The 54,260-nt window shown below is 66.5% G+C and carries 58 protein-coding genes, 1 tRNA gene and 1 pseudogene (2 of these 60 cut by a window edge); 18 read left to right on the top strand and 42 right to left on the bottom strand.

Annotation, left to right across the window (positions count from 1 at the left end):
* The 5 genes from QA600_RS05020 to QA600_RS05000 all read right to left on the bottom strand — a co-directional run.
* Nucleotides 1-869, bottom strand: the start of a protein-coding gene (locus tag QA600_RS05020; protein WP_278290865.1) for an ABC transporter ATP-binding protein. It extends 1,060 nt beyond the left edge of the window; only the first 869 of its 1,929 coding nucleotides appear in the window; its start codon is at nt 867-869; its stop codon lies beyond the left edge, outside the window.
* Between the two features lie 76 nt (nt 870-945).
* On the bottom strand, nt 946-1,086 hold the full coding sequence (locus QA600_RS05015) for a hypothetical protein (RefSeq protein ID WP_005552975.1): 141 nt from the start codon (nt 1,084-1,086) through the stop codon (nt 946-948).
* Between the two features lie 183 nt (nt 1,087-1,269).
* Nucleotides 1,270-1,623 (bottom strand): methyltransferase, encoded by a 354-nt coding sequence (locus QA600_RS05010; protein WP_278290864.1) that lies wholly within the window; start codon nt 1,621-1,623, stop codon nt 1,270-1,272.
* A 130-nt stretch (nt 1,624-1,753) separates the two neighbouring features.
* The gene (gene thsB, locus QA600_RS05005) at nt 1,754-3,421 is read right to left on the bottom strand and encodes a thermosome subunit beta (protein WP_278290863.1); all 1,668 of its coding nucleotides are present in this window, start codon (nt 3,419-3,421) and stop codon (nt 1,754-1,756) included.
* Between the two features lie 201 nt (nt 3,422-3,622).
* Nucleotides 3,623-4,378: an SOS response-associated peptidase gene (locus tag QA600_RS05000; RefSeq protein WP_278290862.1), complete on the bottom strand. Its 756-nt coding sequence runs from the start codon at nt 4,376-4,378 to the stop codon at nt 3,623-3,625.
* Between the two features lie 156 nt (nt 4,379-4,534).
* Here QA600_RS05000 and QA600_RS04995 point away from each other — a divergent pair, with 156 nt between their 5' ends.
* Nucleotides 4,535-4,660 carry a hypothetical protein gene (locus tag QA600_RS04995; RefSeq protein ID WP_278290861.1) on the top strand — a complete coding sequence of 42 codons (126 nt, stop codon included), beginning with the start codon at nt 4,535-4,537 and terminating at the stop codon, nt 4,658-4,660.
* A 204-nt stretch (nt 4,661-4,864) separates the two neighbouring features.
* Here QA600_RS04995 and QA600_RS04990 read toward each other — a convergent pair.
* The 6 genes from QA600_RS04990 to sepF form a co-directional block, all read right to left on the bottom strand.
* Nucleotides 4,865-4,945 (bottom strand) — tRNA-Ser (locus QA600_RS04990).
* A 47-nt stretch (nt 4,946-4,992) separates the two neighbouring features.
* Nucleotides 4,993-5,238 carry a hypothetical protein gene (locus tag QA600_RS04985; protein ID WP_278290860.1) on the bottom strand — a complete coding sequence of 82 codons (246 nt, stop codon included), beginning with the start codon at nt 5,236-5,238 and terminating at the stop codon, nt 4,993-4,995.
* 47 nt (nt 5,239-5,285) lie between these two features.
* Nucleotides 5,286-6,497 carry a threonine ammonia-lyase gene (ilvA, locus tag QA600_RS04980; protein ID WP_278290859.1) on the bottom strand — a complete coding sequence of 404 codons (1,212 nt, stop codon included), beginning with the start codon at nt 6,495-6,497 and terminating at the stop codon, nt 5,286-5,288.
* A gap of 246 nt (nt 6,498-6,743) precedes the next feature.
* Complete coding sequence (locus tag QA600_RS04975; RefSeq protein ID WP_278290858.1) at nt 6,744-7,181, bottom strand: gamma-glutamylcyclotransferase family protein; 438 nt, start codon at nt 7,179-7,181, stop codon at nt 6,744-6,746.
* A gap of 78 nt (nt 7,182-7,259) precedes the next feature.
* Nucleotides 7,260-8,408, bottom strand: coding sequence for a citrate synthase (citZ, locus tag QA600_RS04970; protein ID WP_278290857.1), 1,149 nt, complete (start codon nt 8,406-8,408; stop codon nt 7,260-7,262).
* Between the two features lie 148 nt (nt 8,409-8,556).
* A complete protein-coding gene (gene sepF / locus QA600_RS04965; RefSeq protein WP_005552964.1) occupies nt 8,557-8,925 on the bottom strand; it encodes a cell division protein SepF in 369 nt (122 codons plus the stop codon).
* A 171-nt stretch (nt 8,926-9,096) separates the two neighbouring features.
* Between sepF and QA600_RS04960 the strand changes: the two genes are divergently transcribed.
* Genes QA600_RS04960 through QA600_RS04950 form a run of 3 tightly spaced genes read left to right on the top strand, consistent with a single transcriptional unit; the run spans nt 9,097 to nt 11,887 of the window.
* A complete protein-coding gene (locus tag QA600_RS04960; protein ID WP_345782008.1) occupies nt 9,097-10,617 on the top strand; it encodes a S8 family serine peptidase in 1,521 nt (506 codons plus the stop codon).
* Nucleotides 10,618-10,669: 52 nt separating this feature from the next.
* Nucleotides 10,670-11,419 (top strand): DUF1028 domain-containing protein, encoded by a 750-nt coding sequence (locus QA600_RS04955; protein WP_278290855.1) that lies wholly within the window; start codon nt 10,670-10,672, stop codon nt 11,417-11,419.
* 3 nt (nt 11,420-11,422) lie between these two features.
* A complete protein-coding gene (locus QA600_RS04950) occupies nt 11,423-11,887 on the top strand; it encodes a pyridoxamine 5'-phosphate oxidase family protein (RefSeq protein WP_278290854.1) in 465 nt (154 codons plus the stop codon).
* Here the strand turns inward: QA600_RS04950 and QA600_RS04945 are convergent.
* Nucleotides 11,884-12,363, bottom strand: coding sequence for an RNA-binding protein (locus QA600_RS04945; protein ID WP_278290853.1), 480 nt, complete (start codon nt 12,361-12,363; stop codon nt 11,884-11,886). The genes QA600_RS04950 and QA600_RS04945 overlap by 4 nt on opposite strands.
* A gap of 123 nt (nt 12,364-12,486) precedes the next feature.
* Here QA600_RS04945 and QA600_RS04940 point away from each other — a divergent pair, with 123 nt between their 5' ends.
* Both QA600_RS04940 and QA600_RS04935 read left to right on the top strand, forming a co-directional pair.
* Nucleotides 12,487-12,780: a hypothetical protein gene (locus QA600_RS04940; protein ID WP_278290852.1), complete on the top strand. Its 294-nt coding sequence runs from the start codon at nt 12,487-12,489 to the stop codon at nt 12,778-12,780.
* Between the two features lie 49 nt (nt 12,781-12,829).
* Nucleotides 12,830-14,113: a ribonuclease R family protein gene (locus QA600_RS04935; RefSeq protein WP_278290851.1), complete on the top strand. Its 1,284-nt coding sequence runs from the start codon at nt 12,830-12,832 to the stop codon at nt 14,111-14,113.
* Between the two features lie 224 nt (nt 14,114-14,337).
* Here the strand turns inward: QA600_RS04935 and QA600_RS04930 are convergent, their stop codons facing one another.
* The 7 genes from QA600_RS04930 to mutL form a co-directional block, all read right to left on the bottom strand.
* Nucleotides 14,338-14,790 carry an Hsp20/alpha crystallin family protein gene (locus QA600_RS04930; protein WP_278291014.1) on the bottom strand — a complete coding sequence of 151 codons (453 nt, stop codon included), beginning with the start codon at nt 14,788-14,790 and terminating at the stop codon, nt 14,338-14,340.
* Between the two features lie 82 nt (nt 14,791-14,872).
* The gene (locus tag QA600_RS04925) at nt 14,873-16,330 is read right to left on the bottom strand and encodes an NAD(P)/FAD-dependent oxidoreductase (RefSeq protein ID WP_278290850.1); all 1,458 of its coding nucleotides are present in this window, start codon (nt 16,328-16,330) and stop codon (nt 14,873-14,875) included.
* Between the two features lie 46 nt (nt 16,331-16,376).
* Nucleotides 16,377-17,333, bottom strand: coding sequence for a bifunctional 2-dehydro-3-deoxygluconokinase/2-dehydro-3-deoxygalactonokinase (gene kdgK1, locus QA600_RS04920; protein WP_278290849.1), 957 nt, complete (start codon nt 17,331-17,333; stop codon nt 16,377-16,379).
* 91 nt (nt 17,334-17,424) lie between these two features.
* Nucleotides 17,425-18,504, bottom strand: coding sequence for an RNA 3'-terminal phosphate cyclase (gene rtcA / locus QA600_RS04915; RefSeq protein WP_278290848.1), 1,080 nt, complete (start codon nt 18,502-18,504; stop codon nt 17,425-17,427).
* A 75-nt stretch (nt 18,505-18,579) separates the two neighbouring features.
* Complete coding sequence (locus QA600_RS04910; protein WP_278290847.1) at nt 18,580-19,878, bottom strand: S8 family serine peptidase; 1,299 nt, start codon at nt 19,876-19,878, stop codon at nt 18,580-18,582.
* 176 nt (nt 19,879-20,054) lie between these two features.
* A complete protein-coding gene (locus tag QA600_RS04905) occupies nt 20,055-20,189 on the bottom strand; it encodes a hypothetical protein (protein WP_278290846.1) in 135 nt (44 codons plus the stop codon).
* Nucleotides 20,190-20,296: 107 nt separating this feature from the next.
* Complete coding sequence (gene mutL / locus QA600_RS04900) at nt 20,297-22,492, bottom strand: DNA mismatch repair endonuclease MutL (protein WP_278290845.1); 2,196 nt, start codon at nt 22,490-22,492, stop codon at nt 20,297-20,299.
* Between the two features lie 186 nt (nt 22,493-22,678).
* Here mutL and QA600_RS04895 point away from each other — a divergent pair.
* Nucleotides 22,679-23,519 (top strand): annotated as a pseudogene (locus QA600_RS04895) (hypothetical protein).
* A 55-nt stretch (nt 23,520-23,574) separates the two neighbouring features.
* On the opposite strand, the gene QA600_RS04890 reads toward QA600_RS04895, so the two are convergent.
* A complete protein-coding gene (locus tag QA600_RS04890) occupies nt 23,575-23,982 on the bottom strand; it encodes a response regulator (protein ID WP_278290844.1) in 408 nt (135 codons plus the stop codon).
* Nucleotides 23,983-24,133: 151 nt separating this feature from the next.
* A complete protein-coding gene (gene mutS / locus QA600_RS04885) occupies nt 24,134-26,794 on the bottom strand; it encodes a DNA mismatch repair protein MutS (RefSeq protein ID WP_278290843.1) in 2,661 nt (886 codons plus the stop codon).
* 142 nt (nt 26,795-26,936) lie between these two features.
* On the opposite strand from mutS, the gene QA600_RS04880 reads away from it, so the two are divergent.
* Nucleotides 26,937-27,743, top strand: coding sequence for a universal stress protein (locus QA600_RS04880; RefSeq protein WP_278290842.1), 807 nt, complete (start codon nt 26,937-26,939; stop codon nt 27,741-27,743).
* A 28-nt stretch (nt 27,744-27,771) separates the two neighbouring features.
* On the opposite strand, the gene QA600_RS04875 is transcribed toward QA600_RS04880, so the two are convergent.
* The 3 genes from QA600_RS04875 to QA600_RS04865 all read right to left on the bottom strand — a co-directional run bounded on the left by QA600_RS04875 (nt 27,772) and on the right by QA600_RS04865 (nt 30,306).
* On the bottom strand, nt 27,772-28,482 hold the full coding sequence (locus QA600_RS04875; RefSeq protein ID WP_278290841.1) for a universal stress protein: 711 nt from the start codon (nt 28,480-28,482) through the stop codon (nt 27,772-27,774).
* A complete protein-coding gene (locus QA600_RS04870) occupies nt 28,479-29,897 on the bottom strand; it encodes an APC family permease (RefSeq protein WP_278290840.1) in 1,419 nt (472 codons plus the stop codon). The genes QA600_RS04875 and QA600_RS04870 overlap by 4 nt, the downstream gene beginning before the upstream one ends.
* A gap of 73 nt (nt 29,898-29,970) precedes the next feature.
* The gene (locus QA600_RS04865; protein WP_278290839.1) at nt 29,971-30,306 is read right to left on the bottom strand and encodes a tRNA-binding protein; all 336 of its coding nucleotides are present in this window, start codon (nt 30,304-30,306) and stop codon (nt 29,971-29,973) included.
* Nucleotides 30,307-30,420: 114 nt separating this feature from the next.
* Here QA600_RS04865 and QA600_RS04860 point away from each other — a divergent pair, with 114 nt between their 5' ends.
* Complete coding sequence (locus tag QA600_RS04860; RefSeq protein WP_278290838.1) at nt 30,421-31,623, top strand: PQQ-binding-like beta-propeller repeat protein; 1,203 nt, start codon at nt 30,421-30,423, stop codon at nt 31,621-31,623.
* 12 nt (nt 31,624-31,635) lie between these two features.
* Here the strand turns inward: QA600_RS04860 and thiD are convergent, their stop codons facing one another.
* Together thiD and QA600_RS04850 are read right to left on the bottom strand one after the other, a co-directional pair.
* A complete protein-coding gene (gene thiD, locus QA600_RS04855) occupies nt 31,636-32,940 on the bottom strand; it encodes a bifunctional hydroxymethylpyrimidine kinase/phosphomethylpyrimidine kinase (RefSeq protein ID WP_278290837.1) in 1,305 nt (434 codons plus the stop codon).
* 151 nt (nt 32,941-33,091) lie between these two features.
* Entirely contained in the window at nt 33,092-33,637 is a 546-nt protein-coding gene (locus QA600_RS04850) for an XTP/dITP diphosphatase (protein WP_278290836.1), read from the bottom strand.
* A gap of 118 nt (nt 33,638-33,755) precedes the next feature.
* Between QA600_RS04850 and QA600_RS04845 the strand changes: the two genes are divergently transcribed.
* The gene (locus tag QA600_RS04845) at nt 33,756-34,832 is read left to right on the top strand and encodes a Gfo/Idh/MocA family oxidoreductase (protein ID WP_278290835.1); all 1,077 of its coding nucleotides are present in this window, start codon (nt 33,756-33,758) and stop codon (nt 34,830-34,832) included.
* A gap of 21 nt (nt 34,833-34,853) precedes the next feature.
* On the opposite strand, the gene QA600_RS04840 is transcribed toward QA600_RS04845, so the two are convergent.
* The 4 genes from QA600_RS04840 to pcp form a co-directional block, all read right to left on the bottom strand.
* Nucleotides 34,854-35,876 carry a hypothetical protein gene (locus tag QA600_RS04840; RefSeq protein WP_278290834.1) on the bottom strand — a complete coding sequence of 341 codons (1,023 nt, stop codon included), beginning with the start codon at nt 35,874-35,876 and terminating at the stop codon, nt 34,854-34,856.
* A complete protein-coding gene (locus QA600_RS04835; protein WP_278290833.1) occupies nt 35,869-36,075 on the bottom strand; it encodes a DUF4177 domain-containing protein in 207 nt (68 codons plus the stop codon). The genes QA600_RS04840 and QA600_RS04835 overlap by 8 nt, the downstream gene beginning before the upstream one ends.
* Nucleotides 36,076-36,263: 188 nt before the next feature.
* Entirely contained in the window at nt 36,264-36,542 is a 279-nt protein-coding gene (locus QA600_RS04830) for a DUF5808 domain-containing protein (RefSeq protein ID WP_278290832.1), read from the bottom strand.
* Nucleotides 36,543-36,632: 90 nt separating this feature from the next.
* Nucleotides 36,633-37,280, bottom strand: coding sequence for a pyroglutamyl-peptidase I (gene pcp / locus QA600_RS04825; RefSeq protein WP_278290831.1), 648 nt, complete (start codon nt 37,278-37,280; stop codon nt 36,633-36,635).
* 80 nt (nt 37,281-37,360) lie between these two features.
* On the opposite strand from pcp, the gene QA600_RS04820 reads away from it, so the two are divergent.
* The gene (locus QA600_RS04820; protein ID WP_278290830.1) at nt 37,361-37,582 is read left to right on the top strand and encodes a DUF2892 domain-containing protein; all 222 of its coding nucleotides are present in this window, start codon (nt 37,361-37,363) and stop codon (nt 37,580-37,582) included.
* Between the two features lie 5 nt (nt 37,583-37,587).
* Here QA600_RS04820 and QA600_RS04815 read toward each other — a convergent pair whose 3' ends face one another.
* The 3 genes from QA600_RS04815 to QA600_RS04805 form a co-directional block, all read right to left on the bottom strand.
* Nucleotides 37,588-39,243, bottom strand: coding sequence for a bifunctional N(6)-L-threonylcarbamoyladenine synthase/serine/threonine protein kinase (locus QA600_RS04815; protein ID WP_278290829.1), 1,656 nt, complete (start codon nt 39,241-39,243; stop codon nt 37,588-37,590).
* 211 nt (nt 39,244-39,454) lie between these two features.
* Nucleotides 39,455-39,589: a 30S ribosomal protein S27ae gene (locus QA600_RS04810; RefSeq protein WP_278290828.1), complete on the bottom strand. Its 135-nt coding sequence runs from the start codon at nt 39,587-39,589 to the stop codon at nt 39,455-39,457.
* Complete coding sequence (locus QA600_RS04805) at nt 39,590-39,907, bottom strand: 30S ribosomal protein S24e (RefSeq protein WP_278290827.1); 318 nt, start codon at nt 39,905-39,907, stop codon at nt 39,590-39,592.
* A 211-nt stretch (nt 39,908-40,118) separates the two neighbouring features.
* Here QA600_RS04805 and QA600_RS04800 point away from each other — a divergent pair, with 211 nt between their 5' ends.
* Both QA600_RS04800 and QA600_RS04795 read left to right on the top strand, forming a co-directional pair.
* A complete protein-coding gene (locus QA600_RS04800) occupies nt 40,119-41,351 on the top strand; it encodes a PQQ-binding-like beta-propeller repeat protein (protein WP_278290826.1) in 1,233 nt (410 codons plus the stop codon).
* A 2-nt stretch (nt 41,352-41,353) separates the two neighbouring features.
* Nucleotides 41,354-42,172: a hypothetical protein gene (locus tag QA600_RS04795; protein WP_278290825.1), complete on the top strand. Its 819-nt coding sequence runs from the start codon at nt 41,354-41,356 to the stop codon at nt 42,170-42,172.
* Nucleotides 42,173-43,308: 1,136 nt separating this feature from the next.
* On the opposite strand, the gene QA600_RS04790 is transcribed toward QA600_RS04795, so the two are convergent.
* From QA600_RS04790 to uvrA, 4 genes are all read right to left on the bottom strand, one after another.
* Nucleotides 43,309-44,355 carry a hypothetical protein gene (locus QA600_RS04790; RefSeq protein WP_278290824.1) on the bottom strand — a complete coding sequence of 349 codons (1,047 nt, stop codon included), beginning with the start codon at nt 44,353-44,355 and terminating at the stop codon, nt 43,309-43,311.
* A gap of 58 nt (nt 44,356-44,413) precedes the next feature.
* Complete coding sequence (locus QA600_RS04785) at nt 44,414-44,611, bottom strand: hypothetical protein (RefSeq protein ID WP_278290823.1); 198 nt, start codon at nt 44,609-44,611, stop codon at nt 44,414-44,416.
* Between the two features lie 43 nt (nt 44,612-44,654).
* Complete coding sequence (locus QA600_RS04780) at nt 44,655-45,050, bottom strand: hypothetical protein (protein ID WP_278290822.1); 396 nt, start codon at nt 45,048-45,050, stop codon at nt 44,655-44,657.
* Nucleotides 45,051-45,134: 84 nt separating this feature from the next.
* Entirely contained in the window at nt 45,135-48,098 is a 2,964-nt protein-coding gene (gene uvrA / locus QA600_RS04775) for an excinuclease ABC subunit UvrA (RefSeq protein WP_278290821.1), read from the bottom strand.
* Nucleotides 48,099-48,274: 176 nt separating this feature from the next.
* Between uvrA and QA600_RS04770 the strand changes: the two genes are divergently transcribed.
* Complete coding sequence (locus tag QA600_RS04770) at nt 48,275-48,769, top strand: hypothetical protein (RefSeq protein ID WP_278290820.1); 495 nt, start codon at nt 48,275-48,277, stop codon at nt 48,767-48,769.
* 42 nt (nt 48,770-48,811) lie between these two features.
* The gene (locus QA600_RS04765; protein ID WP_278290819.1) at nt 48,812-48,976 is read left to right on the top strand and encodes a hypothetical protein; all 165 of its coding nucleotides are present in this window, start codon (nt 48,812-48,814) and stop codon (nt 48,974-48,976) included.
* 85 nt (nt 48,977-49,061) lie between these two features.
* Here QA600_RS04765 and QA600_RS04760 read toward each other — a convergent pair whose 3' ends face one another.
* Complete coding sequence (locus QA600_RS04760; RefSeq protein ID WP_278290818.1) at nt 49,062-49,304, bottom strand: hypothetical protein; 243 nt, start codon at nt 49,302-49,304, stop codon at nt 49,062-49,064.
* Between the two features lie 146 nt (nt 49,305-49,450).
* Between QA600_RS04760 and QA600_RS04755 the strand changes: the two genes are divergently transcribed.
* The 3 genes from QA600_RS04755 to QA600_RS04745 all read left to right on the top strand — a co-directional run bounded on the left by QA600_RS04755 (nt 49,451) and on the right by QA600_RS04745 (nt 51,890).
* Nucleotides 49,451-49,600: a hypothetical protein gene (locus QA600_RS04755; protein WP_278290817.1), complete on the top strand. Its 150-nt coding sequence runs from the start codon at nt 49,451-49,453 to the stop codon at nt 49,598-49,600.
* Nucleotides 49,601-49,744: 144 nt separating this feature from the next.
* The gene (locus QA600_RS04750) at nt 49,745-51,016 is read left to right on the top strand and encodes a digeranylgeranylglycerophospholipid reductase (protein WP_278290816.1); all 1,272 of its coding nucleotides are present in this window, start codon (nt 49,745-49,747) and stop codon (nt 51,014-51,016) included.
* Between the two features lie 58 nt (nt 51,017-51,074).
* A complete protein-coding gene (locus QA600_RS04745) occupies nt 51,075-51,890 on the top strand; it encodes a ZIP family metal transporter (protein ID WP_278290815.1) in 816 nt (271 codons plus the stop codon).
* Between the two features lie 24 nt (nt 51,891-51,914).
* Here QA600_RS04745 and QA600_RS04740 read toward each other — a convergent pair whose 3' ends face one another.
* The 4 genes from QA600_RS04740 to QA600_RS04725 all read right to left on the bottom strand — a co-directional run.
* Nucleotides 51,915-52,487: a cysteine hydrolase family protein gene (locus QA600_RS04740; RefSeq protein ID WP_278290813.1), complete on the bottom strand. Its 573-nt coding sequence runs from the start codon at nt 52,485-52,487 to the stop codon at nt 51,915-51,917.
* Nucleotides 52,484-53,281: a YqcI/YcgG family protein gene (locus QA600_RS04735; protein WP_278290812.1), complete on the bottom strand. Its 798-nt coding sequence runs from the start codon at nt 53,279-53,281 to the stop codon at nt 52,484-52,486. Before QA600_RS04735 ends, QA600_RS04740 begins: the two co-directional genes overlap by 4 nt.
* A gap of 109 nt (nt 53,282-53,390) precedes the next feature.
* Nucleotides 53,391-53,891, bottom strand: coding sequence for an MOSC domain-containing protein (locus tag QA600_RS04730; protein WP_278290811.1), 501 nt, complete (start codon nt 53,889-53,891; stop codon nt 53,391-53,393).
* A 134-nt stretch (nt 53,892-54,025) separates the two neighbouring features.
* Nucleotides 54,026-54,260 carry the 3' end of a DUF2071 domain-containing protein gene (locus QA600_RS04725; protein WP_278290810.1) on the bottom strand. The gene runs 455 nt beyond the window's last position, so the window shows 235 of its 690 coding nt (coding positions 456-690); the start codon falls outside the window, past its right edge; its stop codon occupies nt 54,026-54,028.

Genomic DNA, 54,260 nt, shown 5'->3' with positions numbered 1-54,260 from the left:
CCGGCGAAGGCGATCCCCGCGAGCAGCTCCATTCCCGGCCGGTAGACGTAGCTCAGCTTCAACACGGCCATCGTGCGATCGAAGAAGTTCCGCGAGGACCGGCGCACGCGATCGACCTCGTGGGCCTCGCTCGAGGTCGCCTTCGTCAGGCCCATCCCCGAAATCGCGTTCTCGAGGCGGGTGTTCAGCCGGCCGACGGCCGAGCGCTGGCTGACGTAGCGGGGTTCGGCGGCCCGCATGAACCAGATCGTGAAGGCGACCATCGCGGGGATCGCAAACAGCGTCACGAACGCCAGTTGCCAGTTCAGGTAGAACAGGACGCCGGCGATACCGCCGACCATCACCAGCAGGCGCGCCGAGTTCATCAGCGCGTCGTCCAGAAATCGCTCCAAGTTCTGCGTGTCGTTGTTCAACACGGCCATGACCTCGCCGGTCTGTTTCTCGTCGAAGAACGCCGTGTCGAGGCGCTGCATCTTCTCGAAGCTTTCGACCCGGACGGCGTGCATCACGTCGTGGGCGAACAGGTTGGCCGTGACGCCGTAGATCCAGGTGAAGACGGCGACGACGAGAAACGAGCCAGCGATGGCGACTACGGTGAACTGGAACTGTTCGGCGCTCTCGGTCGGCAGCCAGGCGTCGGGAACGATCGGCAGTTCGAACGGCCCCTCGTCGAGAAAGACCGCGTCGATGGCGACCCCGAGGATCAACGGCGGCACGAGACTCGCCATCCGCGCCACGAAGTTTGCGAACATCCCCGAAGAGAACCAGCCGAGGCGGCCGGGCGCGTACTCACGAAAGAGCCGCGAGAGCGGTCGGTCGACCGCCTCGCGATAGGCGTCGAACGGCGTCTCGTCGTCGTGGGTACTCACTGACGACCCGCTACTGTTTCGAATCGTAAACGTTCACCGGTTCGACTCGTGGTGACGTGTCACGCTCACCCGACCGTCAGCGGATATAGAGGATAACGGCCCCAAGCGCGAGCAACAACAGCCCCCACCAGAGCGAGTCACCGGGCATGACCTTGAGGATGAGCGTGACGATACCCGAGGAGAACAGCGACCAGCCGATCGTCGTCTGATATGCCATACTCGTTGTACTCTGTCGAGCCCAATAGTTCACCGGCCTGCCGCCCCCTCACGGTCGCCGCGGAACCCACCGCGGCACCCGTTCCCGGTACCGCTCGTAGACCTCGCCGTGTTTCGCCGCCAGGTGGGGCTCCTCGTACTCGAGCACGCGGTTGTGAAAGCCCAGCCAGCAGCCCGCGGCCCATCAGGCGACGAGCACCGATCGGTACAGCAGGGCCTGTCCGCCGAGACACAGGAGGACGGCGACGTACATCGGATTCCGGACGTAGCTGTAGACGCCGGTTGTAACCAGCTCCGGGGGTTCGTCGGAGGGGGACGGCGTTCCGCCTCCTTCGTCCGAGAACCGCCACGCGGTGTGGGTGTACAGCGTGACTCCGACGAGGAGCGACCCGAGGCCCGCGGCTCGAGCGATGCCCGCCGGAACGGGAAACACGAGTTGATCGCGTCGGGCCAACAGCTTCGGAATGAGGCCCGCGACGGTACCCGGAACGCCGACCGAGAACGCGGCGGTCTTCAGGAGAACGCGTGGCGATGCCATAGCGACGCCTCGACGCGCCAGCCTAAAGCGATATGGACGTTCCGTTGGTAATTCGCTCAAAAAAGCCGGAGTTCGATCGGTGACGAGCGGTACGTGGTTCGGACGAGTGAGGGGGCGCTGACGGCCTACTTCACATCGCGCCGCCCATGCCACCCATACCGCCCATGCCGCCCATGCCGCCGCCGGGGGCGCCCTCTTCGTCGCCGCCCTTGTCGGTCGAGAGGTCGCCGGCGGAGATGATGTCGTCGATTTTGAGCACGAGGTTCGCGGCCTCGGCAGCGGAGGTGACGGCCTGGTCCTTGGCGTGAGCCGGTTCGACGACGCCGGCGTCGAAGGTGTCCTCGACGTCGCCCGAGAGAACGTTCAGACCGGCCGTGATGTCGCCGTCGTCGTGGGCTGCACGCAGGTCGACGAGCGTGTCGATCGAATCGAGACCCGCGTTCTCGGCGAGGACTCGGGGAACGAGCTCGAGCGAGTCGGCGAAGGCCTCGACAGCCAGCTGCTCGCGTCCGGAGACGCTGTCGGCGTAGTCACGGAGCCGCGAGGCGAGTTCGACCTCGATGGCGCCGCCGCCGGCCAGCACGCGGCCGTCGGAGACGGTCTGTGCGACGACGTCGAGCGCGTCGTTGACGCCGCGCTCGAGCTCGTCGACGACGTGGTCGGTCGAGCCCCGGAGCAGCAGCGTGACGCCGTGGGCGTCCTCGCCCTCGACGTAGAACAGCTCGTCCTCGTCGTCGCGAGTGACGTCGCCGTGGCCGAGGTCGTCGCTAGTTGCGTTCGCCAGATCGGAGACGATGTTCGCGCCGACGACCTCCTTGAGGAACTCGAGGTCGGACTTCTTCGCGCGGCGGACGGCGAGGATGCCCTCCTTCGCGAGGTAGTGCTGGGCGAGGTCGTCGATGCCCTTCTGACAGAAGACGACGTCGGCGCCGAGGTCGGCGATCTGGTCGACCTTCTCCTTGAGCTGTTTCTCCTCGCGGTCGAGGAACTTCTGGAGCTGGTCGGGATCGGTGACGGAGACCTCGGTGTCGACGTCGGCCTCGTCGACCTCGATCGGCGTGTTCAGCAGGAGGATGTCGGCGTCTTCCGCCTCGGTCGGCATGTTGTCGTGGACGGGGTCTTTGTCCACGATGCCGCCCTCCAGCAGGTCGGACTCGCCGGCGCTGCGGCCGGTCTGGGTCTCGATGTTGAGGAACTCGAGGTCGACGACGTTGTCGCCCTCGTCGTTCTCGACGGTGACCTGGCTGATCGCGTCGATGATGAGCTCGGCGAGGTGCTCCTTGTTGACCTCGGTACCCTTGCCGGTCATCGAGGTCTCGGCGACCGAGCGCAGGAGCTCCTCGTCGCTGGTGTCGACGTCGGTGGCGATGTCGTCGATCTCCTCGCGGGCCTGCTCGCTCGCGAGGTGGAAGCCCTTGATGATCGCCGTCGGGTGGATATCCTGCTCGAGGAGATCCTCGGCGTTCTTGAGGAGCTCACCCGCGATCGCGACCGCAGTGGTCGTGCCGTCGCCGGCCTCGTCTTCCTGTGTCTCGGCGACCTCGATGATCATCTCGGCCGTCGGGTTGTCGATGTCCATCTCTCGGAGGATGGTGACGCCGTCGTTGGTGATCGTTACCGATCCCATCGAGTCGACGAGCATCTTGTCCATCCCCTTCGGGCCGAGGGTCGAGCGAACGGCCTCGGCGACCGCTCGAGCGGCACGAATATTGTAGTCCTGCGCGTCCTGGTCCTTGACGCGCTGGGAGTCCTCGCTCATCACGATCATCGGCTGTCCCTGCTGCATTCGCTGGCTCATAGTCAGCCGATTCATTGATTGTCCTTCTACATAAATGCACCGTTATCGATCCCGGCGACACACTCGAGCCGTTTCCGGCATGACGGCCAAAAACACGGTGCTGCGGATGGATGGCGCCGGGTCGTGCGACAGAATATCACAACTACCGACGCCGGAACGGTCCGATACCTTGGCTATATTTAAGTGCCTACGCGTCAGTTCTCACGGGTCGACCGGTTCGACCAGCGACGGCTCGTCCGTGCTTGGGTCGTTGACCGCCGTCGACACCGGGTAGGCTCGCAGGCCGTCGCCCGAATACGGCTGCAGACACGACCGTGGCTCGTCGGCGGTCAGCCACTCCCGCTCCCGGCCGGGCTCGAGAATCACCGCCATTCGGTGGTGTAGCTGTGCGACCAGGTCGTTCGGCTCGGTCGTCAGGATGGTAAACGTCTCGAGGGGTCCCTCGTCGGCCCCGCCCTCGAGGCCGCCGCCGAACGCGTCCAGCCCGGACTGGGTCGTCTCGGGCTCCCAGCGTTCCCACAGTCCCGCCATCGCGAACGGACGGTCGTCCTCGAAGGCGACCCGGTAGGGCTGTTTCCCACCGTCAGATCGGAGATCCGACGAGGATCGCGAATCTCCGATTCGCTCATCCTCCTTTGTCTCGACCCACTCGTAGAACCCGTCGGCCGGGACGAGACACCGCCGGGACTCGTAGGCCGCCCGAAAGCTCGGCTTCTCGTCGACCGTTTCCGCGCGTGCGTTGATGAGCCCGCCGCTGTCGTCGTCGGCCCACGACGGGATCAGTCCCCACTCGAGCCGGCGGAACTCTTCGGGTGCCTCGTTCGTGATCACCGGTAGCTCCTGGCCCGGCGCCGCGTTGTACCGCGGCTCGAACGGAGACTCCGAGTTGGGGAAGCGAGCGTCGAAGCGCTCCTCGAGCTCCTCTCGGTCGACGAACAGCGTGTAGCGGCCGCACATACGAGCGATTACGTGTCGAACGGGCAAATACGCCCCGCTCGAGACTCGGTCGGCGATCGTTCCGCCGGGCGAAACGGTCGCCCAAGCCCCGGTTTCCTGCCGATCGAACTCGGTACGTCCCTCGTACTCATCACGGCCCCCGTGCTCGAGACGGGTATGCAATCGAACGAGAATTCGGAGTACGAAGCACGGTTCAGCGAGGACGGGTTCTTCGAGGTCCGCGAGTGTTCGGATCCGGACCGCTGGATCGCCTGCGACAGCCCGGTCGAGATCGAGCAGTAGCGCTCGATCGTGACTCGAGAGGGGGTACTCGAGAGCAGAGCAGTCGGGCTGCTGTCGCTCGAGGGCTTGCTCGTGGTAAAATACGCCAGGACTGGGATTTGACAGGTGCAAGACGGTCGGCTTGCTTCGCTCGCCGCTGCGACTTGCGTGTTCAAATCTAGTCGTCGGGTATCCGCCGCTCGCGAGTTTGCTCGCGGCAGAATACGCCAGGACTGGGATTTGAACCCAGAATCCCAAAGGGAACACGCTTTCCAGGCGTGCGCCTTACCGTTCGGCCATCCTGGCTCGAGTTATCCTAACCGCGTCCGTCGTTTAACTGTTACGAGACGCGGTCACTCCACGCGGCGAGTCGTCCAGGCGGCGATACGATACTCGAGCAAATAGCTCCCGATCCCCGCACCGATACCGACGAGAACGGCCACGAACGCACCCTGCCCCATCGTCACGAGCGGTTCGACGAACAGCGCATACCCCTGGACGAGCACCAGAAAGGCGAGCGCGCCGACGAGCCCCCACAGCAGCGCGGACTTGGCCCGCCGTGAGAGGCCGAAGAAGCCGTCGGTCGAGGAGCCCGTCATCAGTCCTCACTCGAGCGTCTGTCGCGTCGCCCTTACCTTGTTCGATCCTACGCGAGGACGTCGACCTCGTAGCCCTCGTCGCGCAGATCCGCGAGGAACCGCTCGACGTGGTCGGTGCCCCGCATCTCGAGTTCGATCTCGACTTCGGTGTCGCTCATCTCGACGTCCCTCGAGGTCCGATCGTGGTGGATCGCGTAGATGTTCGCCTGGTGGGCGGTCAGGATCGCCAGTAGCTCCTCGAGCGAGCCGGGGCAATCCTTCAGTACCGTCCGAATCTTGAGATACCGACCCGTCTCGACCAGCCCGCGGACGATGACGTTACTGAGGGTGTTGAGGTCGATGTTGCCGCCACACAGCGCGGGGACGATCGTCTCGCCCTCGTCGTAGTCGAACTTCTCGAAGAGGACGGCCGCAAGCGGCACCGCACCCGCTCCTTCGACCACCGTCTTCGATCGCTCGAGCAGGTGGACGATCGCCATCGCGATCTCGGGATCGGAGACCGTGACGACCTCGTCGACCCGCTCCTGAATGTAGGGGAACGTCCGTTCGCCGACGCTGCGGGTGGCGATCCCGTCCGCGATCGTGTCCACGCCGTCCAGCGAAACCCGCTCGCCCTTCTCGAGGGAGGGGGCGGCGCTGGAGGCGCCCTCGGCCTGGACGCCGATAACGCGCGCGTCGGATTTCTTTCCCTTGATCGCCGTCGCGATCCCGCTGATGAGTCCGCCTCCGCCGATCGGGACGACGACGGTGTCGACGTCGGGACAGTCCTCGAGAATCTCGAGGCCGATCGTCCCCTGGCCGGCCATCACGTCCTCGTCGTCGAAGGCGTGGAGGTAGGTGCGACCCTCCTCGCGTTCGATCTCGTGGGCTCGGTCGGCGGCCTCGCTGTAGTCGGTCCCTTCGAGGACGACCTCGGCGCCGTAGTTTCTGGTCGCCTTGACCTTCGAGATCGGGGCGTGCTGGGGCATGACGATTGTCGCGTCGACACCGGCCCGGGTCGCGGCGAGCGCGACTCCCTGGGCGTGGTTGCCCGCGCTGGCGGTGACGACACCTGCTTCCTTCTCCGAGGGCGACAGCGTCGCGATCCGGTTGGTCGCGCCGCGGATCTTGAACGCGCCCGTCCGCTGGCTGTTCTCGAGTTTCAGGTGGACCTCGGCGTCGGTCATCGACGAGTAGGTGTACGAGTACTGCAACGGCGTCCGTCTGGAGGTCTCGCGAACCCGATCTTCCGCCTCGAGAATATCCGATAACTGAAGCATACGCTCGAGTAGTGGGCACGTACTGTAAGGATTTACTATCGGGAATAGGTGTATCGGCTACCCCCTCGACCCGATAGTCTGTGTTGCCGGTGGGGCAACACGACAGGGAATACAGGATTGCACGGCGTGTGACCTGCGACTGTAGTCGCGGGTGGAAACACCATAAAACCCATGCACCCGGAGCGGAAGTGAAACCGCAAGAGGGCGCCGCGGTCTATCGGCCGTCAGACGCTGGACCGACGTCCGTCATTCGCTCGTTCGTATCACGATATCCCGGTTCGAAACGTACGTTCGAACCCGGTCCTCGAGCGAGGAGCCGTCGGGCCAGTCGACCCGTTCGGCGACCCCGAGTCGGTCCGGGTCACCGACGTAGACCCAGACCTCATCGGCGTCCGAGTCCTCGCGCGGAACCGCGATCCGTTCGTACAGTCCCTGATCGACTCCCTCGTATCGATCGAGGGCCTCGAGCCCGCGCTCGTCGATCGAGAGGAGCTGGCCCTCGGTGCGGTCGCCGGGCGCCAGCGTCGGGTACTCGCCCTCGACCCGATGGAGGCCCTCGAGGACGGCCGTCGAACCGAGGTCGTACTCCGCGTTCGGGACGCTCCGGAGAACGGCCTCGACCCGATCGGAATCGGTCAACGTTCCGTAGACGAATACCGTTTCGTTCGAGTGCGTAGCCGGCATGAGAACGTCTCTCTCGTGCGTTACAAAAAGTAGCGCCGGTTTTCCCCGACCGGTAGATCGTTCGGCCGGTCGATCGGCCTACCGATCCTCGAGGGGGACGAACTCCTGATCCTCGGGGCCCGTGTACCTGGCACGTGGGCGGATGAGGCGATTGTCCTCCTGGTATTCGACGACGTGGGCGATCCAGCCGCTGACGCGGCTCATCGCGAAGATTGGGGTGTACAGATCGATCGGAATGCCCAGCTGGTAGTAGACCGATCCGGAGTAGAAATCGACGTTCGGGGCGATCCCCTTCTCGGCGAGGCCCTGCTCCTCTGAGAGGTACTGTTCGATCGTCGTGGTGTAGTTGTACCACTTGTCCTCGCCTTCCTCGGCGAGTTCCTCACTCCGTTCCTCGAGGATCTTCGCGCGGGGGTCCTTGACGTTGTAGACGCGGTGGCCGAAGCCGGGAATACGTCGTCCCTCCTCGTTTGCCTGCTTGACCCATTCGCGGTGGTCGAGGTCACTCTCGTCGATCTCCATGAGGACCTCCATGACGTCCTGATTGGCACCGCCGTGGAGCGGTCCGGAGAGGGCGCCGATGCCGCCGGTGACCGCACTGTAGATGTCGGCCATCGTCGAGCCGATGACCATCGAGGTGAACGTCGAGGCGTTCAGTCCGTGGTCGGCGTGCAGCGTCAGCGCCTGGTCGAACGTCTCGGCGGCCAGTTCGTCGGGTTCCTCGCCCGTCAGCATGTAGAGGAAGTTGGCCGCGAGTCCGAGATCGGGGTCCGGATCGACCGGTTCCTCGCCGAGGCGGTAGCGTTCGAACGCTGCGAGGACTGTCGGGATCTTGGCGGTGATCCGTCGTCCCTGTCGCCGCGTCGCCTCGAGATCGTCGGGCTCGGCGTCGGCTTCCGGCTCGTACGCCGAGAGCATCGACACCGCCGTCCGCAGCGCCGCCATCGGTCGCTCGTCCGCGTCGGCGAGCTGCTCGACCGTCTCGAGAACGTCGTCGTCGACCGATCGCTCCTCGGTCAGCGACGCGGTAAACGACTCCAGCTCGTCTTCGGTCGGGAGTTCGCCGTGCCAGAGGAGGTAGACGACCTCCTCGTAGCTCGCGCCGCGAGCGAGGTCCTCGATCGAATAGCCACGATAGATCAAGCGTCCGGCATCACCGTCGACCGAGCTGAGCCCGGACTCTGCGACCAGAACTCCCTCCAGCCCTTTCTCGAGATCGTCAACCATACTCGGGCTTTCGTATAGTAATGGAAAAGTATTATCGTTTGCAGTCCCCGGGAACGGGGCCCTCGGCCGTGTCAGAGATTACACTCGTCGAGCAGGGAATCGACGTCTGTCGACAGACGCTGGATCGGGGGTTGGTGGAGGTCCGGGATCAGGAGTCCTGTCCCAGCTTCGTTCGGTTGATCCGTACGCCCGCAGGGGTGACGATGATCTGATCGTCGCCCTTGCGGACGATGTCGCCGTCGACCTCGTGGGCGACCTGTCGCAGCTCGTCGACGATGTGTTCGACGGTGCTGTCGTTGGTCCGCAGCCGAGTGATATCCGCGAACACGATGTCACCGTCGTAGACGGCATCTTTGATGGCGACCGCGTCGGCCTGACCGCTGATCTCGGCGATCCGAACCTGCATCCGCGCCTCGGCCGACTCGGTCGAGATGTCGCCGAGGTCCAGTTCGACGTAATCGTCGGTGGTGGTCGTAGGCTGGCCACCGGTGCCGACGATCTTATCCATAAATCCCATTGACGGTATCCTGCGTGGCCGCCAGTATAGTTCTTACGTCAGACGACGCTCACGGGTGAGACGGCTATCGCTCGCGAGTCGGCTCTTCCCTGCCACATCTCTCGTCGAACACCTTCTACAATTAATTATTTATGTTATGGGATGAACGATTGTTATGCTGATTGAACACACATGTCGAGAGAACACATCACACGACGGTCAATTCTTCGTGGCGTGGGCGCTGGCGTCGCCGGTGCGACACTCGCCGGACAGGCGGCAGCTAGCGACGGTCCCAACGACGAGTACGTCGTCGGCGTCTATCCGGACCGCGGGCTCGAGCAGGCGCGTAAGGCCGCCGACGCGGTTCGTCGAGAACTCGATTTCGGGTCGATCGGTCGTGCGGTCGCCGGCCGGTTCTCCGAGAACGCCATCGAGGGCCTCGAGAACAACCCGAACGTTCGCTACGTCGAGCCGAACGGACTAATGTGGGCGCTCGGCCAGGAGACGCCCTACGGCATCGAGCAGGTCGATGCGGACCTCGCGATCGATGACGGCGAGACCGGGGCGGGCGTCAGCGTCGCGATCATCGACACAGGGATCGACGCCGCCCACGAGACGCTCGCGGAGAACCTCGGCGAGGGGTACGCGACGGCCGATGCCGCCTGTACGACGAGCTGTGGCAGCGGCCCCTTCGGCGGCGGGAACGATATCGACGACTGTCTCGAGGAGTGGGACGACGACAACGACCACGGAACCCACTGCGCGGGGACCGCGGGCGCGGCCGACGACGGCACCGGCGTCCTCGGCGTCGCACCCGACGTGACGCTCCACGCGGTCAAGGCGCTGCAGTGCGACGGGGGCGGGACTCTCGACGACATTGCCGCCGGCATCCAGTGGTCGGCCGATCAGGGTCACGACGTCCAGAACATGAGTCTCGGCTCCGACACCGACTCGGACGTGATCAGGGACGCAGTCCAGTACGCCGACGAACGGGGCGTCGTGATGGTTGCAGCCGCTGGCAACGACGGTCCCTGTAGCGACTGCGTCGGCTACCCGGCCGCCTACGACGAGGTTATCGCCGTCTCGGCGACCGACGAGAACGACGATCTCGCCGACTTCTCCTCGACCGGTCCCGAGGTCGACATCGCGGCGCCGGGCGTCGACGTCCTCTCGACGGTCCCGCGGGACGATTACGCGGAGTTCTCGGGCACCTCGATGGCCTGTCCCCACGTCGCCGGCGCGGCTGCGACGCTCATCGCGGCCGGCACCGACCCCACAGACGTCCGCGACGAACTGACCGCGGCCGCGGACGATATCGGACTCGACGACAACGAGCAGGGTACCGGTAGGCTGAACGTCGCCGACGCCCTCGAGATCGAAGACGACGAGGATGATGACGACGAGGATGATGATGACGAGGAACCGGTCGACTCCGAACCGGTCGTCGACGTGTTCTCGGTCGAGCGATCCAGCTCCGGACCGTGGTCGAACGCCGACGTCAACTGGGAAGTCTCCGACGAGGACGGCGCCCTCGAGTCGGTCACGACGGAGCTGCTCGACGGTTCGGCGGATCTCGACAGCGAGTCGTCGTCAGTCGACGGCTCGAGTGCCTCGGGCGAGCACGAACTGCGCTCGCGCGACGACCCCGATACCGTCCGCCTGACCGTCGTCGACGAGTCGGGATCCGAAGTAACGGAGACGGCCGACTACTGACGAGCCTGCCGGAAACCACCGTTTTTTCGCGGGTCGAATCGTGCGCTCGAGCATGACGTTCAGCATCTGCGTTCGCGAAACCTACGAGACACCCGACGGGGAGACCCACGACCGGTTCGGCGTCGCGGTCACGACCCGCCTGCCGGGAGTCGGCACGCTCTGTCCGTTCGCCAGCGAGAACGGCGCCGTCGCGACCCAGAGCCTAGTTAACATTGACCTTGGCCGAGACGGGATCAGGTACCTCGACGACGGACTGGCCGTCGACGCCGCCCTCGAGGCGCTGCTCGAGGCCGACGACGGCGCGTCCCAGCGCCAGCTTCACGGCGTCGACGCCGACTCGACGTTCGTCTTTTCGGGTGAGGACTGCGAGGGCTGGTTCGGCCACCTCGAGGGCGACCACTACACCGTCGCCGGGAACCTGCTCGTCGGCGAGTCGGTACTCGAGGCGACCGCCGACGCCTACGCCGAGAGCGCGGTCCACGAGACGACCGACGAGACCGCGGGTGCGGGAGTCGGCGCCGACCCGCTCGCGAAGCGCCTGATCGACGCCCTCGAGGCGGGACACAGCGAGGGCGGTGACAAACGCGAGGAGCTGCCGATCCAGAGCGCGGCAGTCGTCGTCGAGACGACCGAGGACTACGAGTTCGCGCCGCCGTACAACGATCTACGGGTCGACGCGACGGAGTCGCCGATCGAGGATCTGCGAGAGACGTACGAGCTAGCACTCGAGGGCTACGAGGACACCCTGGATCGGTACGCGGACGCCTTCGAGGAAGACTCCCTCGAGGAAGCCGCGGAGTAGCCCGTGGAGCTGATCGAGGACACGCTCGAGGTCGAACTCGACGCGTTTCTGGCCCGACCGCTGTTCTGTTTTCTGGCCCAGCGGGCCAATAGCGGGCCCCGGGTCTCCCCGCTGTGGTTCCTGTGGGCGGACGGAATCGTCTGGATCATCGCCCAGCTCGAGGGGCGCTCGTACCCGGATCGGGTCCAGCAGGATCCAGCGACCGCGCTCGCGGTCGTCGACTTCGATCCCGCTACGGGTCGGGTCGAACACGTCGGGATGCGGGGCACAGCGTCGCTCGAGTCGTACGACGAGGAGGTTGCTGGCCAGCTGCTCGAGACGTACCTGGGGACGCACCGCGCGGACTGGCCAGCGGCATTCGTCGACCTCGACCCCGATGCGTACCGGCTTCTCGAGATTACGCCCGAGACGGTCGTCGCGCGGGACCAGTCGTACCCGGCACCGCCGACTCCGGAGGACGGGAGCTAGCCGGCGAACTCGTACAGCTCGTCGCCGACGTGGTGCAGCGAGTCGACGACCTTCCCCTCGTCGCCGACCATCTCCGACCCCTCGACGCGGGCACGACCGACCGCCAGCACCTTCCCGTGGGACTCCTCGGCGATCAACACGAGGTCGTCGGGCGAGATGTCGTCGGTCGCCTCGGTGATGCCGGGACGCATCACGTCGGCGCCGTCGCTCACAAACGAGATCGCGCCGCTGTCGACGGTGACCACGTGCTTTTCGGGATCGTACGCGTTCGCGCCCCGGACCGTCAGGAACGGTTCCTCGTCGAAGAAGGCGACCTGCGGTTCGCCGTCGATCAGGACGACCTCCCAGTCGTTGTCCTCGAACTCCACACGTTCGTAGGTGTCTCCCTCCGGGGAGACGCCGAGCTGCGCCGACAGCATCTCCTCGATCTCGGAGATAGCATCGCTGCGGAGGTGGTGGCGAGACTTGACCTGCATATCCGGGGGGAGGACCGGTCGGAGTATAAAACGCCCGTTCCCGCGACCGCCCGCCTCGACGGAGACTCCGGTCGGGCGCCAGGTGTGCCAATCGCTAAGTAGGTTCACGCGCTGGTCGATAGTATGTGGTTCTCTCGGAACCGCGATCCGTCCGCCGTCTGTCCCGCGTGCGGATCCGAGATCCCCCGCTCGAGCGCCCGCGAGTACGACAAGTACGGCGACCGGTGGGAGCGCGAGAACAAGCGCTTCGAGTACCTCTGTAAGCCCTGTTACGCCGAGCTCTGTCACCACCTGCGCGAGGGACTCGAGGCCCTGCTCGTCGAGCTGGAGGACGAACAACGCCCCTGGGAGACGTTTCTTGCGCAGTACGTCGCCGCCGTCGAGAACCAGGACGGGCGACTCGAGGAGGAGTCCTGAACGTTCCGGTCCCGACACGACTTTCACCCCGACGTTCGTAGGCCAGCCCATGAGCGACGACGCACAGGCCCAGGCCGGTACGGCCGAGGGTCAGGGCCCGGTCGAGATCTCCGAGGAGGTCGCGCGCCACCTCGAGAACAAGCGCGAGGAGCTGTTCGAGAAGTTCGAGATCCGCGACGAGTTCCCCGAGGCGGTGCTCGAGGAGGCCCGCGAGCGAACGGAGGGTGTCCAGGCTGAGATCGAGGACGAAGTCGACGAGCGAGAGGATCTGCGAGACCTGACGACCTGGACGACCGACCCGGTCGACGCCCAGGACTTCGACGACGCGCTCTCGATCGAGGAGCGCGAGGACGAGTACGTCCTCTGGGTCCACATCGCCGACGTCACCCACTACGTTCACCCCGACTCCGAGATGTGGGACGAGGCCGTCGAGCGCGCCAACACGGTCTACCTGCCGGGGTACACCATCCACATGCTCCCACCCGTCCTCGCGGAGACGGTCTGTTCGCTCGTCCCCAACGAGGATCGGCTCGCCCACACCGTCGAGATGCACCTCGACAAGGAGCACCTCGGCTACGAGAACATCGAGATCTACAAGTCGGTGATCCAGTCCGACGAACGGCTCACCTACACGCAGGCCGAAAACCGTCTCGAGGATTCCGACGCGCCGTTACACGAGGAGAACGTCCTCGTCCACGAGGTCGCCGACCGGATGCACGAACAGCGCAAAGAGGACGGCTCGCTCGTCCTGAATCCCGCTCGCGACCGCGCCCACACCATCATCGAGGAGTGCATGCTGAAGGCCAACAAGGCCGTCACGCACGAACTCATGTGGTCACGCGGCGTCGAGGCGATGTACCGGGTTCACCCCCAGCCCAGCCCCGACGAGTGGTCGGAAGCCCTACGGGAGATCCAGGACCTCGAGGGCGTCTCGATCCCCGGCGACAAGTGGGACGACCCCCGGATGGCGGTCAACGCCACCCTCGAGGAGGCACCCGGCCGCCAGCTCGACAAGATCCAGTGGGCGGTGATGAAGGTGATGCCGCGCGCGAAGTACATGAACGACCCCTTCGGCGGCCATCACGCGCTGAACTTCGAGATCTACGGCCACTTCACCAGCCCCATTCGTCGGCTCTCGGACCTAATCAACCACTGGATCGTCTACCAGAACGACGTCCCGGAGAACCTGATCGAACTCTGCGATCGGGCCAGCGACAAACAGAAGGACGCGGAACAGTGCGAGCGCGAGTACAAGCAGTTCCTCCAGGAGGTCGGCCTCGACCCCGCCGCTGTCAACAATCGCGGCATCGAAGTGGTCGACGACGCCGAGTAACTTCCACCCGTCATCGCGAACGGCCCTCCAGCTGCCGTGAACAGTTCGAGATGCGACTATCGGTGAGTTTCAACCAATGAGAAACTGACAAGTTATTTTATTAGATACTATACAAGTACGGTTGGAGTCTGGATCCCTGTCACACGCTCCACGACTCCGTTTTCCCGTTGCGGTTCACCGATACGTCGCCTCGCTCCCCGGTGGACGGAGTGTCGACTCTGGTCTCACTCGATCTCGATCCGGTGGTCGTCCTCGCGCCCGTCGTCGACGATCGGGAGTCGAACCTCGAGGACGCCGTTGTGGTACGTCGCTGAGATCTCCCCGTCGTCGACGGCCTTCGCGATCGGAACCTGTCTGGCAACCCGTCGGGAACGACGCGACCGGTAGCTCTCCGATCCCTCCTCGGCGTCGGCGTGAGCCTGAATCGACAGCACGCCGTCCCGGAAGGAGAGGTCGATGTCCGCCTTCTCGAAGCCGGGCAGGTCCATCACGAAGACGTACTCGCCGTCCATCTCTTCCAGGTTTGCTACCCCGCGATCCATCGCGGTCGGCTCGGCGGCGTCGACCCCTTCGAGCGCCGGTCGGCCGAATCCTCGGTCGTCGGCCGGGAACTCCGCGTCCCAACTCGAGCGGAACTGGTCGAACATGCGGTCCATCTCGCGGAACATGCGGTTCATTTCATCAAAGGATCTCATAACTGATCGAGATATATAGGACACAGTTAATAATAAAGATTTCGAGAACCGGGATAGCACGCCGCTACAGCGCCAGATCGCGGGCGTCGGTGTCGTCGACGCAGTCCTGTTCGTCGCCGAGTTCCTCGCAGGCCTCCCGGAGCAGCCCGTCCAGAATTTCGGGCGTTGTGGGGTGGTAGGCTCGCTTGGGCACCTCGCGGACGTCGACTTTCATCTCGACGAGCACCTGCATCGTCTTGGCCATCACGTCGGCGTGAAGGTGGAGCCCCTGAAACCCGAGCACCGTCCCACCCTCGGCGTCGACGATAATCGTCGCCCGTCCCTCGGGATGGCCCTTCGTCTTGAAGACGCCGTCGTCGCTCGCCTCGCGGGTGACGACGATCGTCTCCATCTCCGTCCCGGCCGCCGTCTCGGGCGTGTGGCCGATGCGGGCGAACGGGTACGCTCCCAGTCCGGAGAAGATCACGTGGTGAGGGACGTTCGCGTACGGCTCGCACTCCTCGTCGCGAGCGTGACTGACGATGTTCTGTGCCGCCGCAAAGCCCTGTTCCTTGGCGACGTGGAGGATCGGCTCGCGGCCGTTCGCGTCGCCGACGACGAAGATGCGATCGTCGTCGGCCGCCTGCATCGTCGGCTCGACCCACCCCTCGTCGGGTTCGAGCCGGGTCTCCTCGAGGCCCAGTCCGTCGAGGTTCGGCCGGCGGCCGGTAAAGCAGTAGAGCTGGTCGGCCTCGACGACCCGTTCCTCGCCCTCCCGGTCGGCGTACAGCCGCACGCCGCCGTCGTCGGTTCGCTCGAGTCGCCGCTCGTCCGTGTTGGTCAACACCTCGATCCCGAACTGCTCGCGGTAGAGTTCGAGGATCGTCTCGCCGTACTCGGGTTCGAACTCGTCGAGCGGGTGATCGTCGTGTTCGATCACCGTGAGGTCGACGCCGCCGGCCTCGCTGAGGTAGGGCGCGAGCTCGAGCCCGATGTAGCCAAAGCCCATGACGGTCCCCGAGTCGGGAAACGAGGTCGCGTCGAGGACGTCCGCGCTTCCCATAAAGTCGACGTCGTCGATCCCCGGTAGGTCGGGGACGTTGAGCGTCGATCCCGTCGCGATGACGACGTAGTCGGGCTCGAGTCGCCGGCCGTCGACCTCGAGGACGCGGTCGTCGACGAACCGCGCGGGCTCGCGGAGGAGCTCGACGTTCTCGCGCTCGGCGAGGTCGTGGACGTGCTCCCGACGGTGTTCGGCGAACCCCGAGATGTGGTCGTCCTTGCGGGCGACGACGGCCTCGGGATCGACCTCGGGGACGCCTTCCAGACGGTCGTCGTGGCGCGCCCGGAACCGGTGGTCGGCTGCCGAGAGGACCTCCTTCGATGGCATACAGCCCTGCAAGATACAGAGCCCGCCCCCGGGATCGCCGTCGTCGATCAGCGTCAGTTCGAGCCCCGATAACGCCTCGGCTCGCTCGAGCAACCCGTCGGCGGCGGCGACGCCCGCGCTTCCGTACGCTCCGACGATCGCGACGTGAACCATACGGGAGCTACGACAACTGGACAAAAAGAGATTCTGCAGGCCGGAGCTATCGGGAAATCCCGCCCTCGTCCTCCGCGACGACCGCCTCGACTTCCTCCTGAGTCACCAGGGCGACGTCGCCGGGGATCGTCCGCTTCAGCGCGGCCGTCGCCGCGGCGTACTCGAGGGCGGTCTCCATGTTGTCGCCCTCGAGCCGGCGGGCGAAGAAAGCCCCCGAGAAGGCGTCGCCGGTGCCGATCGGGTCGAGCGTCTCGGTCTCGTAGCTGGGCTGTTCGACGACCTCGCCGTCGTTCCAGGCGAGGGCACCCTCGGCGCCGCGGGTGACGATGACGGTCTCGAACCCGAACGTTCCGGCCAGCTCGTCGGCCAGTTCGCGGGCCTCGCCTTCGAGACCGAGCACGTTCCGGGCGTCCCGGGCCGCGACGACGAGCACGTCGATCGACGGGAACAGCTCGCGCAGACGGTCGTCAGCCTCCTCGGCCGACCAGAGCTTCGCCCGGTAGTTGAGATCGAAGGCGGTCTTCGTCCCGTTCTCTGCGGCCGTCTCGAGCAGCTCGGCCGTCGTCTCGCGAAGCGTCTCCGACAGCGCAGGTGTGATTCCGGTCGTAAAGAAGAGCTCGGCGTCCTCGATCAGCGCCGCGTCGATCTCTCCGGTTTCGGCGGTCGTAACCGCGGCGTCGCTCCGGTCGTAGATCACGTTCGTTCCGCGGGGTTTGCCCCCGTGCTCGAGGTAGTAGGTTCCCTGTCGCCCCTCCTCGCTCCAGACGATCTCGGTGTCGATGCCGTACCCCTCGAGCTCGCTGACGACGCGCCGACCCAGCGGCGAGTCCGGTAGCTTCGAGGTCCAGGCTGCCGACGCCGAGCCGAGCCGCTGAGCCGCGATGGCGACGTTGCTCTCCGCGCCTGCAGCACGAACCTCGAGCTCGGCCGTCTCCTCGAGGCGTCGCTGGTCGGGCGGCGAGAGCCGCAACATCGTCTCGCCGAAGGTGACGATCTCGCTCACGCTGCTGCCCTCCGATCGCTCCCGTCGGTACTCGCTGCAACGGTCATGTGCGGGTGATCGACCGGCTGCGGTTAAGGTGTGTCGTTCGACGCTACGGCGGATCGGGGGACCGCGAGACGACGGCCCCCTCCTCGCGACGCTCGAGGTCGATCTCCCGGCCGAACGCCTCGAGCAGCGCCCGACTGGTTTCGACGTGGTCGCTCACCCGCGGGATCCGCACCCGTCCCCCTGCGAGCGCGAGAAAGACCAGGAGCTGATCGCCCATGTGGCGGTCGACGACCGCGTCCCCCTCGAGAAACCGGTTCGCCGCGTCGGCGGCGTCCTCGCCGACGCGCTCGGCTGGTTTGCCCCGCTCGCCCAGCGCGTCGAACCCGGCGATTCCCGTACCATGATTGACCCTGATCACCAGCGCGGAGCCCGGCGAGGGGCTCTCGGCGGTTCGCTCTTGACGCTCGAGAACCTCGAGCTGATCGTCCTCGTTGCTCCCCTCGTCGACGTTTCGGTCGGCGCCCGCGAGGTCGAGTCGCTCGAGGGCCCCCTCGAGCTGGCGGTGGGCGACGTCCTGATCCGCGAGCGACGCCGATTCGGTCGAGTAGAGTCGGACGCCCTCGAGCGCTCCTCGCTCGGAGAGTTCGAGCGGCTCGAGACTCGAGGGGGCGATCCGCAGCGTCGCTCGTCCTCCGCCGTTGGGGTAGAATCCGCGTCGATCGCCCTCGCAGGACGCTACGAGCCCGTGTGCACCGAGCAGGGGGAACTTAACCTGTCGGAGGTAGTCCAGCGGCGGCGCCCACTCGACGTCCGTTCCGCCCGTCGCGGTCACCGACAGCGGCGCCTCGAGAATCGTCGCCAGCGGCAAAATGGCGTCGAACAGTAGGGTCACGCTCCCGGCCGTGCCGATATCGACGGCGTAGGAACCGCCCTCGAGTCCACCCGTGCTCGAGTTACCGGGCTCGAACTCGACCGTCTCCGCGCCCAGTTCGGCCCCCGAAACCTCGGCGTCGGCAACCGCGGCGAGCGTCTCGAGGACGGCCAGATGCTGGTTCGCCAGTCCTGGATTCGGCCGGTCGCCGCGGACGTTCTCCAGCCGAACGGGCTCGTTCTCGAGCACGGACAGCGTGAGTGCGGTCCGGAGGAACTGCCCGCCGGCGTCCGAGCCGTCGAGTTCGCGCATGGCTCGGGGTACGGGCTCGAGTCACCTACCGTTGCCGAACGAAAAGAGCGGGCCTGGAGCCGTTCGAACTGCCGTTCAGATCCGCTGGACCGTGTTCAGCGCGTTGATGCGCCCGGCGCCGAACTCGGGGCTGCTTCGCCCGTTGCCCAACTCCGCGCCGTGGGCGAGGTTGTTCTCGACTTGGTTTGCGTTCATCTCGGGCTCGAGTTCGCGCACGAGGGCGACGAGGCCCGCGACCTGCGGGGCCGCCATCGAGGTGCCGGCAAACCACGCGTACTCCTCGCCCGGGACCGTCGAGTAAACCTGGTCCTCTTCGTCGGTTTCGTCCGCGGTCTCGCGGCCGCCGCCGGGTGCACCGACCTCGATCGCGCTCGTCCCGTAGTTCGAATAAAAGGAGAGCCCGTCGTTGGGCCCGCTCGCGGAGACGGTCACCGCACCCTGTACCGTTCCCGGAAGGTAGTGCCAGTTGTCGTAGATCACGTCGACCACCTCGCCGTCATCGTCGGTAATCTCCCAACGGGACTGTCCCTGCTGGAGGTCAACCGCGTCGTTTCCGGCGGATGCCGTCGAGAGCGTCCCGCGCCGGGCGACGTCCTGCATCACCTGCTGGACCGCGACACGGAGTCCCTCACTGTTCGCCTGGGCAGGCTGGGGCGCGGCGCCGAGACTGTAGTTCGCGACGTCGGCGCCGATACTGGCGGCGTACTCCGCGCCAACGAGGATATCGGCGAACGAACTGCTATCCTCGCCGAGAACTCGTACAGAGACGATCTCTGCGTCCGGAGCGGTGCCCGTGACGCCCTCCGCGCCGCTCGCTGCCGCGATTCCTGCGACGTGAGTGCCGTGACTCCCGGTATCTCCCTCGTGTTCGGTTATCTCGCCGCCGTCGACGATCGAGACGCTCAGCTTCTCGTTGAAGTTGTCCTCGAGATCCGGATGCGTGCCGTCGACGCCCGTGTCGGCGATGACGATTCGAGTTCCCTCGCCGGTGGCGTAGTCGTGGGCCTCGAACGTGTTGGTGATCTCCTTGTCCCACTGCTTTTCGGTGTAGTCGGCGTCGTCGGTCGTCTGCGGTTCGGCGCTCTCGACCGGGTCGGCGAACTCGACCTCGAAGTTCTCGGTTACCCCGCTGACGCCCGATACCGAGTCCAGGTCGTCCTCGGCGGCCGCCGGCCCGGAGACGATCGAGACCGATCCGCCCGCGAGTTCGCGCGTGATCGAGAAGCCGGCGTCCTCGAGCCGTCCCCTCGAGCCGCCGGTGACGACGTAGGTCGTCGACGAACCGGCGCTTCCTGCGCCGATCATCCCGACCGACAGTCCCGCCGCCGTAATTCCCTGCAGTACCCGCCGCCGTGTTTTTGTACGTCGTGTCATAGCGACACAAAAGCCGATCATGGTTAATGATGTAATAGTTGTGGAACCGGTGATCAAGAGGGGATAAACTATCTACGGTAGCGGCCGAATTTTGGAAAAATCTGGCAGGGGATCGCGTCGTCACCGGCTACGCTCGAGGCGCGGGCGCCGACGACGTGGACGGTCTGCTGGCGACGCTACCGGGAACCGCGACGACGCTGTGCGTAGTCGGGTTCCCGACGATCGTTCTCGGGGACGCTCATCCCGATGAAAAAGCCGAGGTACAGGCAGAGCACCACCAGCCACCCGATGGCTATGAGTACCATACTCATTTTTCAACGCTATATTCATTCAGGCATAAATATAAGTACTTTCTGCTCGAGGGGGTGACGCCGGGCGAGTCCTCGAGTGCCTGGCGACGACCGATCTCGGCGGAGGGTCAGCCGTGGTGGCCGGGGTAATCCCGCTCGAAGCGCTCCTCGATCTCGCTCTGTTCGAGGCGGACGATCACTGGTCGGCCGTGCGGACACGAGTAGGGGTTCTCGCAGTCGTCGAGCGCCGCGAGCAGGTCGACGACCGACCCCTCCGTCAGCGAGGTGTTGCCCGTGATCGAGGGGTAACACGCGAGGTCGCCGAGGAACTCGTCGGCCAGCGCGTCGATCGTCTCCGCGCCGGCCTCCCGGTCGCCCTCGACGAACGAGGTGAGGACGTCCCGTAGTCGCTCGGGCTCGAGGGTCTCCTCGAGCACCGCGGGAACGGTCGTCACGGCGACGGTGCGGTCGTCGGTTCGGTTCGCGTGGAAACCCAACCGGGTGAGGGCCTCCCGGTAGCTCTCGAAGGCCTCGACCTCCGCGGCGGTGAGCTCGAGTTCGACGGGCGAGGCCAGCGACTGGGCAGCGGGGTCCTCGGCGAAGGCCTCGCGCAGTCGTTCGTAGTTGACCCGTTCGTCGGCGGCGTGCTGGTCGATGAGGGCGAGCCCGTCGGGGGACTCACAGACGAGGTACGTATCCCGGTACTGGCCCAGCACCTGCAGCGAGGGCAGCGAGTCGAATTCGGACACCTCGCCGTTGGCGGCCTCGCCGCCGAGCGTTCGCTGCTCGGTCGGTCCGGAAAAGCGACGGCTCGAGTCAACGTCGTCTCGACGTGCGGGGCCGTCCGAACTCGAGTCGGGATCGACCGCCGGCTCGGCTACCTGGCTGTTCTGCTCGACTGCCGTTTCGGCGCCCGCCGCGGACGAGTCGCGAGGCGCGTTCGCGACGACGTTTTCGGCGTCGTCGGTCGTCGGGCTTCCGTCGGCGGTCGAGTCGGTTGCTCGAGCGTCGTCCGTTCGTGCCCCCTCGTTCGAGTCTGACGACGCTGAAGCCGGTTCGGGGTCGGCCGCTTGCGAGTCGACCGCGTCCGTGTCGTCCGACGACGAGTCCGATACCTCGGCGTCGGCCCCTCGAGACGTCGATCGATTCCCCGAGGGACCCGAGTCCCGCCGTCGCGGGCCCGCGGCGGCCGGCCGTCCCCCTGAACCCGAACCCGAGCCGCCGGGCTCGAGCCGGGCCTCGTCCGGCGCCGATCGGCCGCGGGGCGCACCCGAGCGAAGCAGACCGTGCTCGAGCAGCGCCGACTCGACGGCCGAATCGACCTGTCGACGCACGGCGTCGTCGTCGTCGAAGCGCACCTCCCGCTTTCGGGGGTGGACGTTGACGTCGACGGCCTCCCCCGGAACGTTGAGAAAGAGCACGACAAAGGGGTAGCGATCGCCCGCGAGCTGGGTGCCGTAGGCGCCCATGATCCCCTCGCGGACGGCGTCGGCCGAGACGGCGCGGCCGTTGACGTACGTTGCGAGGTACTCGCGGCTCGAGCGGTTCGTCTCGGGGTGGGAGACGAGTCCTGAGACGGACTCGAGCGGTCCGACGGGAAGCTCGTTGCCGTCGGCCTCGATCGGGATCATTGCCGAGGCTACCTCGCGGCCGTACACCGAGAGGACGGCCGCCTGCAGGTCGCCCTGGCCCGTCGTCGCGAATACCTCGCGGCCGTCGTGGGTTAGCGAGACCGCGACGTCGGGGTTGGCCAGCGCATAGCGAGTCACGACCCGGTTGACGTGGGCGAACTCGGTCGCCGTCGTCTTGAGGAACTTCCGGCGCGCGGGGGTGTTGTAGAACAGCTCCGCGACCTCGACGACGGTTCCGGCGGGACAGCCCGTCGGTTCGACCGAGACGACGTCGCCGCCCTCGTAGACGAGTTTGGTGCCGGCGCCGTCGGCCTCGCGCGGCCGACTCCTGATCGCCAGCTTCGACACGGAGCCGATGGTGTGCAGGGCCTCGCCCCGGAAACCCAGCGTGGCGACGCCGGACTCGAGGTCCTCGAGGCCGGCGATCTTGCTCGTGGTGTGCTGGCGGACCGCGGCCCGGAGGTCGGCCTCGCTCATCCCGTGGCCGTCGTCGGCGACCCGAATCAGCTCGGTCCCCCCCGCCTCGACGGTGACGTCGACGCTGTCGGCGTCGGCGTCGAGACTGTTCTCGAGGAGCTCCTTGACCGCGCTGGCGGGCCGTTCGACGACCTCGCCGGCGGCGATCCTGGCGACGGTGTCCTCGTCGAGCTGGCGGATGTCGGTCCCCTCCGGGGTAGTGGTGTCGTCGCTCATTGTGGTGGTCCGAAATCGGCGCGCTCGAGGCTTCGGCCGCGTCCGCGGATCATCAGTAACTCGTACTCACAGCGGCTGGTTAGGTCTTACGCGTCCGGAGCGGATGTAGTTACACTCGCCGCGTCCGCGGCGCAGGCGGCGCTCGCAGCGAAAGAACGAGCACGCTGTGTGTCCAACCTGTGATCGATGCTCACCGGCCTCGCGCTCGTCGACGGCAACTCGCTCCTCGTTGCGGTGCTCGTCGTCGCAGTTGCGCTCGTCCACCTCCTTCCCAACCGGTTACCCGTCTCGAGCGGCCGATCGCGCCACGGCCTGCTCTCGGCTGCCGGCGGCGTCTCGATCGTCTACGCCTTCCTCCACCTGTTTCCCGAACTCGACGGCCGTCGGGACTCCCTCGAGGGCGTCGACCGCCTCGTCGGTTCGCTCGCCGGCCACCACATCTACGGGCTCGCGTTCGTCGGGCTGGCGCTGTTCTACGGGCTCGAGCGACTGGCCGCGATTTCGCGCTCCCGGGAGTTCGAACACGAACTATAGTAGCCACTGAAAGTCAGTGCGCATCCGATCGCACGACGGCTGTGCGATCGGTGTGTAAACAGTTTCAGTTGTTACTATAGGTCCGTTCACCGACGAGCCCGTCTTCTGGATCCACGTCGGCGGATTCGTCATCTACAACGCGTTTATCGGGTACGTGCTCGTTCAGGGGGAGACCGGAACCGAGAGCGACGTGCTATTCGCGGTCGCGATGGCGCTGCACCTGTTCGGCAACGATGCGGCGATGGAACAGCACCACCGGAAGGCCTACCGGTGGATCGGTCGGTGGGTGCTCGCGGCTGCGGTGTTGCTCGGGGCCGGTCTCGGCGCGGTTTACACGATCGGTGACGCCGCGTTTACCGTTTTGCTCGGTCTGCTGACCGGCGACATCGTCTTCAACGCGATCAAAGACGAGCTCCCTCGAACCCAGGAGAGTCGATTCTGGGCGTTCGCGGCGCGGTCGGTCGGCTACGGCTCGATCCTGCTGCTCCTGTAACGTTCACGTTTCGGGCCACGTCGCTCCGCTCGATCCGCCAGAATCAGGATTCGTGCTATGCGAGCCGCCGAGCGCCGCCCAATCGTTCGGCGTACTGCCGTAGCTCGTCGGCCTCGAGGGGCTTGACGGCGTACGTGTCCGCTCCCTCGGACTCGGTCCGGAGTGACTCCACCTCGAGTCGCGACCCCGTCATTACGACCACCGAAACGTCGGCGAGACGCCCGTCGGCTCGCAATTCGGTTAACACTTTCCGACCGTTTTTCCGCGGGAGATGCCAGTCGAGCAGGACCAGATCCGGGCGCGGCGCGTCGGCGTACTCGCCGCGCTGGCGGAGAAACCGCAGTGCTTCGACACCGTCTTTCACGACGTGTCGATCGCTCTCCACCCCCGCTTCCTTCAGCATCTCTTCCGTGTATCTGACGTCAGCTGGATTGTCGTCGACTATCAGTAGATTTTGTAACACCCATTCCACCTCTCTTACACTCACTGAATATCCAGTAGCTAATAAATGTATTTCAATATCTCTGATTGTAGAGCGTTGCTACTAGTTAGATAGAGAATAAATACAACCAACAGTAAGGGAATCGAGAACCGAGAGTGGACGCGATTGCCGTCTACTCTTCGAGAGTTCGTTGCCACTCCTGTACCTTCGAGAGCAGTTCCACGGGCGAGGTCTCGTTCACGTCGACGTCGGCGAGATCCTCGAGTACCCGTTCGGTTTCGGCATCGATCGCTCCCGCGCCGTCGTCTTCGGCACGTGATTCGGGCGATCCGCCATCGGTGTTGGCCGCACCCCTGAACTGGCCGCTCGAGACGTCGAACACCGTCTGGACGGGCTCGTTCGAAGCGCCGCCTTTCGCCTCGATCGCCTTTTCCTCGCGCAGGCGCTCGAGGACGTCCCTTGAGCGGTCGACGACGGGCTCTGGCACGCCCGCGAGGTCGGCGACGTGGATCCCATAGCTCCGATCCGTGGGGCCGTCGCGGACGGTCCGCAGGAAGGTGACGTCGCCGTCGCGCTCGTCGGCCGCGATGTGGACGTTGGCGACTCGAGGGAGTCGGTCGGCCAGCCCCGTCAGTTCGTGGTAGTGGGTGGCGAACAGCGTCTTCGCCCGCACCTCGTTGTGGAGGTACTCCGTGGCGGCCCAGGCGATCGAGATGCCGTCGTAGGTGGCGGTCCCGCGGCCGACCTCGTCGAGGACGACCAGCGACTCCTCGGTAGCCGTGTGGAGGATGTTCGAGAGCTCGCTCATCTCGACCATGAACGTCGAGCGTCCCTGCGCGAGCTCGTCGAGGGCTCCGACGCGGGTGAAGATCCCGTCGACCAGCCCGATTTCGGCGCTCTTCGCGGGAACGAAGCTCCCGATCTGGGCCAGCAGGACGATGGCGGCGACCTGGCGCATGTACGTCGATTTGCCGGACATGTTGGGTCCGGTGACGACGAGAAAGCCCCGGTCGTCGTCGAGGCGGACGTCGTTGGGGACGAACTCGGTCGTCTGCTCGACGACGGGATGACGACCCTGCTCGATCTCGAGGCGATCCCCCTCGTTCAGCGCGGGGTTCACCCATCGGTTCTCCGCGGCGTGGGTCGCCAAACTCGCCAGCGCGTCGACGGTCGCGAGTGCCCGGCCGACGTCCTGCAGGAGCTCGGCGCGCGCGGCGACGTCCTCGCGGAGTTCCTCGAACAGCTCGTACTCGAGGTCGCCGCGGCGCTCCTCCAGACGCAGCATCTCGCGTTCTTTCTCCTCGAGCTCGTCGGTCGTAAACCGCTTGGAATTTTTCAGCGTCTTGATCTGCTCGTAGTGGTCCGGAACGCCGTCGGCCGCGGACTTGCCGACCTGGATGTAGTAGCCGTCGGTCTTGTTCCGGTCGACGGTGACGTGGGACAGGCCGTGGCGGCGTTTCTCCCGGTCGGCGAGCCCCTCGAGCCACTCCCGGACCTCCTCGTGGCGTTCGATCACCTCGTCGAGTTCCTCGTCGTACCCGTACCGGAACAGCTCGCCCTGGGTTACCGTCGACGGGGGTTCGTCGGCAATGGCCTCCTCGATGGTCTCGCGCAGTTCGCGGGCAGCGTCTCGATCAGGACGCTCGATAATTTCGACGAGCGGCGAGTCGGCGAGGTCCGGGTTCGCGGCGACGACGTCGGCGACCGCCGGCAGCGCGGCCAGCGTCTCACGAACCGCGACCAGATCCCGCGCATCGGCGCTCCCGTGGCTCGCCTTCGAGGCCAGCCGCGCCAGATCGTACGCCTCGCCGAGAACGTCCCCGATCTCGTCGCGAGCCAGCGCGGCCGTCGACAGCGCGCCGACGCCCTCCTGGCGGCGCTCGAGGACCTCGAGCGACCGCCGCGGCCGCTGGAGCCACTCCTTGAGCAGGCGGCCGCCCGCGCTGGTCGCGGTGTGGTCGATCGTCGCGAACAGCGACCCCTCGCGCTCGCCCTGCATCGTCTCGGTCAGTTCGAGGTTGCGCTGGGTGGTCGCGTCGAGGGTAACGTGATCGTCGCCCCGGTGGGCCTGAATTCGCGTCATCGAGGCCAGCACGCCCGCGCCCGTCTCCTCGACGTACTCGAGGATGGCGCCCGCGGCCGTGACAGCGGACTCGCCGACGCCGAGGCGGTCGACGGTGCCGTCGCCGAACTGCTCGCGGACCGCGTGGCTCGCCCGCTTGGGCGCGAAGGCCTCGGTCTCGTGAAGGGTCAGCGTCGCCTCGAGGCGCTCGCGAACCAGTCCGAGCAGGTCGTCGTCGGTCCGGATCTCGGGGCCCGGCAGCACCTCGACGGGGTCGAACCGGTACAGTTCCGTCAGCGCCTCGTCGGCGTCCTCGGTTTCGGCGACGAGAAAGCGTCCGGTCGTCACGTCGGCGAACGCGAGACCGTACGCGGGGTCGTCGCCGCGAGCGCCCGAGTCCGCGACGATCGCAACCATGTACTGGGCGTCGGCGTCGCTGGTCTCGAGTAGGGTGCCGGGCGTGACGACGCGGACGATCTCGCGGGCGTGGCCGGAGTCGGTCTCGTACTGGTCGGCGACGGCGACCCGGTAGCCGCGCTCGACCAGCGCCTTGAGGTAGGGCGTCAGATCGTCGAGCGGGACCCCCGCCATCGGGTACGACGAGCCGTGTGAGGACTTCTGGGACACCTTGAGATCCAGTTCGTCGGCGACGGTCTCGGCGTCCGCTGCGAAGAACTCGTAGAAGTCGCCACACTGCATCGCCAGCAGGTCGGCCTCGGTCTCTTCCTTGAGCGAGAGAAACTCCCCTACGATCCCCGTCGCCTCGGTCATACGCGGAGCCTGGCTCTCCACCGCAAAAACCCTGCGGGATCCACGGCGGAAGTGATCGCCGACTGTAGTGAGGCGATGACTGTCACGGCCGCCGCTACGGAGGTCTATTAGGCCCCCTGACGTACGCTATCACGCTTCATCAATGGCTGTTCCCGACCACCGCGTACTGGTGCCGGTCGACGTCCTCGGCGGTGAAAGCGTCCCACAGACGGTGATCGACGCGCTCGCGTCGGTTCCGGTCGTCCTGCTGGGCTACCACGAACTCCCGGAACAGACCGGGACCGACCAGGCCCGCGACCGGTACGGCTCGCGCGTCCGCGCCGAACTCGACGAGCTTCACGCCGTCTTCGAGGACGCCGGCTGCCTCGACGTCTCGTCGAGGAGCGTCTTTACCCACGATCGGCTGAAGACCTTCGAGCGCGTCGCCGTCGAAACCGACTGCGACGCGATCCTGCTGGTCAACCCCGCCCCAGTTCTCGAGCGGGTGCTCGTCGCGGTCCGGGGCGACGTCAACCTCGAGTACATCGCCCGGTTTCTGGGTGCCGTGCTTGCGAACACCGACCTCGAGGTGACGTTCCTCCACGTCGCCGACGAAGACGAGCGAACGCGTCGGACCGAGCTCCTCGAGGTCGCCGTCGACGAACTCGCCGCCACCGGCGTCGCCCGCGAGCGGATCGACACCTCCCTCGTCGTGGACGGGTCGCCGACGCGGGCGATCCTCGGGGCCGCGGCCGATCACGACCTGCTCGTCGTCGGCGAGAGCCGGCCGTCGGTTCGTCGGTACGTCTTCAAGGATCGAGCGAAGAGACTGGCCAGGGAAACCGTCGACCCGGTGCTCGTGGTTCGTGGCGAGTACCTCGAGGGAACGGAGGAAGCGGCGAACGGAGGCTCGGATGACGACGAGTCCGCTTCGACGGACGACGTCGACGCGTCCGGCGAGCTCCACTGATCCGGCTCGAGTCCGCGTCCAAATCCGATTACCCCTCGTTTTCCGATCCGTCCTCCTCGACGTTTCGAACGACGAGCACCGGCCCGACCGACTCGGCCGCGACGCGTTCGGCGTCCTCGCCGAAGGCGAGCGTCAGCAGCGATGGGGCTCGCTCGCCCATCACGACGGCGTCGTGGCCGACCGTCGCCTCGAGGAGCGCCTCGAGCGGCGGTTCGTCGACCGCGAGTTCGGTTCGAACGTCGATGCCGCGATCGGCGAGGGGAGCTGCGGCCGTCTCGAGCAGTCCGCGACCCGCGGGTTCGTCGTCGGTCGCCAGAAAGAGCGTGACGTCGATCTCCCGATCGCCGATCAGTTCCGCGACGAACGAGACGATCTGCTCGACGGCGACGTCGCCCGTCAGGGCCACGAGTAGCCGATCGACCGGGCCAGTTGCACCCGGAATGGCGTACACCTTGGATCTCGTCTCCGCCGCGATCCGATCGAACGTCTGCTTCCGGTCGTGTGTAAACACGAGGCGGTAGTCGGCGGTTCCCTCGTTCGCCCCGAATTCCGCCGCTAGATCCTCGAGCGCGTCGGTGGCGCGCGCCTCGTACTGGAGTCGCGCCTGATCGGGCGTCGTCTGCTCGGGCAGAACGTGATAACCGAGTACGGTGACGTTCATCGGCTCGAGCAGCGCCGTCAGCCCGGCCGAGACCGATTCGCCCTTCAGTACCGCCAGCGGAACGAGTATGCGTGTCATAGTGAACCTTTGAGTTCGACGTCGCGGGCGTAGTAGACGTACCAGCCCGCGGTCACGATCATGATGCCGATACCGACGAGCTGCGAGGTCGGTTGCATGAACCCGATCAGCGCGAAGCTCGCGAGCGCGCCCAGTACCGGGACGACGGGGTATCCCGGGACCCGGAAGTCCGGGTCGTACCACTCCGGCTCGTCTCGGCGCAGCGCGATCAACGCGACACAGAGCAGCCCGTACATCAGAAGATGGAGGAACGAGGCGACTTCGGCCAGCAGCTCGACGCGACCCGTCGCCGTCAGGACGAGAATCGGCCCGCCGGCCATCCCGAGTGCGACGTGGGGCGTCCCATAGCGGAGATTGATGCGGCTCGCCCCCTGCGGTAACAGGGCGTCCTTCGAGACGGCGTAGATGGCCCGCGATGTGCTCAGTACCGACGCGTTGGCGCTCGACATCGTCGCGAGCAGGCCGCCGAAGACGATCGCGAACGCACCGGCGGCGCCGAGGTAGTGGCGCCCGACCTCGACCATCGCGGTCTCGCCGAACCCCGCGAGCTGCTCGCTGCCGAACGCGCTCGTCGCGACGAAGATCGTCGCGACGTAGAGCACGCCGACGATCAGCACCGACCCGACCATCGCCAGCGGCAGGTTTCGGCCGGGGTCTTTCATCTCCCCGGCGACGGTCGCTACCTGCGCGAAGCCGAGGTACGAGGTGAACACGAGGGCGGCCGTCGTCAGTATCGGCATCGTGCCGAACGGGGCGAACTGTTCGGGTGCGGTCGGCTCGCCGACCAGTCCGACCGCGTCGAGTCCACCGTACGCGAGAAAGACGAACAGAATCGAGAGCAGGAGCGCGACGATCCCGTTCTGGAGCTTCGCTGCGTTCTCGGTTCCCGTCACGTTGAGGACGATGAACCCCGCGCCGAACAGCAACGCCAGCGGGATGACCAATCCTTCGCCGATTGCGACGCCGAGTTCGGCGAGCGTGTCGACCGCGTAGTAGCCGAAGCCGACGAGATAGAACGCCGTCGCGAACACCAGTCCGAACCACAGCGAGAGGCCGACGACGGCTCCGGCGAGGGTGCCGAGCCCGCGGGAGATAAAGTAGTACCCCCCGCCGCTTTTCGGCATCGCCGTCGCGAGTTCGGATGCCGGCAGCGCGACCAGCAGGGCGACGACCGCCCCGATGGCGAACGAGGCTGCCGCGGCGGGGCCCGCACGGCCGGCTGCCAGCCCGGGAAAGACGAAGATTCCGGCGCCGATCATCGTCCCGATACCGATCGCCAGCCCGCCGGAGAGACCGAGCGTCCGCTCGAGTTCGGCGTCGTCGGTGATCGTCGCCTCGTCGGTCTCGATCATCGGTTCGGTCCGTGGCGACTCACCATCGATGTTCGTACCCTCGGGCGGCGGCGGGTCGTCCATGTGTTGCGAGATTCTAGCGGCGGCGTATATTTCTACTGTGAACGATCGCTCGGCCGGAGACCGACACGTCGGTTCAGAACAGCAGCCCGCCGATCGGGACCTCCTTCTCCCGATCGGGCTCGACGAGAATCGGATACCCCTCCTCGTCGGGGACGCCGACCGTCAGCGCTTCCGATTTGAACCCTGCGATCCGGACCGAGCCGAGATTCGTCGCACACAGCACCCGTCGCTCCTCGAGCTCGTCGGGGTCGTAGTGGTGATCCAGCTGCGCTGCGGACTGGATCTCGCCCCCCTCGTCGCCGAGGTCGATCCACAGCTTGGTCATCTTCGGCTTGTTCGCCTCCGGAAACGACTCGGCCTCGAGTACGTCGCCGACGCGGATCTCGACGTCGAAGGGGTTCTCGACCATACCTCGAGAGGGCCCGCCGCTCCTATAATTCTACGCCAGACAGCAGATTCTACGTCGTCGGTTGAGCCCGCCTCCCGGACGAAGTTTCAATACAGCAGTAGCTAATACTCTGACATGAATCGTCGCCCCCTCCTCCGCTCGATTGCCGGCGCCTCGATCGCGTCGGCGCTCGCGGGCTGTACCTCGTCGCTCGAGAACCGCCTCTCCGATCCGGGCTCGATCGACGACCGCGATCCCGCCCCGCTGACCGACGGGACGAACGCCTGGCCGAGCGAGGGGTTCGACGCCGCGAACACCGGATACAACCCCGACGCCGAACTGCTCGAGGCGGAACTCGCGGCGACTCGACTCACCCGGGACGGTGCCGGCATCGACACCGCGTTCGGCGGCGGGGGCGTCGCGGTCGTCGACGACCGCTGTTACTTCGGCACCGGCTCCGGCGACGTCGTCTGCCGGAGTTCTCCCGGCGAGTACCGCTGGAAGTACGAGGCGGACCCGGCCGCGGGCGTTCGGTCGATCCCGTCGCTCTCACGGGACGTGGTCTACGTCAGCTCCGACAACGGAACGTACGCCCTCGGCGCCGACGACGGCGAGGAGCTCTGGACGAACGACGACGCGTTCGTCCGCTACGGCTCGTCCGTACTGACGACGGACCATCTGTACGCGATCGGCGGGGGCGGCGTCCTCGCGCTCGACGTCGAAACGGGCGCCCGCAACTGGAGCGCGGACGCCCCGCACCCGCACGCGCTGGCGGTCGCCGACGGCACGGCGTACACGGCGAGTTCCTCGAGTTCCGGGGGCACGGCCGCGCTTGCCGACGGCGAGACGGTCTGGACGCGCGACGATCTCGACGACCACCGGGCGCCGCCCGTCGTCGCGGACGACGTCGTGCTCGTCTGCGACGGCGACGGTCGGCTCGAGGCGCTCGACCGCGAGGACGGATCGACGGGCTGGAGCTACGATCGTCGCGGCAGCGGAGGCGTTACGCCAACCGTCGCCCACGGGCAGGTCTACCTTCCGAGCGGAAATGGCCCGCGTACGGTCTGTCTCGACCTCGGGTCGGGCGAGGAGCTGTGGGACCTCTCGACGGGGCTCACCCGCGGCCAGCCCGTCGCCGTCGCCGACGGCGTCTACGTCGGCACGCCCAACGAGGGGTTGTTCGCGGTCGAATCCGATGGTGCGGTCCGGTGGCACGACGAGGAGCTCCGCGTCGACGGGAATATGGCTGCCGTCGGCGACACGCTCTACGCGGTCGCGTTCGGTGGTCCGTTCGGAAGCGGGGATCTGTACGCGCTCGAGACTGCCGACGAGGCGTAATTCTGTTCCGGCTCACTCGAGGCGGTCGCACAGCTCGAGTGTCCGATCGGCCAGCGTCTCGGCGTCCTCGGCGACGAGCTTCACCGTCGCCTCCCGTCCGACGTCGGCGGGGTCGATCACCGCGACGGGCGCCGTCTCCCGGTCGGCGAAGACGTCCTCGTCCGAACCGTTCTCGGCGACGACCCAGTCCAGCTCCTCAAGCGCGTCCTCGATCTCGTCGTCGAACCGGCAGTTCACCGCGAAGCGGAGTTCCGGCGCCGATTCGCGGGCAGCGAGCAGGAAGGCGGCGAGGTGGCTCGAGGCGCCGAAGCGAATCCCGCGGTTCGGGTGAACGCCCTCGAGCGTGCGCGTGATCCGCCCCTCGACAGCCGCCGTCTCGGCGGGCGATTCGGCGTAGGGAGTCGCGCCGACGACGTTCATGCCGACCTCGGGGACGAGCCGTGAGACGTCGCGATCGACGAGTCGGTCGACGACCGCCTGAACCGCCTCGGCAGTCGGCTCGCGGGCCGCTGCGTTCCGCAGGTCGACGGCGTGGTTGACCGCGCCGTGGCCCTCGCCGACGTCATAGTAGTAGCGGACCGCCCGCGCGAGGAAGTCGGTCGCACTCTCGACGGCCGACTCGAGGGACTCACCCGTCGACAGCCGTGCGGCGATCGCCGCGGCCAGCGTGCAGCCGGAGCCGTGGGTCGCCTCGGTGCCGACCCGCGGGTGTTCAAACGTCCTGACCTCCCCTGCGGTGACGAGTCGGTCCCGGACCGTCTCGCCGGGGACGTGCCCGCCCTTCACGAGGACGGCGTCGACGCCCGTCTCGAGGATCGCCTCGCCGGCCTCGCGGGCGCTCTCACTGTCGGTCACCTCGACTCCCGACAGCACCTCGGCCTCGTCGGCGTTCGGGGTCGCGAGCGTCGCTTCGCTCAGGAGGTTCCTGTAGGCCGCCTCGGCCTCGGGCTCGAGCAGGCGATCGCCCGAGGTCGCGACCATGACCGGGTCGACGACCAGCGGGAACTCGAACTCGGGAGCGCGGTCGGCGACCAGTCGAACGATCTCGGTGGTCGCGAGCATCCCCGTCTTCGCCGCACCGACCGCGAAATCGCCGGTGACGGCCTCGAGCTGGGCTTCGACTTCCTCGGGGGGGAGCACGAACGACGACTCGACGCCGCGGGTGTGCTGGGCGGTGACTGCGGTGATCGCCGACGTGCCGAAGACGCCGTGGGCGGTCATCGTCGCGAGATCGGCCTGGATCCCTGCGCCGCCGCCGGAGTCGCTGCCCGCGATCGTCAGCGCCACCGGACGGGAATCGGATGCTGGCGTTCTCATAGGTGTGGCTATCGCTCCGTTGTACTAATCGGTAGTGGTCGACACGACGGAGTGTCGGCGCCGAGGGGGTAACGGAGTCTCGAGGACTCGGTCGTTCGTCCCGTCGCGGACGAACGCTCGACTGCCCGGCCGCAGAATGCGAACTCGTCAGCTACCGTCCGCCGTACCATTCGGCGAACGCCTCGAGTGCCCGCCCGCGGTGGGAGATGGCGTTTTTCTCCTCGGTGTCCATCTCGGCGAACGTCCTTCCGTTGTACTCGAAGATCGGATCGTAACCGAATCCGCCCTCGCCACGGGGTGCGACCAGGGTACCCGCGACCGCACCCTCGAACGTCTCCGTGCGCTCCTCGTCGGCGTAGGCCAGTACCGTCCGGAACCGGGCCCGTCTGCTCTCCTCCTCGCTCGCGAGTCGCCAGACCCGCTCGATCCCGAGGGTGTCCTCGACGTAGGCCGAGTACGGGCCCGGAAAGCCGCCGAGCGCCTCGACGAACAGTCCCGTGTCGTCGACCAGCACCGGTTCCTCGCGGCCCAGTTCCGCGTAGGCCTCCTCGGCCCCTCGGGTGACGATCTCCTCGAGCGAGTCGCTCTGAAGCTCGGTGTAGTCGTACTCGACCTGCTCGACGGTGTCGATTCCCTCGAGGTAGTCGCGGGCCTCTGCGACCTTTCCCTCGTTGCCCGTGACGAATCGGACGGTCATGTACGAACCACCGTTCAGGCGCGCCAAAGCCTCGTCGGTCCCGCAACGTGAGCGACGACCCCGTCGCTGCCGATCGCTACTCGCAACACTTTCGTCGGTGTACTGATTTACTCGGCGTGTGAGTAATACTGACACTGTCCGGCTCGGGGTAGTCGGGCTCGGATTTATGGGACAGACCCACGCGACCAACGCCGAGACGCTCGGCCACGAGGTCGTCGCGGGTGCCGACCTGATCGAGCCGGCCCGCGAGGAGTTCGCGGAGACCCACGGCGCGACGAGCTACGAGGGGTTCGAGGCCATGTACGACGCCGAGGACCTCGACGCGGTCGCGGTCTCGACGCCAAACGCCTTCCACGAGGAGGCGGTCGTTGCCGCCCTCGAGCGGGGGTACGACGTTCTCTGTGAGAAGCCGCTGGCGAGCGACCTCGAGAGCGCCGAACGGATCGCCGACGCGGCCGCGGAGTCGGAGGGATTCTGTATGGTCAACTTCCACAACCGCGTCTCGACGGCGACGGAGGTGTTCAAGGACCACCAGGCGGAGGGCTTCTTCGGCGACGTTACCCACGTCGACGCGAACTACGTCCGCCGGAGGGGAATCCCCGGCGTCGGCTCGTGGTTCACCAACCGCGAGCTGTCGGGCGGGGGCGCCGTCGTCGACATCGGCGTCCACGCGATCGACTACGCGCTGTACCTGATGGACTACCCAGACGTCGAGGAGGTCTTCGCGGTCACCCGCACGGAGTTCGGCCACCGCGACGACTACGTCGATCCGGGCGACTGGTACGACGAGACCGACGAGGCGGTGTTCGACGTCGAGGACTCGGCGACGGCGATGATCCGCTGTGCGGACGACCGGACGATCTCGCTCGAGGTCACCTGGGCGGCGAACCAGGAGGAAACCAACGACTTCGTCGTTCGGGGAACCGAGGCGGGCGCGGCGCTCGAGCTCGGGGGCGAGGAGCTGACGCTGTATCAGGCGGGCACGCAGGGCACCGACCACCTCTTCGACTCGACGCTGACGGGCGGCTCGCTCGACCGAACCGGATGGGAGGGCAGCGACGAGCGGTTCCTCGAGGCCGTACAAACGGGCGAACCGCCGGCGCTGAACACGGCCGAGCACGCCCTGACGGTCCAGCGCGTGATCGACGCGATCTACCGTTCCGGCGAAGAAGGGACGTCGGTGTCGGTCGAATAGCGCTGTTCGCGTCGGCTGCGATCAGCGCTGGGAGTCCCGCAGGATCAGCGGGCCGATCGCCAGCGTCCGTTTCGCGGCCGTCGCAACCCGCATGATGTACGAGGTCAGCAGGAAGAACGGCACGAGCGTGATGGTAAACGTTATGCCGACGAGCCAGAGCAGCGTTTCGATGCCGAGGATCCGCCCGGTTACCGTCGCCGTGTCGACGAACGCCAGCATCATCCCCGAGACCAGCAGCGCCGGAATCGCTGCATAGAGGATGAACCGCGAGAGGTTGATCAGTTCCCACTGGAAGTACAGCGTCTTGACGTGCTCTCGGGCGGGCCCGAACATCGCGAAGGAGGTTCGGAGGTCCTCGAGGGCGTCGCGTTGCTCCTCATCGATGTCGTCCTCGTAGTCGGCGATCAGGCGCTCGATCTGGAAGATCTTCCAGGAGTAGTTGTAGTCCATCGATGCGTAGACGACGTCGAACGTGCCGAACTTGGCGCCGTCGAGTTCCTCGCGGACGGTTTCGGCGTTGCCCGTGATACTGTCGACGAACTCGTCGATTTCGTTTCTGAGGTCTTCGTTGTCGGTCGACTCCATGACCTCGTCGAGCCGTTCGGCGCGTTGCTGGGTCGCGTCGACGATCTCGCGGAGAAACGCCGACGGATCGGCCGGCGCCGGTTTGCCGGTGAGCTCCCTGATGTACCCGCGGAAGTCCAGCGTCTCGCTCATCCGCGTCCGCTGCTCGCCGAGCGGACCGTTCTCCTGGGAGATGATCAGTTGGCTGATGGTGACGACGAGGGTGACGCCGGTGATTAGCGCGCCGATCATCTGCGTGTACAGCGATTCGATGACGGCTCGTTCCTGAAGCAGGTCCGAGAGCGTCGGGTCGAGGAGACTCCCGAGCATGAACAGCACGAAAAACCCGACCGCGAGTACGGCGGTGACGAACTGTCGGTTCGCACCGACGATCAGCCAGAGCTTGAGCTTGCTTTCGTCGGCCCGCTCGCGCATCGTGTCGCCGGTGCTGACCTGCTTCTCGTCGGACTCCTCACTCATCGCCGTCACCACTCGCAGGCCGCTTAAACACGAGATACTTGGTTCCGCCGCCGGTGTACTCGACCGTACTGACGAGCTCCCAGCCATCCTGTCCGAGTTCGTTCAGCAGCTCTTTCGGATCGCTCGCCTCTTCCATCGTCGCCGCGCGCGGCGGACGAACCGTCTCGTACTCCCAGACGGTTCTCCTCTCCGATGCCATACCCGTATATCGGAGATCCGTCGAAAAAGGGTTCGCGTTGCTACTACGTGGTCGGCTCGGACGAAATCGACTGCGGGCGGACCAGCCGTCCGCACGCGGCGAGGCTCATACGGTTTACTGTAAGTCATTTCCGGCGCAACCCGACCCGAACCGGCGGTTGCGCCGGGACATCGTTACAGCAATCCGTATCAGTCGTCGTCGACGATGACTTCGACGGGTTCGTCGTCGGTGCCCTCCGTTCCCTCGGTGACGCCCTGCTGTTCCTGCCAGAGGAGCGCGCCGGCGATCGCGACGACGATCCACGAGCGCCAGTTCGCGAGGTTCAGCGTGTAACCGACGCCGAACGGCTTCTCGACGAGCATTCCCTCGCCGGGCTGCCAGTACGAGGAGAGCATCCGACCCATGCTCGGCCGATCGAAGTTGTACGGTACGCCGAAAACCTCTCCGGAGGTTGGCTTGTCTGCCATGCGCGACCGAACGTCGCCCACGATTAAGAGTATTGTGTGCGCAGCCTGCGACGAAACCGGGCGCCGGCGCGGCTCTCGAGCGGTCGACCTCTACGCCGGCGGCTCCGAGCCTCCCACCGGACGGTCGGCGACCGCGACCTCGAGCCCGACGCGAAGCCCCCGTTCCATCGCCTCGAGGCTCATACTTGGTTCGCCCTCGTCGCGGACTGCCGCCTGTTCGTGGGAGAACGGGACGTGGACGAACCCGGCCCCGAACTCGCGGTCGGTCGTCTCGACGAGGTGGCGCGCGGCGTACAGCAGGTCGTTACAGCAATGGGTGCCGGCGTCGGTCGAGAGCCGCGCCGGGACGCCAGCCTCGCACATCGTCTCCTTCATCTTCCGGCACGGGAGCGTCGCGAAGTAGGCGTCGGGACCCTCTTCGGCGACCCGTTCGTCGACGACCTCGCGATCCTCGTTATCCGCCACCCCGCGGGTGTCCCGCAGGTTGATCCCGACGCGCTCGAGCGAGAGCGTCGGCCGCCCTCCGGCCAGTCCGAGCGCGCAGACGATTTCAGGGTCGTGTTCGCCGACGGCCTCCTCGAGCCGGGAGGACGCGCGGTCGAAGACGACGGGGAGGTCGACCCCCGCGACGCTCGCCCCGCCGATCTCGGCCCCGCCGAGTCGAGTCGCGAGCTGGCGGGCGGGATTCGTCTCGAACTCGCCGAACGGTTCGTAGCCAGTGAGGAGGACGTCGCTCATCGGTCGTTCGCTCGAGCGGTCACCCCAAGAGACTCCCGGTTTGGCGACACAGCTAACCGCGACCGTGCCGACCGACCCGTATGGAACGGAACGTCGGCGGACTCGATCGTATCGCTCGAGGCGTGCTCGGGATCTGGTTGGTCGCGGTCGCCGCAGCAGCCTACCGGAACGGGAAACGCAGTCGCGCGGCGATCGCGGGGATCGCCGGACTCGGTCTCCTCCAGAACGCGACGACGTGTTTCTGCGGGGGCAACTACCTGCTCGGAATCGACACGACGACCGACTCCGAGGGGAACGAGTAGGAGGGCTACTGGTCGTCGACGTACCGGCCCCGTCCCTCGACGTCCGAGAGGCGCTTGAGCACACGCTCCTCGCCGACCTCGAGATACCCCTCTCGGAGCGCCGTCCGGAGCGGTTCGGGATCGTCGGCGGTGCCGACGAGGCTCTGGTCGAAGACGTGCAGATCCATCGCGTAGTCCTCGACGTGGTCGGTGTGGTAGCCGAGCCCGAAGTCGATGAGGGACGTTCGATTCGTGCCGTCGTGCTCGCGGTCCCCGTCCGCACGGCCGACTCTGACGTTTCGCGTCGTCACGTCGCCGTGGACGAACCCAGCCCGGTGGAGCCGCGCGAGGTGCCCGGCGACCTCCCGGACCCGTTCCGGCGAGAGCGCCGTTCGAAGGTCCTCCCGGCCGACGTACTCGAGTTCGAGCCGCGAGTCGCGTCCGTCGACGTCCGAGAGCACGGGCGTCGGCACGCCCTCTCGTCTGGCGAGGCTCGTCAGTCGCGCCTCGATACGGGTTCGCTCGCGCCGGAGCCGTTCGTCGAGTTCGGGGTGACGGTACGTTTTGGGTTCGCGGCGCTTCGTCACCCGGCCCGCCTCGGGCTCGAGGTCGACGAGCGCTTCCGCACCCTGGACGCTGCCCTCCTCGCGGCCGAGGGTCAGGTCGGACTCGTCGGCTCTCCAGGATACCGGCACCTGATCCGGCCGGAAGTTCGGATTCACCCGCGACTCCTCGAGTGCGAGCGTGTCGCCGGCGTCGTACATCTTCGCGCCGAGCACGGCGATCATCCCCGCGTTGTCCCGCAGGAATCGCGGTTCGGGCGCGTGAAAGCTCGCGCCACGCTGGGCGCACATCTCCTCGAGCATCTCCTGGAGTCGGGCGTTCTGGCCGACCCCGCCGCCGAGGACGAGTTGGTCGCTGCCGGTCAGCGAGAGGGCCCGCTCGGAGACCTCGGTCAACATCCCGAAAATGTTCTCCTGCAGGGAGAAACAAACGTCCTCGACGGGGATACCATCGTCGTACCGCTGTTTGGCGGCACTCATGATCCCCGAAAAGGAGAAGTCCATTCCCTTGACGACGTAGGGAAGGCTGACGTAGTCGCCGTCCTCGGCCGCCGCCTCGACTTTCGGCCCGCCGGGGTGGGACCAACCGACGTGGCGGGTGAACTTGTCGATCGCGTTGCCGACGCCGGTGTCCATCGTCTCGCCCAGCACCTGGTAGCGACCGTTGCGATAGGCCAGGAGGTGGGCGTTTGCGCCGCTTGCGTTCAGACAGACCGGCGAGTCGAACCCGGAGGTGTGGCGGCCAATCTCGAGATGGGCGACCATGTGGTTCACGCCCACGAGCGGTACGTCGAGGGACTGACTCAGTGCCCGCGCGGCCGTGCCGACGATCCGCAGACAGGGCCCGAGGCCCGGTCCGCGAGAGAAGGCGATGCAGTCGACGGGCGGCTCGTCCTCGGGTCCGTCGTGGGTTTCCCGGGCCTGCTCGAGGGCCGTCTCCACGACTCGAGGGATCGCGTCGTGCATGTGCTCGGCGGCCTCGCGGGGGTGGATACCGCCGCTCTCGGGTTGGTAGGCGTCGCTCTCGATGAAGACGTCGTCAGTTGTGGCATCGTAGCAGGCTGCGCTGGCCGCCCAGGCGGTGCCCTCGATGCCGAGAACGCGGGTGTGAGAACTCACGGCTTGTGGAATCGTGGTGCGCTGTAAGGGCGCGACAGAACGACCGGTCGGGACGCGTTACGCGTCCGGCAACACGTCGCCGCGCTCACGGCCGTTGGCCGTTCGCGTCTTCCGATGCCCCTCGCTTCGCTCGGCGCATCGCAGCTCGCTCACGGGTCACTTCGTTCCCCGTTCGCATGTGCCGAGGCATCCCGTCACGCTCGATGCCTCGCTACTCCCACTCGGTGTAACTGCACTTCCCGCAGTGCAGCCGGTCGCCGTGGTCGGCGAGGAAGGTGTCGCCACAGCGGGGACATTCCTCGCGGTTCTTGCTTCCGTCGTCATCGTAGAGGTCGTAGCGAGCCATTTATGCCTCCTCCGCGTCGGCCTCTGCGTCGTCGGCGTCGCCGACGATCTTGTTGCGCTCGAGCATGTGGTCCTGCTCGACGTCACGGGCGCGGTCGGCCGACTCGTAGACCTTCGCCTGGCCGACGGTCTTTCGCATCCCGAACTTGGTGTCGAGCTTGCGAACGACGACCTCGTCGGCGTTCTTGTTCATCTTCGCCGCGAGGCTGTCCCGAACCTGGAGTCGCTCCGGGGTGGCGTCGTCGTGGGACAGTTCGAAGGTTACGTCCGTGCGGTGCAACATGGGGTTTTCCTCTTCGGAAATGATGTCGACGTCCATGATATCGCTCAGTTATGCTAGTATCCCCGTGTAGCGCCTAAAAGGATTTCGAAGCGACCGATGCTCACCGACGGACTCCGGTATCGCCGAGGCACATCGCGGGTTCTCATACTCGACTGTCGTGTGTTCGTGCTCGAGCCCCAGTTCGATCCAATCACGCTGCTCTCGAGCAGAAGACATATTACTCGATTGAGTAAACGCTGCGACCAACGTGCTATCCAGGCGACAGCTTCTGGTGGGGCTCGGGGTGACGGGTGCGACGGCCGCAACTGCCGCGGTGGGCTCTGCGGCCCTCGCGAGCGACGGCGACGACGGTCGGTACGACTGGCCGATGGCGCGATACGATCCCGCTGGTACGGGACACAACTCCGACGCCACGGGGCCGAAAGACGGCGTCGAGGTCGCCTGGCAGCAGGATACCGAGTCGCCGATGCACGGGCTGACGGCGCCGATACTCCTTGGGGAAACGCTGTACGGCGTCGGCCGACAGTCCCTCGTCGCGTTCGATCGCGAGAGCGGCGAGATCCGGTTCACGCGGGAGGGCCAGTACTGGTCGACGCCCGCTCGAGCCTCGGCGAAAGCCTACCGGAGCGACACACTCGCCGTCAGCAGTCGAGAGGGGGTTCACGGACTGAACGCCGACGGCGGCTACGAACTGTTCGGTCGATCGATCGGCACCGAGCGCTGGCACGCTCCCGGCGAGGAGACCCGGCGCTGGTCCGGGTCAGCGCCACGGGAGCCCTCGCCCGTCGCCGCGGACGGGACCGTATACGCGGTCGTTCCCGAGACCGACCGCGTCGTTGCGATCGACGCGAGCAGCGGCCGCCTCGAGTGGGAACGCACGATCGGCGACCCACGCTCGAGCGGAACGAACCGTCCCGCCGTCAGCGAGGGGACGGTCTACGTCTCGAGCCGTCCCGGCGATCTAGTCGCCCTCGATGCCGACACTGGCGAGGTGCGGTGGAGCGAGCAGCCCGACCCGAACCCCGATAGCGCGCTCAACTACCGCAACTTTCGTCCGCCGACGGCGACGGAGGCGGGACTCGTCGTCCCAGACAGGGAGGGTGTCGCGCTGTTCGACCCGACCGACGGAAGCGCTCTGTGGGAGTACGACCTCGACGGCAACGCCACCGACGGCAGCGCGGCCGTCGCCGACGGGACGGCGTTCGTCACCGACGGCGAGGAGTCGCTGCACGCGATCGACCTCGAGCGCGGCGAGCGGGAGTGGACGGCCGACTACAGTCCCGACGTGGAGCCGGTCGTCGCCGACGGCGTCGTCTACCTCGGCTACCAGTACGCCGAACTGGTCGCGATCGACGCCAACACCGGCGAGCGACGCTTCGCCTACGACGACTCGGTCTACTTCGCACAGCCGATCGTCGGCGACGGCGTGGTGTACGTCCTCACCGACGAGGGACTGCTGGCGCTCGAGGAGGCGGGCTAACCGTGTCCTCCGATTCCGACGACGCGCACGAGCGCCGAACCGGAGACACGTACGACCGCCAGGAGTGGAACGTCGCGGGCGTGCTCTCGAGTGCCGCGTCACGGCTCCGCCGGAACCCCACGCTGCTCGTTCCGTTCGCGCTCGCGGGGGTCGTCCTCGCCGGTATCGATGCACTTCGTCGTCGCGATCCGATCCCGGCCCTCGAGCACGCAGGCCTTGACGAGGCGACGATCCACCTCGAGTTCGTCGGCTATCCGACGGCGACGAGCGGGACGGCGCTGCCTCTCGAGGCGCTGGTTGGACTCGAACTCCCGTATCTCGCCTGGGGGCTCGGACTGTACGTTATCTCACTGCTCGCAGTCAGTGTCGCGGGCGTGCTCACCCTGACCGCGCTGCTAGACGGGGAGGCACACCTCGAGTCGCTGTCGTCGTATCTCGGGCTCGTCGTTCTCTTCGATCTCGCTCACCGACTGGTCGGCTCGATCGGGTTCCTCCAGGAGATGGGACTGTTCGGACTCGTTCCGCTGGCGGTGTTGCTCTGGGTGCTCGTCAGGCTCTTCGCCGCCCCCGGGCTCGCTGCCGCGGGCGCGTCACCCTGGACGGCGCTTCGAGAGAGCGGGCGCTGGACCGGTGGCGACGGCTGGTCGGTACTCGGGCTGCTCTTCGTCCTCGGCATCGTCGCCTGGCTCCTCGCCAGCGTCCCCGTCGGCGGCCCCGTCCTGACCGGCGCGCTCGTCGCCCCGGTCCACGCCGTCGCGGTCGCGTCGCTGTTCGAACACCGCCGCGAAAGCGGGGGATTCTCGAGGTCGCTGGAGGTGTAACGGTATCGGAGCCGTAACGGTAGCCGGAAACACCGCTTTCACAACTGACGTTCAACAACCCGCAAACTGTGTGCTCAGTACAGAGGCAGACGACGACGCCGAAAGAAAAGCCAGCGTTTCGTCTTGCGTAGCCGAACAAGACTGTCTATTTGAGGCGTAACTGTAAGACGCCGCCATTCGATCGGTAGCGGAGATCACCGAGATCGCCATCTACCAAGAGTAGCGCTTGCTTGCATTGATTATCCAAGTGTGCTCGCTCACATCGGGATCTTCGAGTGAGGGAACTCAATCTGGTTTTCTCAGGACCTCGTGAGAGGGTTGTCGCAACCGAGCTATATGACGCAGGGGTGAGAAACGAAGGGCATGAGCGACTCAACCGAGTCGTCGGAAGGCAAAAGCGACAGTCTGTATATACTATTCGGCCTTGGACTAGGACTTATCATTGGCGCATCGATAATGGGGACAGAGACGACAAGCGAGTGGTTTCCCTTCGCATTGGGGGTCGTATTCACGGCTGGAGCGTATGTCAGATTGAACTGATCGGCGCGTCAGAGAGCGCTTTTCGTACTCGTCGAAGTGATGGATGCAGGTGAACTACGTATCAGCTCGGTCCGACCATCCACCTGCGGTGGCGCGCGCTGTCGACCGGCCGAACGTTAGTGAGGATGGTCGACGACGCTGTGCGAGGGATGAGCGAGGGGAACGAAGTGACTGAGCGAATCGGCTGGGGAGGGTGTGGTGATCCCCTGTGTTCGTGCGAGCAAGACCTGCTACCTGTCAGTATTACCCCGAAAGCCCCTGGCCCACTGGAGGGCTACGGCTCGCTGTGCGCCTCCCTCGCTCCGCTCGGTCGGTGCTTACTTCGCCTCGCACCTCCAGTGGGCCAGCCCCTTTCAGTCCCACCCGACGGTGATTAGCCGGGGCTGCAGACTCGAGGCCGGACGGTCCATTCGCACTCGCTACATAGCGGATGGTTCGCTGAAATAGGGTGAAAACAACCTCATAACATAGTTCCACGATACGATCTCAACGCCGACCGTTCGGACCGTCACCAACGACTGCTCCTATCCGTCCATAGCTCTCTGCCCCAATGTTCTCGTCTCGAGTACGGGCCACCGACTCGGTACGAGTGTCGATCAGCCCTCGAGCACTGCCAGCCCCCGGGGTGCCTGCGCCTCGAGCCCCTCCGGCCACGTCACCTCGAGTCGCTCCCACGAGTCGCCGAAGTTCGTGGTCCGGAACGGACCGCGGTTGTTCACGGCGTAGACGACCCCGGGCTCGGTCCCGGTGGCGAGCTCGGCGCGGACCACTCCCTCACCGGTCGGCAGCCCGCGGCCCTCAAGGCGTTCCCAGGGCTCCACACCCGACTTTCGGTACACGTAGGATTCCGCCGAACTCGCCGTGTGGGCCGAGCCGGCACCGCTGGCGCTCGAGACCAGCACCGACTCCGGGTCGCCCGGATCGGGTGCGACGCTCCAGCAGTAGCGGTGCTCGAGCCCCTCCTGGGGGTGGTCCCAGGACTCGCCGCCGTCGGTCGACCGGGCGAAGCCGTCGCCCGCGGCCGAGTAGACGAGCCCCTCCCGGTCGGGGTGGGTCGCCATGCTGTGGTTGTCCCGACGCGATCCTGGAGGGCGCTCTTGCCAGCTCTCCCCGCCGTCGGGACTCAGCACGAACGCCCCCGCTTCGACCCCAACGTAGAGCCGCTCGGGATCGAACGGATCGACCTCGAGCCAGCGGACGTGGTGGGTGTGGGGTCTGGGCGGGAAGAACCAGCTGTCGGCCGAGGGGAGGTCGGTCAGTCCCTCGAGGTGCTCCCAACTGTCGCCGCCGTCGCTCGAGCGGTAGACCCGGCTCGGTTCGGTTCCGGCGTAGACGACGTCGGGATCGTGCGGGCTGATCGTCACCGCCGTGACGGCGGCGCTCTCGAGGTTCTTGGCGCCGCCGTACCCCGACTCGCGCTCGGGGACGAACTCGGTCTCGAGCGATTCGAACGAGTCGCCGCCGTCCGTCGAGCGGTGGAGGCCGCTCTCGAAGGTGCCGACGAACACCCGTTCGGGCACGTCGGGTGAGATGGCGAGACACTCGAGAGCCCGTCCCTCGAGCCGACTGGTCGTCGTCAACTCCTCGGGTCCGTCCTCCCAGACGAGCAGCCGATCGCGCAACGCGGCGTAGACGGTCGTCATGCTCGCAGGAAGGCACTGGGCACGCAGAAAGGTTCCCCCGGAACTGTCGGCCCGTCGCTCAGAGAAGCAGCCAGTAGGCTCCCAGTCCGAGCCCGGCGAGAACGACTGAAATGGCGACCAGCACGCCGTACTTGATCGCGACGTTGCGCCGGTAGTGGGTCGCACAGACGTCGATATCCTCGTGGCTCTTGAACGTCATCGTGCGGTCGGCCGCGCGCGTACAGCCCCCCATCTGACACCGGTCGTCCGAGCCCATACGATGGCTCGAGTCGCCCGGATCAAATCCGTTCCGTTCGCGGTCAGTCGACGGCGAACGTCTCCGGCGCCATCCCGACGCCGCCGAGCCAGCACTCGAGGGTGAGCAACACGAGCACGAGTCCGGCGGCCAGCATGACGAGGCCGTTGAGCAGGGTCCAGCCGCCGGCGCCGGCGAGCAGCTGCACGAATCCGAGCGTCGTCGCGCCCAGCGCGAGCACCGCCAGGCCGACGGCGCCGATCCGGGGCCAGCCGACGCTCGCGAGTCGCTCGCGGACGGCGGCGACGACCAGCAGACAGCCGCCGATCGCGAGCCAGCCGAACAGCGCCGCCGTCACGGGCGTCGTTCCCGCGAGGGCGACGATCCCTACCGCGAGGACGATCGTGACGACGCCGACGCCGAGAAAGCCCCGTCGAAGGCTGTCCTTTCGGTCGCTCATTCGTCCGCGAGAGTAGGAAGATCGGGCTGGTAACGGTTCCGATCGCGCGCCGCCCGTCTCGTACGGTTTGCTCAGCGAACCGTATCAGTCGTCGTCCATCGGCGCGGTCACGGGCTCGACGCGCTCGCCGCGGGGCCCCTCGAGGTCGACTTTCGGCAGCAGGTCCCGCAGGTACTGTCCCGTGTGGGAGCCCTCGAGGTGGGCGACCTCTTCGGGAGTGCCGGTGGCGACGATCTCGCCGCCGTGCTCGCCGCCCTCGGGGCCGAGGTCGATGACGTGGTCGGCGTTCTTGACGAGGTCGAGTTCGTGCTCGATGACGACGACGGTGTTGCCGTTGTCGGTCAGGCGGTGGAGGACGTCGATCAGCTTGCGCTCGTCCTCGTGGTGCAGGCCCGTAGTGGGCTCGTCGAGTAGGTACAGCGTCTCGCCCGAATCCTTCTTGCCGAGCTCCTCGGCGAGCTTGATCCGCTGGGCCTCCCCGCCGGAAAGCGTCGTCGAAGGCTGGCCGAGCGTCATGTAGCCCAGCCCGACGTCCTTCAGCAGCTCGAGGCGACGGCGGATCTGGCTCGAGGACTCAAAGAACTCGTAGGCCTCCTCGACCTCCATGTCGAGCACGTCGGCGATCGTCTTGCCCTTGTAGGTGACGTCCAGCGTGGCGTCGTTGTAGCGGGCGCCGTCACACTCCTCACAGGGGACGTACACGTCCGAGAGGAAGTTCATCTCGATCTTGACCGTCCCCTGGCCGCCACACTCCTCACAGCGGCCGCCCTTGACGTTGAAGGAGAACCGCCCCTTCTCGTAGCCGCGCTGCTTCGAGAGCTTGGTCTGGGCGAACAGCTCGCGGACGTAGTCGAAGACGTTGGTGTACGTCGCCGGGTTCGACCGTGGCGTCCGGCCGATCGGCGACTGGTCGATCAGGCGGACGGTCTCGATCGCGTCGAGGCCCTCGAGGCCGTCGTGGTCGCCCGGAATGACGCTCGTGTTGTCGTTCATCTGCCGCGCGAGGCCCTTGTACAGCACGTCGTGCATCAGCGTCGATTTTCCGGAGCCGGAGACGCCCGTGATCGCGGTGAAGTTCCCCAGCGGAAGGTCGACGTCCAGATCGGCGAGGTTGTGCTGGCGGGCGCCTCGAATGGTGAGCGCTCCGTCGGCGTCGCGCCGTTCGTCGGGCACCGGGATCTGCTCGCGGCCGGAGAGGTAGTCGCCGGTGATTGACTCCTCACAGGCCTTCACCTCGTCGACGGAGCCGTTGACGACGACCTCGCCACCTCGCTTGCCGGGGCCGGGACCCATGTCGATGACGTTGTCCGCGCGGCGCATCGTCTCCTCGTCGTGCTCGACGACGAGGAGGGTGTTGCCCAGATCCCGAAGCTCCTCGAGCGTGTCGAGCAGGCGGTCGTTGTCCCGCTGGTGGAGCCCGATCGAGGGCTCGTCGAGGACGTACAGTACGCCGACGAGACCCGAGCCGATCTGCGTGGCGAGCCGGATGCGCTGGCTCTCCCCGCCCGAGAGGGTGGCGGCCTCGCGGTCGAGAGTCAGGTACTCGAGGCCGACCTCGCACATGAAGCCCAGTCGGGCGCGGATCTCTTTGAGGATCTCCTCGGCGATCACGCGCTCGCGCTCGGTGAGGTCGGCCTCCATCGCCTCGAAGTAGTCGCGGGCGTCGCCGATGCTCTGTGCGTTGATCTCGGTGATCGCGGTGCCATCGACGAGCACCGCCCGCGAGGCGGGCTTCAGGCGGGTGCCGTCACACGCGGGGCACTCCGTGACCGACATGTAGTCCTCGATGTGTTCCCGCGTCGAGTCGGAGTCGGTCTCGAGGTAGCGCCGTTCGAGGTTCGGGATGACGCCCTCGAAGCGCTTTTTCTTCCGGCGGGTGCCGTTTTTCGTCTGTCGTTTGAACAGTACCTGTCGGCTGGTGCCGTAGAGGAACGCCTCCTGAACGTCGTCGTCGAGATCCTCGAAGGGGGTCGACAGCGAGACGTCGAAGTGGTCGGCGACGGCGTCCAGTCGGGTCTTGTAGTACGAGCGATTGTAGCTCCAGGCCTCGAAGACGTGTTTCAGGGGTTTCGAGGTGTCCTGGACGACGAGGTTCTCGTCGACCTCCTTGGTCTCGCCCAGGCCCTCACACTCGGGGCAGGCGCCGTGGGGCGAGTTGAACGAAAAGGACCGGGTCTCGATCTCGGGGACGTCGATCCCGCAGTGCGTACAGGCCAGATCCTTCGAGAACTCGACGACGAAGCGGTCGTCGGCCTCGTCCTCGTCGCCGAGCGCGCCCGTCTGGCGGGACTCCTCGCCGAGTTCGGCGGCAACCTCCTCCGGGGCGTCGGGCAGGATCACCTTCAGGACGCCCTCGGCCTCCTCGAGCGCCGTCTCGACGCTGTCGATGATCCGCGGTCGGGCCTCCGTCGAGACCTTCACGCGGTCGACGACGACGTCGATCGTGTGGTCGAAGTTCTCGTCGAGATCTGGTTTCTCGAGCGTGAGGTCGTGTTCCTCGCCGTCGACCTCTACTCGAGAATAGCCCTCTGAGACGAGCTCGTCGAACAGGTCCTCGAAGGCGCCCTTCTGGTCGCGGACGACAGGGGCCGCGAGCTTGGCTTTCGTCCCTTCGGGGAGCTCGAGGATGCGCTCGACCATGTTCTGGGCCGACTGCTCGCCGACCTCCCGACCACACTCGGGACAGTGGGGGGTGCCGACGCGGGCGTAGAGCAGACGGAGGTAGTCGTGGAGTTCCGTGACGGTGCCGACCGTCGAGCGGGGATTGTTCGCCGCGTTCTTCTGGTCGATCGAGATCGCCGGGGAGAGCCCCTCGACGGTTTCGACCTGCGGTTTGTCCATCTGGCCCAGAAAGTTCCGAGCGTACGCCGACAGGCTCTCGATGTAGCGTCGCTGTCCCTCGGCGTACACCGTCTCGAACGCGAGCGAGGACTTCCCCGACCCCGAGAGTCCGGTGACGACGGTAAACGCCTCCCGCGGGATCGTAACGTCGATGTCCTTGAGGTTGTGTTCCTCAGCGCCGCGAACCTCGATCGTGTCCCGACTCATAGAACCCTCCGGAGACGGGCGTGAAACGGTGATTGCGCTGACGGACGAATCATTATACCCGAGCCAGGGGTCGAAGGAACTTAACCCGTCTGAAAGCCCAACACAGAGTGGTGTGGTAACATTCGGCTACTCAGCGAGCCGAACTGACTTCGGTTGGAAGCACGAACGGGTCGAGTATGAGCGACGACACCGAAGCGCCCCCGTCGGTCTCGGAGTTCGTCGAGTACTGTCACACTCAGGCGGGCCTGCTGTCCGGTCGGGTTGAGACGATGACCAACGAAGCAAACGAACTGCTGGACGAGATCGACGAGCGGCTGGCCGAGCTGCGCTCGGAACTCGAGGAGCGATCGACCGACACCCCGCGAACCGAGCGACCGCCGTCGGCGACCGGACCCGTCGACGGGACCGATGTCGACGACCTCGAGGCCGCGGGACGGGACCTCGAGGAGAAGCAGGCGCTCGTCGACGCCAAGCAGGCCCGCATCCAGGCGTTCCAGGAACTGTCGGCCGGCTACACGGAGCTGGCAGCCGACCTCCAGACGGAGGTCGACGAGGGCCAGGAGGCGCTGAACCGCATCGTCGAGTTCGAGGCCGAGGCCGACGCGCCGGCGTACTTCGACGAGCGCGAGACGCTCTGTGAGATCGCGCTCGAGGCCAGCGAGGACGAGTAACCGACCAGTGGATCTTTGAGTCGAGCACGCGAACCCTCGAGTATGTCCCCGACGACCCACAGGTGCACCTGTGGCGCGACGCTGCAGTTCAGACAGGACATGATCGAGGATCGAAGCGGAGTGCGCCGGAGCTGGAAGTGCAAGGACTGTAACATGCCGATACCGAACGTGGTGGCCGAACGACTCAGCCACCAGCATCCGTCCTGACGCCCTCGAGTCGACGCCGACGCTTACGCTCGGGACGTTATCGCGGACCGAAAACCGGCGATCCCGACTGAGGCAGGGAGGAGCGCTAGATGTCGCCCTGGAGGACGACGGTGTCGTCGTCAATTCGGTCGACCATACCCTCGGTGACGAGGTAGTCCTCGTCGTCCTCGCCCTCGACGCCGATCTTCGCGAGCAGGTGCTCCGCGACGCTCGGGTTCGGATCGACCGAGGCTTGCTCGTTCTCGACCTTCGCGACGATGCCGAGTTCTTTCCCTTCCGCGTCGATCACTTTCTTCCCAACGTCGTCATCGGTCAGTGTCGCTACCATACGTCACCTTTCTCCTGAGGGAGGATAATCGCGGTGCCGTCTCGTGCCGGCTGGGGTCCTCTCGCTCCGTCGCCTTCCACCGCCGGCTGCACACGCGTCCCCGAGTTATTTGCCTGCGGGGGTGGGAGTACGACCGACGATCACCCATGACTCACACCCTCGAGATCAGCGACGACCTCAAGGACCGACTCGACAGCCACTGCGACGAGGGCCAGTCCCTCGAGGAGTTCGTCGAGGAGCTGGTCTCGATCTACGAGACCGAGGGGACGTTCATGCAGGAAGGATACAGCGAGTGAGGAATTTCGGGGCCGACGAGTCGCTCGAGCGGCGCCGAGCATCCCGAACTACGTCGAACTCACCGCCGCATCGCGGTTCCGTTGGCTGGCCGGGGACGCAACTGCTTGGACAAACTCATTAGGGGGCGAGACAGTTTCAGCACTATGAACGAGCGTTACGATGTAGTCGTCGCCGGGGCCGGACCGGCCGGTGCCCAGTGTGCTCGCGACCTCGCGATCCGAGGCTACGACGTCGTCGTCCTCGAAACGGAGGCGGAAGACGAGTTCCCGCGCCAGAGCAACAAGTCCACCGCGGGAACGTTCCCCTCCATGATGGCCTCCTTCGGGATCCCGGACGACGTCGTGATGCAGTACACCGACAAGGTCGTCCTCGAGTCGCCGACAGACCACTACGTCCAGAACCAGCCCGGTGCTGTTCTCGAGTTTGCGGATTTCAAGCGGTTTCTCGTCGAGGACGGCCGGGAGGAGGGCGCGGAGTACCGCTTCGACGCCCGCGCCACCGCGCCGATCGTCGAGAACGGCGAACCCGTCGGCGTCACCTACAACGGCGACGAGGAGGTGTACGCCGAGGTCGTCGTCGACGCGACGGGCCCGGCCGCGCCGATCGCCAAAAAGCTCGGCGTGAGCGAACTGGAACGCGACAACCACGCCATCGGCATCGAGTACGAACTCGAGGGGATCGAGATCGACCGCCCCGGCTTCGCGGACCTTCACGACGCGATGATGCTGCGACTCGACCACAACCTCGCGCCCGGGGGCTACTCCTGGATCTTCCACACCGGCGAGGACACCGCGAAGGTCGGTATCTGCTACATCCAGAACGGCAGCCACAGCACGTACGCTCGCGACGACTTCACCGTCGACGACTACCTCTCGCACTGGCTCGACACCGACCCGCGGTTCCGGAACGCCGAACGCATCGAGGGCAAGCAACACCGCGGCTCGGCTCACATCCAGCCGCCTGGGCAGATGCACACCGACCGCTTCCTGGCGATCGGCGACACGGTTCCGTCGATCGATCCGCTGTGGGGCGAGGGGATTCACACCTGTATGCAGTCCGGCCGGATGGCCGCAGCCGCCACGGACAGCTGTCTCAAACACGGCAACATCGAGCCCACGGCCGAGAACCTCGAGGTGTACGACTCGCTGTGGCACAAGAAGGTCGCACCGAACGTCAGGAAGCGACAGCTGATGACCCGGTTGCTCTACCTCGCGGACAACGATCGGTACGACGAGTTCATGGCCGATCTCGAGCGCCTCGACGAGGAGACGCTGGCGCGGGCAAACAACGGGAGCCCGCTCGCCATCCGAAAGCTGCTGAGCGCCAACGACATCCCGATGCTCGCGAGGTTCGCACGCCAACAGCTCGGCGTCGACCTTCCCGACCTCCCGCTCGTCGACAAACTCCGACAGTAACTCGCTGCCGGCTGTCTGCCTAACACCCACCGCCCGCGTCCGTACACCCTCCCGCCAGATGTCACCGCTTTCTGATCTCTCGCTCGTGTTCGTCGTCGGGCTCGTCACCGGTCTCGCCACCGGGCTCGGCGTCCTCCCGTTTTTCGTCCTCGAGGAGATCCGCGACCGCTGGCTCGTCGTCCTCTGGGGTATCGCAACCGGTATCCTGCTGTCGGCGACCGCGTTCGGCCTGCTCGCGGAGGGGCTCGCCGCCGGCGGCGTCGGTCCCGTTGCGCTCGGCGCGCTCGTCGGGATCGGGTTCGTCGCTCTCGCCGACCGCGCCATCGACGGCTACGAGTTCGCGCCGAACGCCGTCTCCGACGTCGATACCCGGACGGTCGTCCTCACCGTGGCGGTGCTGACGGTTCACAGCATCCCGGAGGGGATCGCCGTCGGCGTCTCGTTCGCCGATCCGACCGACGGGGTCGTCGAGATCGCGGGGCTCGCGCTCCCCTCGTTGGCCGTGTTCATGGCGATCGCGATCTCGATCCTGAACGTTCCGGAGGGGCTGGCGATCGCGATCCCGCTGATCGCCTACGGGATGGATCGCTGGAAGGTCGTCGGCTGGGCCGTCTTCTCCGGGCTGCCACAGCCGATCGGCGCCGTCGTCGCCTACGTCTTCGTCACGACCTTCGAGGGGTTGCTGGCGCTGAGCTTCGGCGTCGCGGCCGGCGCCCTACTGTACCTCGTAGTCGTCGAATTCCTCCCGGCCGGCGTCGACGCGGGCGCCGATCTCGAGAACCGCGGGCGGGCCGAACTCCTCGGAGGCGCGCTCGTCGGCTTCGTCGCCACGCTCGCGATCATCGTGGCGGCCGAGGGGATCGGCACTGTCTGACCCGGCTCCTTGAGCGCACCGCCCTCACACGCCGTCGTCCAGTAGCTCCGCCGTCGTCGCCACCGCCGCGAACTCCCCCTCGAGCTGGGCCAGCGCCGTTCGGTGGATCGTCTCGGCGTCGAATTTGTCGCCGTCGAACTCGCGGTCGAACGTCGCCGTCGCGTCGGCGACCACCGTCGGCTCGAAGCCGAGGTTCTCGGCCATCCGGGCCGTCGTCGAGACGCAGTGGTCGGTCGTGAGGCCGACGAGGACGACCCGCTCGAGCCCGCGCTCGCGGAGCCAGGACTCGAGTCCCGTTCCGATAAAGGCGCTGTTGACCGACTTCTCGAACGTCGCCTCACCCTCCGCGGGCGCCGTCTCGGCTTTGAACGCAAACCCCGGCCCGTCGCCTCGCAGCGGCGAGTTGGGCTCGCTCGAGTTGTGGCGGACGTGGACGACCGGCCGGTCGGCCTCGCGCCAGGCCTCGAGCAGCTCGCCAGCGCGCTGCTCAGCTTCGGGGTTGTTCCGCGTTCCCCACGCCGGATCGTCGAACCCTTCCTGGAGGTCGATCAGCAACAGTGCCGGTTCCGTGAGAGCCTCGTCCTCCTTCTCCGTCATGGCAACTGCGCACCGGGTTTCGGATGATCTCGAGTGACCGTCATCGGACACTCCTCGGGCGACTGGGCGTCGTCGGCCGTCAGCATGTACTGGGGCCACTCGCGGTCGCCCTCGACGCCCCAGTCGCCCAGGTCCGCGTGGGGGCAGACGCCGTCGTACCCCTCAAGACGATCCTGGATGACGTCGCGGGCCTGCTGGCCGGCGTGGGTGTCGGCCGTCACGCCGAGGTTCTCGAACAGTGCGCGGGGCTGAAACGTCACCTCGAGCCCGATCGGGCAGTACCGGCTCTTGCGGTCGTCGTAGAACGGCGCCCGACAGGTCGGGAACATCGGCTCGCCGCCCAGACAGAACTCCCAGCGCTCGTCGTCGGGGTCCGTCGGGATCTCCTCGGGCCAGGGCTCGGGATCGTGGCAGTGCAGCGTCTGCAAAATGTGCCACAGCATATCGTGGTACTCCCGCTCGGAGAGGGGCTCCGCGGGCGGTTTGAAGAAGGTAACCAGTGAGGCCCGGGGCGAGTGCTCGCGATAGATCTCGAGGTACTCGAGGATCCGATCGCGCAGCGTCAACAGAGCGTCGGCGTCGGACGTCGACGGCACCGCGGTGTACAGCGGCTCGCCCTGCTGGACCGACTCCGCGCCGAAGAAGCAGGGAAACGGCGTTCCGTTCCGTTCGCCGAGCAACCCGTCCTGGAACGACCGCCAGTGCGCTTCGACCCACGCCGGAGCGTCGCCGGCTCGCACCCGTTCGTCGAGCGTCTCCTGGTCCATCAGCGACTGGACGCCGGGCTCGTTCATTACGTGGGTTCTGGGACCGCGCGGCAATGTACGTTTATGTTGCCGCCGCCGTTTGAACGGGCGAACGTGTGCGAGCCCGCGGGATCTCCCCTCGAACGCTCGCCGACGCTCAGCGCCTCTCGACTCGATCCCCGACCGTCAGGATGCCGTCCTCGAGGATCCGCGCCCGGAGTCCGCCGCGGTGGATCAGCGCCTCGCGGACCCCCTCTTCGGCGAGGTGGCGCTCGAGGTACGAGCAGGGTTCGCAGAGTTCGACACCCTCACAGACGACGTCGCCGATGCTGAACCGTTCGCCGTCAAGGTGGTTCAGCGCCACCCCCTCCGTCGTCAGGTTGCGCCGGTGGACGCCGGGCTCGAGCGCGATGTCGTAGTCCCGCTCGACGGCTTCGAGCGCCTCCGTCTCGATGAGCGTGAGGTCGCTGCCGTCGCGGTCGGCGAACGTGCCTCCCGCACGATCGTCGGGCTGGGTTCCGGTCTCGGCGTCGGCGAGACAGTAGCGGTCGCCCTCGAGCCCTCGGCCGGCAAGCGCTCGAGCGGTCTCGATCGATCTCGTCGGCGCCCCCTGCTCGGGAGCGACGTAGATGCCATGTATCCGTCCGGTAGTAGTCACGGGCGTCGACAGGGACGCCGTCGAGGTATATCGATCGCTTCGCGCCCGGGTTCGTACGGTTCGCTGTCCCGGGTTACGGGAGCGACCGCAGGGCGGGTTTCGGTCGCTCCGGCACCGACTTCCAGTGGCTCGTCTCAGCGGGGTCGATTTCTCGAGGAGACGACGTCGACCCCGGGGCTGTAGTAACAGATCGGGGACGTCGCCGGGGCGTCGAAACCGTTGGCCTCGAAGAGCGTGTTCGTCTCGAGGGCGACCGTCGCCGGCCGGAGCGACCAGGGCTCGTGGACGAGGTCGGCGGAGCGGAGTTCGCCCCGACGCCCCGTCGTGTAGTACCGGTAGCGCTCGGTGAGAAACGCCGCGAGCGAGTCG

The sequence above is a fragment of the Natronococcus sp. A-GB1 genome (genome assembly GCF_029688845.1).
Taxonomy (GTDB): domain Archaea; phylum Halobacteriota; class Halobacteria; order Halobacteriales; family Natrialbaceae; genus Natronococcus.
Note: the sequence above shows the minus strand (reverse complement) of the source record. Positions and strands in the feature narration are given on the sequence as shown.

Excerpts from the sequence above, each read along its gene's own strand:
- QA600_RS05000 (WP_278290862.1), bottom strand. The coding sequence starts at position 4,378 with ATGTGCGGCCGCTACACGCTGTTCGTCGACCGAGAGGAGCTCGAGGAG.
- QA600_RS04960 (WP_345782008.1), top strand. The coding sequence starts at position 9,097 with ATGTCGAGAGAACACATCACACGACGGTCAATTCTTCGTGGCGTGGGC.
- QA600_RS04945 (WP_278290853.1), bottom strand. The coding sequence starts at position 12,363 with ATGCAGGTCAAGTCTCGCCACCACCTCCGCAGCGATGCTATCTCCGAG.
- pcp (WP_278290831.1), bottom strand. The coding sequence starts at position 37,280 with ATGAGCGACGTCCTCCTCACTGGCTACGAACCGTTCGGCGAGTTCGAG.
- QA600_RS04770 (WP_278290820.1), top strand. The coding sequence starts at position 48,275 with ATGAGCGACGACACCGAAGCGCCCCCGTCGGTCTCGGAGTTCGTCGAG.
- thsB (WP_278290863.1), bottom strand. The coding sequence starts at position 3,421 with ATGAGCCAGCGAATGCAGCAGGGACAGCCGATGATCGTGATGAGCGAG.
- QA600_RS04910 (WP_278290847.1), bottom strand. The coding sequence starts at position 19,878 with ATGACACGACGTACAAAAACACGGCGGCGGGTACTGCAGGGAATTACG.
- ilvA (WP_278290859.1), bottom strand. The coding sequence starts at position 6,497 with ATGCTTCAGTTATCGGATATTCTCGAGGCGGAAGATCGGGTTCGCGAG.
- sepF (WP_005552964.1), bottom strand. The coding sequence starts at position 8,925 with ATGGGATTTATGGATAAGATCGTCGGCACCGGTGGCCAGCCTACGACC.
- mutL (WP_278290845.1), bottom strand. The coding sequence starts at position 22,492 with ATGAGCGACGACACCACTACCCCGGAGGGGACCGACATCCGCCAGCTC.
- QA600_RS04830 (WP_278290832.1), bottom strand. The coding sequence starts at position 36,542 with ATGGCAGACAAGCCAACCTCCGGAGAGGTTTTCGGCGTACCGTACAAC.
- QA600_RS04875 (WP_278290841.1), bottom strand. The coding sequence starts at position 28,482 with ATGACACGCATACTCGTTCCGCTGGCGGTACTGAAGGGCGAATCGGTC.
- QA600_RS04790 (WP_278290824.1), bottom strand. The coding sequence starts at position 44,355 with ATGACGACCGTCTACGCCGCGTTGCGCGATCGGCTGCTCGTCTGGGAG.
- QA600_RS04760 (WP_278290818.1), bottom strand. The coding sequence starts at position 49,304 with ATGGTAGCGACACTGACCGATGACGACGTTGGGAAGAAAGTGATCGAC.
- QA600_RS04755 (WP_278290817.1), top strand. The coding sequence starts at position 49,451 with ATGACTCACACCCTCGAGATCAGCGACGACCTCAAGGACCGACTCGAC.
- QA600_RS04810 (WP_278290828.1), bottom strand. The coding sequence starts at position 39,589 with ATGGCTCGCTACGACCTCTACGATGACGACGGAAGCAAGAACCGCGAG.
- rtcA (WP_278290848.1), bottom strand. The coding sequence starts at position 18,504 with ATGCGCGAACTCGACGGCTCGGACGCCGGCGGGCAGTTCCTCCGGACC.
- mutS (WP_278290843.1), bottom strand. The coding sequence starts at position 26,794 with ATGACCGAGGCGACGGGGATCGTAGGGGAGTTTCTCTCGCTCAAGGAA.
- QA600_RS04975 (WP_278290858.1), bottom strand. The coding sequence starts at position 7,181 with ATGCCGGCTACGCACTCGAACGAAACGGTATTCGTCTACGGAACGTTG.
- QA600_RS04765 (WP_278290819.1), top strand. The coding sequence starts at position 48,812 with ATGTCCCCGACGACCCACAGGTGCACCTGTGGCGCGACGCTGCAGTTC.
- citZ (WP_278290857.1), bottom strand. The coding sequence starts at position 8,408 with ATGGTTGACGATCTCGAGAAAGGGCTGGAGGGAGTTCTGGTCGCAGAG.
- QA600_RS04880 (WP_278290842.1), top strand. The coding sequence starts at position 26,937 with ATGGCTGTTCCCGACCACCGCGTACTGGTGCCGGTCGACGTCCTCGGC.
- QA600_RS04840 (WP_278290834.1), bottom strand. The coding sequence starts at position 35,876 with ATGAGTGAGGAGTCCGACGAGAAGCAGGTCAGCACCGGCGACACGATG.
- QA600_RS04750 (WP_278290816.1), top strand. The coding sequence starts at position 49,745 with ATGAACGAGCGTTACGATGTAGTCGTCGCCGGGGCCGGACCGGCCGGT.
- QA600_RS04955 (WP_278290855.1), top strand. The coding sequence starts at position 10,670 with ATGACGTTCAGCATCTGCGTTCGCGAAACCTACGAGACACCCGACGGG.
- QA600_RS04745 (WP_278290815.1), top strand. The coding sequence starts at position 51,075 with ATGTCACCGCTTTCTGATCTCTCGCTCGTGTTCGTCGTCGGGCTCGTC.
- QA600_RS05010 (WP_278290864.1), bottom strand. The coding sequence starts at position 1,623 with ATGGCATCGCCACGCGTTCTCCTGAAGACCGCCGCGTTCTCGGTCGGC.
- uvrA (WP_278290821.1), bottom strand. The coding sequence starts at position 48,098 with ATGAGTCGGGACACGATCGAGGTTCGCGGCGCTGAGGAACACAACCTC.
- QA600_RS04805 (WP_278290827.1), bottom strand. The coding sequence starts at position 39,907 with ATGGACGTCGACATCATTTCCGAAGAGGAAAACCCCATGTTGCACCGC.
- thiD (WP_278290837.1), bottom strand. The coding sequence starts at position 32,940 with ATGAGAACGCCAGCATCCGATTCCCGTCCGGTGGCGCTGACGATCGCG.
- QA600_RS04995 (WP_278290861.1), top strand. The coding sequence starts at position 4,535 with ATGCAATCGAACGAGAATTCGGAGTACGAAGCACGGTTCAGCGAGGAC.
- QA600_RS05015 (WP_005552975.1), bottom strand. The coding sequence starts at position 1,086 with ATGGCATATCAGACGACGATCGGCTGGTCGCTGTTCTCCTCGGGTATC.
- QA600_RS04860 (WP_278290838.1), top strand. The coding sequence starts at position 30,421 with ATGAATCGTCGCCCCCTCCTCCGCTCGATTGCCGGCGCCTCGATCGCG.
- QA600_RS04785 (WP_278290823.1), bottom strand. The coding sequence starts at position 44,611 with ATGGGCTCGGACGACCGGTGTCAGATGGGGGGCTGTACGCGCGCGGCC.
- QA600_RS04935 (WP_278290851.1), top strand. The coding sequence starts at position 12,830 with ATGAGCGACGACGCACAGGCCCAGGCCGGTACGGCCGAGGGTCAGGGC.
- QA600_RS04740 (WP_278290813.1), bottom strand. The coding sequence starts at position 52,487 with ATGACGGAGAAGGAGGACGAGGCTCTCACGGAACCGGCACTGTTGCTG.
- QA600_RS04870 (WP_278290840.1), bottom strand. The coding sequence starts at position 29,897 with ATGGACGACCCGCCGCCGCCCGAGGGTACGAACATCGATGGTGAGTCG.
- QA600_RS04820 (WP_278290830.1), top strand. The coding sequence starts at position 37,361 with ATGGAACGGAACGTCGGCGGACTCGATCGTATCGCTCGAGGCGTGCTC.
- QA600_RS04905 (WP_278290846.1), bottom strand. The coding sequence starts at position 20,189 with ATGAGTATGGTACTCATAGCCATCGGGTGGCTGGTGGTGCTCTGCCTG.
- QA600_RS04850 (WP_278290836.1), bottom strand. The coding sequence starts at position 33,637 with ATGACCGTCCGATTCGTCACGGGCAACGAGGGAAAGGTCGCAGAGGCC.
- QA600_RS04865 (WP_278290839.1), bottom strand. The coding sequence starts at position 30,306 with ATGGTCGAGAACCCCTTCGACGTCGAGATCCGCGTCGGCGACGTACTC.
- QA600_RS04985 (WP_278290860.1), bottom strand. The coding sequence starts at position 5,238 with ATGACGGGCTCCTCGACCGACGGCTTCTTCGGCCTCTCACGGCGGGCC.
- QA600_RS04735 (WP_278290812.1), bottom strand. The coding sequence starts at position 53,281 with ATGAACGAGCCCGGCGTCCAGTCGCTGATGGACCAGGAGACGCTCGAC.
- QA600_RS04835 (WP_278290833.1), bottom strand. The coding sequence starts at position 36,075 with ATGGCATCGGAGAGGAGAACCGTCTGGGAGTACGAGACGGTTCGTCCG.
- QA600_RS04780 (WP_278290822.1), bottom strand. The coding sequence starts at position 45,050 with ATGAGCGACCGAAAGGACAGCCTTCGACGGGGCTTTCTCGGCGTCGGC.
- QA600_RS04930 (WP_278291014.1), bottom strand. The coding sequence starts at position 14,790 with ATGAACCGCATGTTCCGCGAGATGGACCGCATGTTCGACCAGTTCCGC.
- QA600_RS04940 (WP_278290852.1), top strand. The coding sequence starts at position 12,487 with ATGTGGTTCTCTCGGAACCGCGATCCGTCCGCCGTCTGTCCCGCGTGC.
- QA600_RS04925 (WP_278290850.1), bottom strand. The coding sequence starts at position 16,330 with ATGGTTCACGTCGCGATCGTCGGAGCGTACGGAAGCGCGGGCGTCGCC.